We start from the raw sequence: 43,902 nt of genomic DNA, 5'->3' as shown, positions 1-43,902 counted from the left end.
CCGACGGCGTCGGTTGCCGATCACGGCAGATTCCAGGCGAGGGGGCGGTGACAGTGGCAGAACAGGTCCGGCCTGCGGCGAAGCGGGTCACGACGGCCGACATCGCCCGCGCCAGCGGCGTGTCCCGTGCCACGGTCAGCTACGTCCTGAACAACGTGGAGGGGCGCCAGATCTCCGACTCCACCCGCGAGACGGTGCTGGCCACCGCCCGCCGGCTGGGGCACATCCCGCACGGCCCTGCGCGATCCCTGCGCCTGGGGCGCAGCCCCATCGTCCTGGCCCTCGTCCAGGCTTACGCCATCGGCTATGTCGCCGACCGGATCGTCGAGGAGCTCGACCGGGCGCTGACCGCGCGCGGCTTCGTCCTCATGGTCCACCGGTTCGAGCCGGACGCCCGGCCGCTGACCGAGTTGTGGGGCCTCGTCGCCCCCGAGCTCATCGTCAGCATGGCGGGCCTGCGGCTCGACGACCTCACCGACCTGCCTGCCTCGGTCAAGCTCGAGCGGATCCAAGGGGTGTTCCCGCACGCCCGCGCGGGGCGGATGCAGGTCGAGTACCTTGCCTCCAAAGGACACCGTCGACTGGGCTATGCGCACGTCGACAACCCGCTCGTCGAGCTGATCGCGGCCGACCGGCGCGACGGGGCGGAGAGGGCCCGCGACGAGCTCGGCCTGCCGCCGTTCGTCGAGCACCGGTTCGCCATCACGGACCTGGACGCCGCGTTCGCGGCCCTCGACGACTGGACCAGCGGCCCCGACCCGGTCACCGCAGTGTGCTGCCACAACGACGAGATCGCGCTCCTGCTGATGTCAGCCATGCAGACCCGTGGGCTGCGGGTCAACAAGGACCTGGCGCTGATCGGGGTGGACAACATCCCCCTCTCGCGCGCGAGCGTCACGACGATCGAGATCAATGTCCCGCTCTACACCGAGGTCATCGTCGAGCGGGTCCTGGGGGCCATCGACGGCATGGACGCGCAGCCCGTGCAGGACCACGATGACTACCTGCGCCTGATCGTGCGCGACACCGCCTGACGGCGGTCGCGCGAGGGCAAGCGTCCGTCGCCTCGGTGCAAGAGTCGCCGGTGGTCGGGGCGAAAGGATCGTGGGAACTCGGAAGGGAGTGTTCCCCGATGCCTCACGCACGGCCCGGCACCATGAGCCTGGTGCTGTTCTACAGCCCGTTCGGTCGCCTGAACTACAGCTGGCGACGCCCGAGCAGTCGTGTCGAGCAGGTCATGACGCTGGACTACATCGCTCGCACCGCCCAGCTGGCCGAGGCAGCCCGCTTCGACGCGATCTTCCTGGCCGACAAGGTGTGTCGCGATGGCACGGACCTGATGCAGCTCGAACCTCTGACGACCTTGGGCGCACTGAGTGCGGTGACCAGCCGCATCGGACTCGTCGCCACCGTGTCGACCAGCTTCTCCGAGCCGTACAACGTCGCGCGCATGCTGGCCCAGATCGACTTCCTGTCCGCTGGCCGAGCCTCGGTCAACATCGTGACCTCGACCGAGGGGGAGCAGAACTTCAACGGCGAGCTCCCGCCCAAGGGGGAGCGGTACGCCATCGCGCAGGACTGGCTCGACGTGGTCACGGGTCTGTGGGACGCGTGGAGCGACGACGCCGTCGTCGCCGACCGTGCCGTGGGCACCTGGTCGGACGAGACCAAGATCGTCGCCCCACGCCACCAGGGCCCCTACTTCCAGGTTGAGGGGCCCATGACCCTGCCGCGGTCGCCCCAGGGGCGGCCGGTCGTGGTGCAGGCCGGGCAGTCACCCGAGGGAATGGCGTTCGGGGCGCGCAACGCCGACATCATCTTCACCGCGAAGAGCGACCTCGACCTCGCCAGGGACTTCTATGCCCGGACGAGGGCGAACGTCGCGGCCCATGACAGGGACGCGGACGCGGTGCGGATCCTCCCGGGGGTCGTCCCGATCGTGGGGAGCAGCGAAGCGCAGGCACAGGACATCGCGGCAGAGGTCGCCGACCTCTACACCATGGACGAGGGACTGAAGTTCCTCAGCAAGCTGCTGCTGGACATCCGGCTCGACGACCTGCCCCTGGACGAGCCCATCCCGGAAGACCGGCTGCCCGCGCTCGAGCAGGCAGCCACGAGTCCCAACCTCCACGCCAGCAGGTACCCGAACCTCCACCGCGTCGTCACCGAGGAACGGCCCACCGTCCGCGAGCTCATCAGGAGCCGCGCCAAGGCCACGGGTCACCAGTTCCAGGTCGGCACCGTGGCTTCGATCGCGGACGACATGCAGCACCGGTACGAGAGCCACGCGTGCGACGGCTTCACGATCATCCCGCCCTACATGCCCGAAGGCTTCGACCGGATCGCCACCGAGCTGGTCCCAGAGCTGCAGCGGCGCAGGCTGTTCCGTACCGAGTACCCGGGCACGACATTCCGGGACACCCTGGGCCTCAAGCGGCCGGCGGTGCTGCGATGAGCGCCAACCAGGGTAAGGCGATCGAGGTGGACGGCACCAGTGTCCAAGGCGGTGCGAACCTCGTGGGGGGGCTCTCGTCGGACGAGTTCAGGTCGGCGTTCGGGGACTACCCCGCAGGTGTCGCCGTCATCACCGCGGACGCCGGCCAGGGGCCGGTCGGCCTCACGGCGACGTCACTGTTCTCGATCAGCTCCGAGCCGCCCATCCTGGGGTTCGCCGTCTCGGACCACTCCTCGTCGACCCCCACCATCCGCCGTGCCGACACGGTCGTCGTCCACCTTCTCGACGGGTCGCTGGTCCACATAGCCAAGCTGTGTGCGACCAGCGGTGTGGACCGGTTCGCGGACACGAGCATCTGGTCGCGCCTGGCAACCGGTGAGCCCTACTTCGTGCGGGCGCCGCGGTGGATCCGCGGCCGCGTCGTGGGCCGGATGAGGGCGGGGACGTCGACGGTGCTGGCCGTCCACGCGCTCGAGGCGACTCTTCTGGCCCGCACGACGGGGCCGATGGTCTACCACAACAGGACATGGCACAAGCTCAGCGTCGACTCGGTCATCCCCGGTGACTGACATCGACCGGCTCGGGGGAGCCCCCACGACGTTCGCGGCGCCGGCGCGCGAGCTCGTCCCCCTGAGTGGCTTCGCCCACGAGCCCCTCGCCGAGCTCGCGGACATACTGCCGCGCGTCGTCGCGGCGCAGGGAGGTGGCGGTGCCGCGCTGTCCGTCTATCGCGACGGCCAGCCCCTCGTCGACCTGGTGGCGGGGGAGTACCGCCCCGATGCCTTGCAGCTGGTCTTCTCGGTCTCGAAGGCCGTGTCGGCCGTCATCGCCCTCCGGTTGCACCACGCCGGTGTCCTCGACCTCGACGCCCCCTTGGCCGATGTCTGGCCCGAGTTCGCCCGAGCGACGACGCGCACGATCACCACCCGTATGGTGCTCGCGCACACCTCAGGCATCCCGTCGGTCGTCGTCCAGCACTCGCTGGCCGAGCTTGCAGCCGGCGCCGAGGAGGACTCGGTCGCCCGGCAGGACCCCTTCTGGGAGCCGGGGACGCGCCATGGCTACCACGCCTTCACCTTCGGCACGCTGCTCGACGGAGTGGTCCGCCGAGCGCTGGGACGCACGATCGGGGAGCTGACGGCAACCGAGCTGGCCGCCCCCTTGGGCCTGGACCTGTGGATCGGGCTGCCCGAGTCGCTGTTGCCTCGGGTGCAGCCCGTGCTGCGCCCGAGGGCCGCCACCACGCAGCGGGCGACCCAAGGCGTCGACCCAGCCCTGCCCCTCGGGCAGATCGGCCGACTGGCCGCCAGCACCGACGTCTACAACGACCCGCTGCTCATGACTGCCGGGTTTCCCGCAGTGGGCGGCGTGGCCGGCGCCCGTGACCTGGCCCGCGTCTTCGCGGCCGTCATCGGGCCCGTGGACGGCATCCGGCTCATGGACGAGCCGACCCTGCAGGCCATGGTCGAGCCGCGGTCCGACGGCATCGATGCCGTCCTCGCCATCCCGATCCGGTTCGGCTCGGGAGTGCAGCTGCCGTTTCCCCAGCTTCCGATGCTCGGACCCACGTCGTTCGGGCACGAGGGCGCCGGCGGGTCTGCCGTGGTCGTGGACCGCGAGCTCGGCGTCTCGGTCGGCTACACGACCTCGATGTTCCCGCCGATGATGGGGTCCGGCGTCGGGTTCGACACCCTCTTGGCCACCATCCGCCATTGCCTCACCCGTTGACCCACCACCTCAGGGAGAACCCATGAACGCCCCGCTGATCGAGCACGTCGGCATCCTCGTGCCCAACATCGAGGAGGCGATCGAGCTGTGGACCCGGATCACCGGGTACACGTTCAGTCCCATCGGCCGGTACCGCACCGATCGCTACGTGGACTCCAGTGACGAGTCGCCTCACCACCACGACGCCCGTATGTCGTTCTCCAAGGAGGGTCCACCCCGGATCGAGCTGTTGGAGGTCACGGGTGAGGGCACGCACGGGCCGGAGCAGCTCGGTGTGCACCACCTCGCATTCATGGGCACCAAGGACCCCGCGGGTCGCATGCGCGACCTCGCCGAGCTGGGCGTCGGGGGAGACGGCACGGTGTATGACGACCAGGGACGAGTGCTGCTGTGCTTCACCGACAAGGCGGACCTCGGCGGAGTCCGCATCGAGTTCGTCTCACCCCTGCCTGCGCCGACCGTCGCGGATGACGGTGGCCTGCTGTGGGTCGACCCGGCCACTGGTCGCAACAGCCTGTGGGGCCCGCCGGTCGATGCCGAGGCAGACGCTGTCGCGCCCTGAGGTCCCACGGGCCGGAGGTGGGACGGCCCCACCCAACGGGTGTCCCAGGCGTCGGTCAGGGGCGGGCCGCCTCAGGCTCGACCGGGTCGAGCCACTGGGTGTCACCTGAAGCCGTCACCGCGAGGTGGACGAACGGGGTGTCGTCCGTGGCTCCGTGCCAATGGGGAACGCCGGGCAGGACGTGGACCCAGTCCCCAGCACGTAGGACCACGGGCTCCTCGAGGCCTTCCCACTGGAGCAGGCCCTGGCCCTCCACGACGACGAGCGCCTGCTCTCCGGTGTGGACGTGCCAGTGGGAGCGCGCGCCGGGCGCGTACTCGAACCGGCTGCCGCGCAACCCGCCCTCCCTGACCTCGGGGAGCACGTCCTGGCCGACGACCTCGCCGGCGAACCGGGCTGCTCCTCCCTCCTCGCGCGGGACGGACGCGTCATTGACGATGGGAAAGGACACGGCGGAAACCACGCTGTCGTCGTTCACGCCCACGATGTTTGCACACGCGGGCGGGCGCCCGGCGATGCGCGCCGGACCCCACGGCATACCCACGGGTCCATGCCGGCCACCGCCACCCAGGGCACAGGCTGACGCGGTGGCGCTCAGCCAGGATGCGGTCGTGGAGCGAGCGCCAGTCACGTCGGAAGGCTGTGAGGGGCGAGAGCGGGAGTTCGCCGCAGGGTGCGGGTCAGGCATGCTGCGGCGAGCAGCAGCAACAGCGCCAGTGAGCTGACCGCCGGCCAGCCGGCGGCGTCCCACGCGGTGCTGCCCAGGTTGCCGAACACCGAGGACCCGGCGTAGTAGGCGCACAGGTAGAACGCGGCGGCCTGGCTTGCGCTGGCGCCCACGAGGTGTGCACGAGCGGCCACCCATCCGCTGGCCAGCCCGTGGACGATGAAGAACCCGGCCGTCAGCCCGGCCAGGCCGATCACGATGGTGGGCAGCCACGGGCCAAGGGTAAGCAGGACGCCCGCGATCGCCAGGACGCATCCCGTGGGCAGGATCGTGCGGCGCCCGAACCGGTCGGCGAGCAGCCCGGAGACCACGGAGCTCGCAGTGCCGAAGAGGTAGACGAGGTAGACCAGGCTGACGGCGCCGAGACCGAGGTGGTGCGGCCCACTGGTGAGGCGGAAGCCCAGCGCGTTGTAGACGGCGACGAGTGCTCCTACCGCGCAGGCACCCAGCAGGTAGAGCGCGCGCAGCGCGGGGTCGGTGAGTGCTGCTCGGGACATTGCCACCAGACCGAGTCGGCCGCGAGCCCGCCTGTGGAAGTGCTGCGACGGCGGCAATGCGATGGTCATGACCAGGGCGCAGCCCAGCGCGAAGAGGCCCGCGGCGGCCACGGCCCAGCGCCAGCCGTGGGCGTCCGCGATGGGAGCGGTCAGCAGGCGACTGGCCATCCCGCCGAGTGCGGTGCCCCCGATGTAGAGACCTGCCGCCCGTGCCTGCGCTGTCGGGTGCAGCTCCTCGCGCAAGTACGCGGTGGCCACCGCGGGGAGCCCTGCGAGTGCGATGCCCTCGATCAGCCGCAGCGCGAGGAGGGCGTGCCAGGACGGAGCAAGTGGGCACAGGAGCCCCAGCAGGCTGGCGGACCAGACGGCGCCGAGGATCAGGCGCGTTCGCCCGAACCTCTCCGAGGCCGGCCCGGCCACGAGCAGCGCGACGGCCAGGCCCGCGGTGGTGAGCGACATCGTGAGGGTCGCTTGGGCGGGGGAGATACCGAACTGCGTCCGGAGCTCTGGCAGCAGTGCCTGCGTCGCGTAGAGCAGGACGAACGTCGCCATCCCAGCGGCGAACATCGCCGTCATGACCCGTCGGTACCCGGCGGTCCCCGGCAGGTGCCCTGGCGACGTCGTGGCGCGGACTGCGGTCTCCGTGAGGTTCACCTACGCCACTGTGGGGATGTTCGTCTGATACGTCCAATGACAATCCCAGAGATATCCGATACGTAATGCGTATGGTAGGAACATGCTCGTTCGCGACCTGGAGTGGCTCGTGGCCCTGGCCGACCACCAGCACGTGACCGATACGGCCGCTGTTCTCCGGGTCAGCCAGCCGACGTTGTCGCGGGCCTTGGCTCGTGTGGAGGGCGAACTCGGGGCGCGGCTGTTCGAGCGGGTCCCGGAGGGTCTGGTCATCTCGCCTGACGGCGAGCTCGTCATCGCTGGGGCTCGCGACGTCCTGGGCCGCTACCAGCAGCTGTTGCTCGAGCTCGGGGCGCGGCTCGACCCGAACGCGGGGGTGGTGCGACTGGCCTTCCTCGACTCGATGGCGACCTCGTTGGTGCCGCGGATCCTTCGTGACTTCCACGAGGAGGCACCCGGAGTCCGCGTGGTGCTGACCCAGGAGCCGGCCCACCACATCCAGCGCGATCTCGACCAGGGGCTGGTGGAGCTGGCGATCACCTCAGTGCAGCCCGAGGGTGACTACGGGTGGCTGCCGCTCCAAGATGAGCGGCTGGTGCTCATCGTTCCCCCCAGCCACCGGCTGCGTGGACGTCGCCGTGTCGACCTCAGGGAGCTGGTCGAGGACGAGCTCGTGACGACGCCGGTCGGGTTCGGATACCGCGAGCTCGTCAACCGGTTGCTTGCCGATGCCGGTGTCGCCGTGCCCGTCTCGTTCGAGAGCGCCGACCTTGCCACGATCGAGGGCCTGGTCGCCGCAGGCCTTGGGGTTGCGATCGTGCCCGAGCAGTTCGCCGGGCTGTCCGGCACCATAGGCATGAACATTTCCAGCCCCAACGCTCGCCGCATCATCGGACTGACGTGGCGTACGGACCGTGGGCTGAACCCAGCCGCCCTCCGGCTTCACCACTTCGTCACGACTCGGCACTAACGGATGGCCGCCCTCCGCGCGCCCCCGCCGATGGGCGGCGGAGTGCCGCGCGCCGACCATGGCGTTCGAAGGTCCGGGTGTGCTCGAAAAGTCGTCGGCCATCGTCGAGAGGCTGGGGGAATCGCGGCGAAGTCCATCGCCGAGCCGCGACGTCGCAGGTGAGCGGGCGGCATACGGCGGGCTGTAAATCCATCGCGAAAGCGTCGCCGAACGTTGCCAGCCCCCCCATCACCACGCGTCTGACCCGCGCTGAAGGGGCAGCATGGCGGCCGCAGCAATGCCCCACCCGAGGGAGCGGGGGCACCGCCTCGGTCGACGTCGTCGGACTTCCCCTGGAAAGCCGGACGTCGCCCGCATGGCCTGCCGCGTCAGGGCCGCTGCAGCCGGTCCAAGGCGTCCCTGAGGGCCTCCACAACCTCGTCCCGCCGGTCGTCAGGCACCCAGCGCATGACCACTGTCGGCGCCGAACCGGCCGCGGCCGGTTCGAAGCTCAGCGGCCAGCTGGACTGGTGCGGCCAATCCGCACGCAGGCGTTGCTCCGCCTGCCCCACGGTGAGCGGGCCCGTGAGGGTGACGTGGACATCGTGCGCCACCCCGGCGGTGGTGCGCCGTTCGTTGGTTACGCGCTCGACCTCGGTGACCGTGACCGGCGGCTCTGCATCGCTCATGGCCGCCCAGTACCCACGCCTACCGATTTCATTCGTCGGTGCCCCCGACTGAGGCATGAGCCCGTCACGCTGGCGCGCTACCCCGGCTGTGGACTGTGGGCAGAGAGGCGACGCGTGGCGTCATACCGATGGCAGCGTGTGGTTCCCGGACGAAGTGGTGGGGAGCAATGCCGTCTCCTAGCCATCCGCCCGCGAGGGCGGCGCCTCGGTGTCGCGCGCACTGGTCGGGTCGGCGGCGCGGCTGCGCGCCTCCTGGGCAGTCCACTGGGTGTCACAGACCAGGCACCGGAACGCAGGATGCAGGCGCGGCTCCCCGGATCCAGCCGTGCCCGGCAACATCACGGTTGTCGCCCTGTCGCTTCCGCACTGCGGGCACACGTGCGTTGCCATCTACCGGCCGCCCGCCGTGCCGGTATGCCGTACGCGAAGCCCGACTCTCACCGTTTCACCTTCCGCGGACCCAACGTTTCTCCGCCAACGACTGGTTACCCGACTGCTTACCCAGGACGCAGGCCGGACAAACGCACCCGCAGTGTGTGGAGTGCGGGCGGTTGAGTGGGTCGTGCGGGTTTGCCACGGCCCGCAGGTGGGTAGGGCACGATCGCGAGCGCAACACCGCGTTGTGCCACGTCGCCGAGGAGGCAGTCCATGCCGAAGTCCAACAGTGCAGACACCGCTACGAATCCCCCGGACGATGCGGCTTCGAGTGCGCCCGCATCCGTTGACGCTCCGGACGGCGGCCCCGGGTCCCACACCGAGGACCAGACGGGCGGAGTCGCCAACGACCMCGCGAGCGGGGGCATCCCCGAGGATGCCGACAGCGAGGACGACGCTACCGCCGGCTGACCTCCCACGCCGCGCAGGCGGGACGTGCTGTTGCGCTTGGTCGACTGCGGTGGTTGTCTGAGGCAAAGACAACTGGTCCAGCAGCGGTGCCTTGTCCCCATCTCGAACTCGAGGGGATGCACCGTGTCAGCGCCGCTAGTCCTCACCCACCCAGCTTCTACTGCCGAGCCCGGCTGGTCCGACCGTGACCACGAACGCGCCGAAGCCCTCCTCGCCGAGGTCCAGGACTGTTCGGACGCCGAGCGGCGCGCCGAGCTGCGACGCCAAGCCGTCGTCCTCACGCTGGACCTCGCCGACGGGGTCGCCCGGCGCTTCCGTGGCCGGGGGATGGACGTCGAGGACCTCGTCCAAGTGGGACGTGTGGCACTGCTCAAGGCGGCCCACGCCTACCGCTGCGGTTGCGGGAGCAGCTTCGCGGCATACGCCGTCCCCACGATCGCTGGCGAGATCAAGCGTCACTTCCGCGACAACGCCTGGGCGGTCAGGCCACCGCGGCGGCTGCAGGAGCTGCGCGCCGAGCTCGTCCACGAAGAGGACCACCTGCGGCATCGGCTGCTCCGCGACCCCACCGACGCGGAGCTCGCCCACAGCCTCGGGTTGACCCCCGCTGACGTGCGCGATGCCCACGCCTGTTCACGGGCCTATCGCGCCATATCCCTCGACCTCCCGCCCGGCGCTGGTGTGCCCGACGTGGTCGATCACGACCCTGGCGTCGATGACCTGATAGCCGACAGGGACCTGCTCGCTCGGGCCCTGGAAGGGCTGAGCGACCGCGAGCGTCTGATCCTGAGGCTGCGGTTCGTCGAGGAGCAGACCCAGTCGGAGATCGGGGCGGTGCTCGGTGTGAGCCAGATGCAGGTGTCCCGGCTCCTGGCCGTCATCCTCGGAAAGCTTCGCAGCGACCTGCTGGCACCGGCCGCATGACCTCGTACCGGCCGCATGAGGACATCTCGGGGGCGGCTGCCGCTGGGACGAGCGTGGAGGAGGACAGGCATGAAGGTCGGCTATTTCCTGTCGTGTGAGGAGTACGGTCCCCACGACCTCGTCGAGCAGGCGGTGCTGGCGGAGGAGTCGGGCTTCACCGGGCTCTGGATCAGCGACCACTACCACCCCTGGAACGACGAGCAGGGACAGAGCCCATTCGTCTGGTCGGTGATCGGCGCGATCTCGCAGGTCTGCTCGCTGCCCGTCACGACGGCGGTCACCTGCCCGACCGTGCGGGTGCACCCGGCAGTGGTGGCGCAGGCCGCGGCGACCTCGGCCGTGATGCTCGCCGGGCGTTTCGTCCTCGGAGTCGGTTCGGGGGAGGCGCTCAACGAGCACGTGCTCGGGCACCCGTGGCCCCACGCCGAGCAGCGGTTGGAGATGTTGGAGGAAGCAGTCGAGGTGATGCGTGCCCTGTGGACCGGCGAGGTGGTCTCGCACGAGGGCTGGCACTACACGGTCGACACCGCACGGATCTACACGCTCCCGGATCAGCCCCCGCCGGTCTACGTCTCCGCCTTCGGACCCAAGGCCTTGGAGGTCGCCGCGCGGATCGGTGACGGGTTCATCACCACGAAGCCGGACGGTGATGCGGTGGCTGAGTTCCGACGACTGAAGGGCGACGACCGGGCGCCAGCGATGGCGGGGTTCAAGGTCGCGTATGCCGCGACCGCCGAGGAAGGGCGCGACCACGCGCACCGGTTGTGGGCCAACGCCGGGCTACCGGGCGAGCTCGCCCAGGTACTTCCCTCCCCGCAGCACTTCGAACAAGCCGCGACCCTGGTGACCAAGGAGTCGACAGGGGAGTCGGTCGTGTGTGGCAGTGACGCACGGGAGCACCGTGCCGCGTTCGATCCGTTCGAGAAGGCGGGTTTCGACGAGGTCTACGTTGCGAACATGGGACCGCGGTGGCGGGAGATGATCGCGTTCTACGGGGACGAGGTGCTCCCTCAGCTGTCGTGACGGCTGCCAGCCACCTCGCGAGCGCGAGGAAGGGTGGCAGCCGGCACGCGGCATACGACGTGGACGCGGGTGGGACCGGTCCTCCCCGCGCTGTCAGGCTCGGGACTGCATCGCGGCCAGGGCCTGTTCCTTGGCTGCGGTGAAACGGTCTCCAAGGTCCGACAGCTGCTGGTTGGACGCGGCCTCGGCGAAGGCCGGCAGGATCTCCTGCTCCTCCTCCTCGACGTGGTGGCGAACCTCGCCGATCATGGCCGCGATCAGGCCGTCCACGCCGGGCGCCTCGGGATCTGCATCGAGGAGCTCCTGCAGTGTCTCCTCCACGTGGTGGTGTTCAGCGAGACCATCGTCCACGTCGGTGCCTTCGTCGGGCACAGTCGCCTTGATGGCGGGGTACACCACCTGCTCCTCGGCCTTGGAATGGGGAATCAGCAGTTCGGCGACCTGCCGAAGCAGGCCCGGTATGTCCCCAGGTTCGGCCTTCTCGAGTTGCTTGAAGACCGACTCGAGCGTCTTGTGGTCGTCCTTGATGAGCGTGATGACACCGGGCATGAAAACTCCATCCGTTTGAGGCCTGCGATGAGCTTGCCCTTGCTGCTTACCCAGGTGGGCAGGCAGGTACACCCGGAACGGCGCCTCGGTTGAACCGGCGGCGAGTTACATATCTGCATCTGACTGGCAGCCTGTAGGGATGAGCGATTGGTTCCTGCCGGAGCGAGATCGCCCGTGGACGGCGGGGAACCTGGTGGTGCCACACGTGCACGGCGCCGAGTACTTCACGCGTCTGATCCAGATCCTGGGGGCCACGCTCGAGGGGGATCGGATCTTCTTCACTGATTGGCGGGGCGACGCCGACGAGCTGCTGGCCGAAGGCGGTCCGACGATCGGCGATGTCTTGGTCGACGCCGTCGGTCGCGGTGTCGAGGTCCGTTGCCTGCTGTGGCGCTCGCACAGCGACAAGCTGCGCTTCAACGAGAAGGAGAACCGCCATCTCGGCACGGTCATCAACCACCACTGGATCACCGCAACCCGTACCGCGCGCTGGTGAACCTCGCCGCCCGGGTGCCGAGGCATTCGGGCCTGTGGGCGCGGCGCGCCCAAGAGCCGGCCGCCTCCATCGGGCCCCACCTCCTGACGCCGGTACGCCGAGCTGTCCGCCTGTGGGCCGACCCGGCATACCGCATCCTCTGCGATCCCGACGGTCGCCCACGGGGCCCGCTGCACCAACACGTTCTGAGTGTTCGCTCTGACTGGAGGTCGAACGGGAACGGTTGTCCGTGACCACGCGGAGCGAGCTCAGGCCACCGGTGGGGACGTGAACAGGGACCCCGGGGCCGGGACGTCCGCCGTGCGGTGCTGGGGAGTTGGAGTCAGCTGCGACGAGAGGCGCTGGCGCCAGGTGAGCCGAGGGCGACGATGCCGTGCAATGTAGGTGCTCATTTCGGGACTCCTCTCGATCAACACCCTGCGAGTTGATCGCCATCACCTTGACACTTCGCGACACCTTGCGGCCCAGCCTCAGGTAGGTCTTGAGGGTCATCCAAGTGATGGAGTGGGGTGTCCGGCAGGTCCGGCTCGTCAGTCGTCCTTCTTCAGGCTCGGATACTTCTTCTCGACCGCAGCCCGGACCTTCTTCTTCTCGGCCGCTGTTCCATGTTGCGCCACCCTGGCCAGAGCGTTCCGAGCGTGCTCGATGTCAGGAATCGGGTACTTCTCCTGCTCCGGCAGCGCGAACGACGACTTCTTCAGCTTCTTGCGGTTCTCGCTGTCACTGAGATCCTTCGACACGGTGGACTCCTTTCCCATGGGCTGAACCTCTGCATACCCACAGGCGCCTCGCTCAAACCCCCGCCGTGGAACGGCATGCTGCGCCATCACACGGTTTGAACTGCTGCTCCCTAGGGCACTATGGAGATGCGCCTTGAACAGCCAGAAGCCGTCCATGGTGAGGCAGGACAGAGCATCCGCTCAACGCCGAGTCTCCACGACTTGGCGAAAGGCCCCCACAAGGAGGCACACATGAACAGCACGCATGAGTCCCACGACAACGAGCAGGACGCCACCCGCGTCGCCGACCGCGACGGGCGTGATGGCAGCGAGGACGAGCGCGTCGCCAACCGCGACCGGCGTGATGGCAGCGAGGACGAGCGCGTGGCCTATGGCCAGAGTCGAACCGCTGCCCAGGCCGAGCGGTTCGGTGGCGTCAAGGTGGGCTCTGCGTTCTTCGGCTGGCTCGCCGCCATGGGCATGGCCGTGATTCTCACCGCGGCGTTGGCCGCCGCAGGTACCGCCGTGGGCTTGGGCACGGGCACCGACCCCAGTGAGGCAGTCGACCAGGCATCATCCGACGCGGCGACCGTCGGCATCGTGGGCGCGATCGTCTTGGCCATCATCCTCTTCGTGAGCTACTTCTGCGGAGGCTATGTTGCCGGCCGCATGGCTCGGTTCAACGGTGCCAAGCAGGGTGTGGCGGTCTGGGTCTGGGCTCTGATGGTCGCGGTCATCGTGGCCGTCGTCGGAGTCGTTGCCGGCACCAAGTACGACGTACTGGGTCAGCTGAACAGCTTCCCGCGGCTCCCGATAAGCACGTCCGACCTCAATACCGCCGGTGTGGTCGCGCTCGTTCTCGCCGCAGTCACGAGCCTGATCGGCGCCATCGCCGGCGGCAGCGCGGGCATGCGATTCCACCGCAGGGTCGACCGGGTCGACCTCGACGAGGACGTGACCCCGTCGGGTCGGTGACGACCTTCTTCAGCGCGTCGTCGCTGTGCATCGTCGCTCCGCGAGATCGGCAGGCCCTGCCCCGCACAAGGCGACATAACCGCGACGGCAGGTCGCAAACGGAGGAGACGTCGATTCGGGCATCCCGTGGTTAGGGCACCAGGAACTGAGTGTTTGGCCCGCCCTTCACCTGACACCCCGTGCACAGAGGGCCCCGGACCGGCGGAAACGCTGGTCCGGGGCCCTTCTCGTTACCCCGCGCTCCGCGCGAGCGGTGTCAGGTCTCCTGGCCGATCGACAGGATGTTGCCGTCAGGGTCCTTGAACCAGGCGCCCTTGATGCCCTCGATCTCGGCGATGCCATCCACCGTCTTCAACCCCGGCATGTCGTACTCCTCGAACACCACCCCGCGCTCGCGGAGCTCACCCACCGCCTTCTCGACGTCGTCCACGTCGAAGCCCATGTAGGTGCTCTTGGCCGTACCGGCGAACTGGGACGGATAGACGAGCACGAGTGACCCTCCGCCCGCGTCGTACCGGACTCCATCGGCCCTCTCGTCGTTGACCTTCAGGCCCAACGTCTCGCCGTAGAACTTCTTGGCCCTCTCGATGTCTGACACCGCGATGGTCGGAGTCGCCCTCAGTGCTTCGAACATTTCCCAACCTCCCTGATTCCAGCGCTCACTGCATCAATTCCGGGCCGGCCGGGATCGTGGCCATGACCCTGATGCGACGTTACGCCGCCGACCTGCGCTGTGCGTCCCCCTCGTAGGCTAGGCAAAGTGAAGGGGTCGCTGCTGGTCGCCGGGACGACGTCGGATGCGGGCAAGAGTGTGGTGACGACCGGGCTGTGTCGGCTGTTGGCCCGCCGCGGGGTGCGTGTCGCTCCGTTCAAGGCCCAGAACATGTCGAACAACTCGATGGTCGTCGGCGGCCCCGACGGTCTCGGTGCCGAGATCGGACGTGCCCAGTGGATCCAGGCCGTTGCCGCAGGGGCCACACCGGAGGTGGCGATGAACCCCGTGCTGCTCAAGCCGGGGAGTGATCGGCGCAGCCATGTCGTCCTCAACGGGCTCCCTGCCGGTTCCATCTCCTCCGCCGAGTTCGCTGGGTCGCGAGGCTCGCTCGCGAAGGCCGCCTTCGCGGCATACGACGACTTGGTATGCCGTTTCGACGTCGTCATCTGCGAAGGCGCCGGAAGTCCCACCGAGATCAACCTGCGAGAGCACGACTACATCAACATGGGGCTGGCGCGGCACGCCGACATGCCCGTGATCGTCGTCGGTGACATCGACAGAGGCGGGTTGTATGCCGCGTTGCACGGCACCGTGGCGCTGCTGGAGCCGGCCGACCAGCGACTCGTGGCCGGGTTCGTGGTGAACAAGTTCCGGGGGGACGAGACCCTGCTCGCGCCTGCCAACCGCGAGATCGAACGCATCACTGGTCGCGCGGTGCTCGGGGTGATCCCCTGGAGCCCAGCCGTGTGGCTGGACTCGGAGGACGGGCTCGACCTCGCCGGACGAGCGGCCGACGCCGAGGACCCGCTGAAGGTCGCGGTCGTGAGGTTCCCCAGGATCAGCAACTTCACCGACGTGGACGCCCTCGGACTGGAGCCGGACGTCGACGTGCGGTTCGCCTCCCGACCCCAGGACCTCGCCGACGCCGACCTCGTGGTGCTCCCCGGGACCCGATCGACCATGGCGGACCTTGCGTGGCTGCGGCACCGCGGCCTCGACCGCGCCGTCGCGGCACACGCCGCAGCCGGACGCCCCGTGCTCGGCATCTGCGGCGGGTTCCAGATGCTTGGGCGCACGATCAGCGACCCGGATGGTGTCGAGGGGCCGGCCGGGACGGTGGTCGAAGGGCTGGGGCTGCTGGACACCACGACCACCTTCGCGGCCGACAAGGTCCTGCGGCTCTCGCACGGAACGGCGTTGGGCGCACCGGTGTCCGGGTACGAGATCCACCACGGGGTGACCACCACCGGTGCGGAGGCGGAGTTCTTCGGCGGAGCCCGCCGCCGGCACGTGTTCGGGACGATGGTGCACGGGAGCTTGGAATCCGACGAGTTCCGGCACGCGCTCCTGGGTGTCACCGCCGCAGCCGTCGGGCGCCATTATGCCGCCAGTGGGGTCAGCTTCGGGGCGGCCCGGCAGGCGCGGCTGGACCTCCTGGCCGACCTGGTCGAGGCGTGCGTCGACATGGATGCCGTCGACGCACTGATCACCAGCGGAGCGCCGTCGGGGCTTCCGATCCTGCCGCCGGGGGATTCTCGGTGACGGTTGGCCGCGGCTAGGCGAGGTCGGGTGTGGTCAGGACGGCCCGCTCATCTGCGGCGTCCACCACGGCACCGATCCGGTCGTACGTCGCCAGTGCGGCTTCGTGCTGTGCCCGGGCGCGATCCACGTCGCCCCCTGACTCGTAGATGCGACCGAGCAGCGAGGAGACCCGGGCCGCCTCGTAGGTCAGGTCGATCTCGCTGAAGAGCTGGTGCGCGTTGAGGGCCGCCCTCTCGGCATCGGCGAGGTCGCCCTGGACGAGGAGGACCGCGGCCTCCCCGGCGTCGGCGATCGCCCGCAAGGCGGGGGTCCGGTGGTTCGACGCGATCTCGGCCAGCTCGATCGCGGCCGTCTGCGCCGTCGAGAGGTCGTCAAGCATCAGGGCGACCTCGAGCTGAGTGGGCAGAAGCTTCGCTCGCTCCAAAGCACCCATGCCCTTGCTGCCGAGGACCCGCCGGAGGCCCGTGGCGGCGGCACCCGGGCGACCCCGCAGGACGAGGGCCCGGGCAAGACCAGGCTGCGGCGTCACACCCATCTCCTCCGCCTGCCGGAAGGCCTCCTCAGCCGCGTCGATCTCACCCATCTTGAGCCTGACCTCGCCCAGCTCCCGGAAGGCCAGCGCGGAGAACATCAGGTTGAAGGAGCCCAGCTCCGTCGTGGCTTTCAGGGCCTCTTCGCCGGCTTCGGACAGGAAACCTCGCAAGCGCAGGATCTCGGCGCGGTGGACCCTGCAGACACCGGGGAAGCCGTTGATGGCCTGCCGGTCGCACCATCGCGTGGCCGCCTCGGTCCAGCGACCCGCTGCCTGCCAGTCGGCAACCTGGGCGTTGACCGCGATCATCATGCAGTAGATCATTCCGGTCGCGCGGGCACCCAGGTCCCCGGCCACGGCGCCTTCTGTCGCCTCCTCCACCATGGGCAGGCCCCGGTCGGGGTGGTCGGTGTACACCAGGCCGATGCCTTGGAAAGCGTGTCCCAGCGCGAAGAGGTCCTTGTCGCCATGACGCGCGCCCAGGGCCTCAGCCTCCTCGGCACACCTGACCGCAGCATCGAGGTCGCCGTCGTCGCGGGCAGCGATGCTGCGCGCGAAGCTGAGCCACCCGTGCTCGGCGTTCTCGGGCTGTCCCTCGAGCAGCCGGGTGGCATTCTGCAGCCACGCCATGGCCGTGCCGCGCTCACCGAGGTCGCCGTAGTGCTGGGCAAGGTCGATCGCCACTCGAGCAGCGCGTCGCGGGTTGCCCTGCTTCCGGTGCGTCTCGTAGGCGCGCTCACGAAGTGCCATGCAGTGGCGCATCTTGCCGATCCACCACGCGCATTCGGCCATCTGGTCGAGCTCATCGGGACCCAGCGGCGCGACTGCGTCCGCCGCCGCGAAGAGCTGGAACGCCTCGCCCCACGCGTAGCGCGACACCGCCTCGCTTGCCTCGGGCAGCGTCGACAGCTCGGTCATGACCTCATTGTTGCAAGAATGTCGCGGCTCGTCGCTAGCGAATCTGGGACGTCACATCACAATGGGTCCGTGGCCCTCTTCCCGGCTCTGCACGACGTCGACCCGCCCGAGCGACGTCCGGTCATCCTGGCCGTCGACGACGACCCGGACGCCATCGAGCTGCTGGGCGGGGAGCTGAACGACCGATACGGCCGGGCCTACCAGGTACGGACCGCTCGGGCGGCCACCTCGGCGCTGAACCAGCTGACCGCTCTGCGGGAGGAGGGCGAGCGGGTGGCCCTGGTCCTGTCCGACCAGTGGCTACCCGACGGCACGGGGTGCGAGCTCCTGGCCCAGGCAAAGGAGCTCTTCCCACACTCGCGCCGGCTGCTCCTGATCTCGTGGGGCGAGTGGGCGATGGATGCCACAGCCCACCCGCTTCGCCGAGGCATCGGCCTCGGGCAGATCGACTACTACGCGATCAAGCCCTGGCGGGCTGCCGACGAGCTGTTCCACAGGACGGTGACCGAGAACCTCCACGAGTGGGTCGGCTCGGACGCGTCGCTGTCGAGGGAGCTGACCATCGTCGCCGAGGCGGGCAACGCCCGCGCCTCGGAGCTGCGCAGCCTGCTCAGCCGAAACCGGGTGCCCTTCGTCTTCCACCCCACAGGTTCGCCAGCGGGGAGGCAGGTCCTGGAAGAGGTCCGCGAGGCCGAGGCCGACGTTCCCGTCGTCGTCCAGCGCAACGGGCGGGTCCTGGTAGACCCGACCAACGCCGAGATCGCCGAGGCGTACGGCGCGCGCACCCGCCTGCAGGGCTCCCGCGAGTACGACGTCACCGTCGTGGGGGCTGGGCCTTCCGGGCTGGCCGCGGCCGTGTACGCCTCCTCGGAAGGGCTGCGCACCCTGGTGATCGAACGCGAGACGATCGGCGGGCAGGCAGGGTCGAGCTCGCTCATCCGCAACTACCTGGGCTTCCAGCGTGGAGTCACGGGTGCCGACCTCGCCACCCGGGCGCACCAGCAAGCGTGGGTGTTCGGGACGACGTTCCTGCAGATGTGCCAGACCCAGGCGATCCGCAGCGACGCCGACCGGCTCTACCTGACCACCTCGAACTGTGCGGAGATCGCGACTGGCGCGGTCGTCCTCGCCATGGGGGTCAGCTATCGCCGGCTGGGCATCCCGTCCCTCGACGAGCTGGTCGGACGAGGCGTCTTCTACGGCGCCTCCGCCTCGGAGGCGGAACGGTTCACCGGACGTACGGTCTTCGTCGTCGGGGCAGGCAACTCGGCGGGACAGGCTGCCGTCCACCTGGCCGCGCACGCGCGCAAGGTGACCATCCTCGTGCGACGCACCACGCTCGCCGAAACGATGTCGCGCTACCTCATAGAGGAGATCGAGGGGCAGCTCAACATCGACGTTCGCTACCGAACCGAGATCGTCGACGGCGCGGGCGACGGGGAGCTCGAGAGCCTCACCCTGCAGGACTCCGGGCGAGGCGCCACCGAGACTCTGCCTGCCGACGCGGTGTTCATCCTGATCGGCGCGAAGCCGCACACGGACTGGCTGCCCGAACAGGTCGCCCGCGACCGCTACGGCTTCGTCGTGACGGGGGACGCGAGCAACGGCTGGTCGCCGGCCCGAGCGCCCTTCGTGTTCGAGTCGTCGATGCCGGGGGTCTTCGCGGTGGGCGACGTGCGTTCGGGTTCGGTGAAGCGCGTGGCCTCTGCCGCCGGAGAAGGGTCCGTCGCGATCCAGCAGGTGCATCAGTACCTCCAGCTGGTGGACTCCGCGGGCAGTTGACAACTGCCGCGTTGCGTACAGGCAGCCAGCTTCTGCTGCACCAGTTCACCAAGCACAGGCACTGCGTCACCCGTAGCCTCGGTTCATGGCCCAGGAACCGCGAACCACCTACGTTCTCGTGGACGGGGAGAACATCGACGCCACTCTCGGCACCTCCATTCTGGGGCGGCGCCCCCGCCCCGAGGAGCGCCCACGGTGGGAGCGTCTGCTGCAGTTCGCCGAGGAGCGCTGGGGCCAGCCGGCCAAGGGGCTGTTCTTCCTGGCCGCGAACAACGACCTTCCGATGGCGTTCGTGCAGGCGCTGCTGGCGATGGGCTACCGGCCCGTGGCCCTCTCGGGGAGCGTCGGCGAGAAGGTGGTCGACATCGCGATCCAGCGAACACTCGCCGAACTTCGCAGTCGGGACGCTGACGTGCTTCTGGTCAGCAATGACGGTGACTTCGTGGAGGAGCTCGGCGGTCTCCTCGACGGTCGGCGCGTAGGGGTCGTCGGATTCGTCGAGTTTCGCAACCAGGGTTTCGCGAGGTTGGCGGAGAAGGGGCTCGAGTCCTTCGACCTGGAGTACGACGTCCTGGTGTTCAACGAACGACTGCCGCGGATCCGGATCATCCCCATCGACGAGTTCGACCCGGCTCAGTTCCTCTAGCCAAGGGCTCGAGTAGACGCATCGTCCACCCGGTACTCGGTTCGTGATGAACGGGAATGGCCGTCACGTCACACGACGGCTCTGAACTGCCAGTGCTGACAGCTCGACGCGGCTCGTCGTGCCGGTCTTTCGGAGGATGTGCGACACGTGGCTGCTCACCGTCTTGTCGCTGATGAACAATCGACGAGCGATCTGCGCATAGGTCTCACCAGCCATCAGGCCTGTGAAGACTTCTCGTTCTCGGGCCGTGAGGGGCAGACTTCCCTGCAGCACCTCAGCGGGTGAGTCTGCGAGCAAGTCATCTGGCTCCGTCGTCGGGATGGCCAGGTGAGTCTGCGTCGCCAAGACATCGATGGCCTCCATGAGCGGCACGGCTCCGAGAGCTGCGGTGATGCGCCGGGCGGTGGTCAGTGCGGCATTGGCTCGCTTGCGGCTTTCCCGTCGCGTCAGCAAGTCATGCGCCAAGCGATACAGCGCTCTGGCGTGCTCGTACTGCATGTCGGCCCTCTGCGTTGCCTCGCACGCGGCCTCCCAGAGCTCGGCGACTCCGCTGTCGGAGCCGGCACACTCCGCCCGCTGCGCCGCATGAAGGGCACCGAGAGCCCGGTGGACGACGTCGAGCGGGCCTGCGGGGACAAAGGGCGTGGGTAGGGCGCCGCGGGTCGCCTCGATGAGTTCGAGCTGGCGCAGCGCGGTCCTTCGGTTGCCATCATCGGAGGCTCGATCGACGACTTGGACAGCGGCTCTGGACGCGAGTTCCAGCCATTCGTCGGCCGCAATGGGATTGACCTGGACAGCTTCCTCCATGTGGGCGCTGATCCTCTCGAGGGCATCCAGCGGGTCGCCGCAGGCGATGGCCACCTGTATCTGGGTGTCGGTCAGGGGATCCCCGACAGGCGAAGCGGTGGGCATCAGCTCCTCGGCCCGACGCAGATGTAGAGCGGCGGCCCTGCGGTTTCCCTCGTGTGCGGTCAGGAGTGCCGCGGTACATCGTGAGATCCCCGCGGAGTTGTCGCTGCGGGCGATCGTCAACAGCTCGCGCACCAACGGCCGGACCTGATGCCAACGACCCAGGCTGAAGCACCACCGTGCGGCGACAGCGCCGACCGACGCCGCGTAGTCGAACTGCCCTGCGTCACGCAGCGTGCGGTATGAGAGCACCGTCGTCTCTGCCGCGTCCGCATATCGCCCGGCCGACTCATAGCTGTTGCTGAGAAAGAAGGTTGACCGACACAGCAGTTGCGGGTCGTCGGTGTCCATGGCCAGCGCGAACGCCCGCCGGGCGTTGTCGATCCCCCTGTCCGTACCCCACATCGTCTGAGCGCGGGTGCCCCAGGACCACACGAGGGCCCTCGGGGTGCCCACGGCCTCGGCCAGCCGGACGGCCGTCTCGGCATGCTCTCGCGCCTGGTCGATACCGCTGAAGACCTCCGCGAACGCAAGCTGGGCGAAGGCCAGCGCTCGCTCCTGCGAGTGCGGCGCGCCCTCAGTGAGAGCAAGGACCTCCCGTGGCTCGGACAGCGACAGATGCGTCGAGCCCAAACCCGCCATGTCGCGCAGGATGTGCAGCTCGAGCAGGATGCGGGAGGCCAAGAGGGGGTCGGTGGCGCGATCCACCTTGCCCAGCGCCTTCTCGTAGTGCCTCACTGCCCCACGGTCGTCTCCGGCGGCTTCGCAGGCGCGCCCTGCCCTGACCAGCAGATCGACCTGGTCGACCTCCCGAGCCACGGTGGCGGAGACGCGATCAAAGAGCGACACGGCAGTCGCCAGGTGGTTGGCCTGCTCCTCCCAACCGAGGATCGCCTCAGCCTCTTCGGCAGCGCGCAGCGACCAGGCGAACCCCTGGTCGTGGTCGCCGGCCGCCACGTAGTGCAGGGACAGCGCGTTGACCCGATCGCGTTCGTCCACACCGTCGGCGACGAGCCAGATCGCGGCCAGGTCTCGATGGAGATCGGCTGCCTCCCAGCCCGGCATCGAAGCGGCGATCGTCTCTGCCAGGAGTGGATGTCGGAACCAGACGGCCCCGGTGTCGGTCGCCACGGTGACGCCCTGCGCTGTGGCCTCCGCGACCGCGTCGACGGCGACCTCGGCGCCGATCCCGCGACGAGCGGACAGTTCCCGCAACACCGGGAGAGCCATCGGGGCGCCAGCGATCGATAGAAGCTGCGTCACCCTCCTGGCAGGGGTCGACAGTCGGTGCCACGACGCCGAAAGCGCGTCGACCAGCTGTCCTCCCGATGGAATCCCACCACCCGTCGAGTGGACGTCGCTGAGGAGCAGGTCGGCCAGGTAGGGATTTCCGCCAGAACGTCGAAGAATCTCCTCCGCGGGGACAGCTTCGGCCACGGTTTGCGACTGAGCCAGAACCATCGCCTCGACCGCCCACAGGTCCATCCGGTCAAGTCGGAGCTGGGTCACCGACGGCATTCGAACGACATCTGCCAACCATCCATGCAACCGGTGCCCCTCACCGAGCTCGGTATCGCGAAAGGTGGCGAGGATGGCCAGTCGCTGGCCCGTGACGAAACCGGCGACAAGATAGGAAAGCGCGTCCAACGAGCTCGGATCGCACCACTGCAGGTCGTCGAGAACCAGAACCGTTGGCCCGTCTGCCTGGAGCGTGTCAAGGAACGCCCCGATCTGAAGCAGCGCGACACCCTCGGCCGGGTTCATCAGCGCCGGGACCAGGTCGCCCAAGCTCCCCTGCGGAGCCAGGCGGTCGCGGCTGTCACTTTCCGTGGTTCGCAACCAATGGGTGATGGCTTGGGTGAAGGGAACGTAGCTCGTCACGTTTGCCCCGAATGGAAGGCACTGGCCCAGCAGCACATGGCTACCGGTGATCCGGGCTGCATGAGCCGCCTCCCGCACCAGACTCGTCTTGCCGATTCCCGCCTCACCGTGCAGCAGCACCAAGCCCGGCTCGCCGCCAACGGCACCCTCGACCGCAGCACGCAGGGAAGCCCGCTCAGACTCCCGACCAACCAATGTTGGCTGCCGATCCATCCCACGATCATGCGCCTACTGGCGTCCAGATGTCCTGGGAGGTACGCCGGGTCGGAGCCCCGGACTCGTCGTTCCGATGCCCAACGAGCGCTGGGGGCGTGACACCCGGACTGCTGCCTAGGGTGAGCCCACATCCTTGGCCGTCAGGGACTTCACACGACTGAGCAGCTCGCGTCCCCGAAACGGCTTGACCATGTAGTCATCGGCTCCCGCGGTGAATGCCTGGTCGATGTCGGCCTCCTGGGCTCGAGACGTGAGCAGCAGGATCGCGATGTCCTTGGTCCGGGGGTCCGCGCGCATGGCCCGGCAGACCTCGACCCCGGTCAGCCCCGGCATCATCCAGTCCAGGATCACCAGATCGGGTTGCTGCGTCAGCGCGGCGGCCAGTCCCGCGTCACCGTTGCCCTCGGTGAGCACCTGGTAACCGTCGCGGCTCAGCACGCTGATGACGATGTCCTGGATGTCTACGTCGTCTTCTACGACGAGAACCTTCATCGGTGGTCCCTCCGGAGAAGTGGGAAGTCAGAACAGTCCCGTTCCGACAGCGTATCCGTGTGGACGGCCGTTCCTCGCGGACCGCGGGCCCGGTCCCCGATCAGCCAGCAGGTGTGGCAGTTGGCAGTTGCCCATTCGACTTTCGTCCGGCAGTCTCACCGGCGTGGACCGCGACGAATTCGTGCGACTCCGGGCCGCGCTGACGATGAACCTGCCGCCGGCGTCTGGTGCACTGCTCGATGCCGCCGCGTCCAGGCTCCGTCGACGACTGGTGTCGAGCGTCATGTTCGCCCAGGCCGAGGTGGAGGTCACGGAGGACCCGCAGCGGCTGCTGGTCGCCCTGGTCCGCTACCGGCCCGGCACGCCCGAGCGCCAGGTGTCCAGCTTCCTCGAGGCGGTGTGGATCTCCGAGCTGCGCCTCCCCGGCCTGGACGTGTTCCACTTCCTCGCCGAGGACGGGCACGTCGAGCTCGAGTCCGTCACCGGAGACCAGGATTCCGGCTACTTCCTCAGCCTCAACCTGATAGCCATCGAGGGCAGCACCGAAGACTTCGAGGGCAGCACCACAGACTTCGAGGGCAGTGCAAACCTCGAGAGCAGCGCCGACGAGACCCGGCCTCCCGTCGAGACCGAGGCTCCGCCCACCAAGAAGCGGTGGTTCCGCAGCTAGCGTCCCCAACCGCGTCTGGGGCTGAGCACGGTGCCGGCCCGTTCGAGCAGCAGGTGGGCGGGCGGATGGCACAATCCGAGACGTGAACCCGTCGTCTGCCCTCGCCCCAGTGCTCGGCGACGAGCTGCGCGTGGTCGAGGGGCGGACCGGGCCCCACGGCAGTGGTGGGGCCAGCGCGCGGCTGTGCGAGCTGGCGGCCGCAGCGCCCGACGGGGCGAGCTCATGACCACGGGGCCTCGCACAGCGCCTCGTCTGGAGGACGTCGCCCGCGTTGCAGGGGTGTCGCACCAGACGGTGTCACGCGTCGTGAACGGGTCCACGCGGGTGGCGCCGGCCACTCGGGCCCGGGTGCTCGAGGCGGTCGCCGAGCTCGGCTACCGCGGCAACAGCGCGGCCAAGGCGCTCGCCACCCAGAAGAGCGGTGTGGTCGGGGTGGTCGTGGCGGGGCTGGGCTTCTTCGGCCCGTCCAGCACCGTGGTGGGCCTCGAGCTGGCGGCTCGCGCCGAGGGCTACGGCATGGTGCTCGCCTCCCTGCCCGAGGTGACCCAGGAGGCAACCCAGGACGCCCTCGACCACCTGGTGGGCGAGTCGGTCGAGGCCATCGTGCTGATCGCACCTGTCGACACCGGCCTCGATCTGGGAGTCCGGTCACGACTCCCGGTCCCTGTGGTGGTGCTGGACGCGAACCCCCTGCGCGCGCGCCTGTCAGTCGGTGTGGACCACGAGGCCGGGGCACGGTTGGCCACCCAGCACCTGATCGACCTCGGGCACCGCCACATCGCCCACCTCAGTGGTCCGTCGGACTGGTACCAGGCCGAAGCCCGCACGTTCGGCTGGCGCGGGGCGCTGGAGGAGGCCGGGCTGACGGTCCCGGAACCCCTGGTGGGGGACTGGACCGCCTCGAGTGGCTACCGCCTCGGGCGTCAGCTGGCCGCGGAGTCGGAGGTGACGGCGATCTTCGTCGCCAACGACCAGATGTCCATCGGCGTGCTGCGCGCCCTGGCCGAGGCCGGTCGCACGGTTCCCGGCGACGTCAGCATCGTCGGTTTCGACGACCTCCCCGAGTCCGAGTACTTCACGCCCCCTCTCACGACGATCCGGCAGAACTTCGTGGCCCTGGGTCGCGGGGCCATGGGCCTGCTCACCTCAGCGATCCGTGGCGAGCTGGAGGAGGGCACCGTCACCGTGCCGCCCAAGCTCGTCGTGCGTGCCTCGACCGGGCGTCCTCCCGGCTGAGTCGAGGCTGACTCCCCGCCGATTGCCGGCGGGGTCCCGCCTGCAGGCCTGCACTGGCCTGCCCCGTGTGCACCCGTGTGCACCCGCGTGCACCCGCCTGCCCGGAGATTTCCTCGGTCGATCTCTTGACAAGGGAAATGTTAGCGCTAACATCCATGGTTAGCGCTAACACGAACCTGTGGAAGGCGCTCTGGCTCACTGGCGAACCAACAGCACGAGGAGCGTTCGATGACGAACGAGGACCGCGACGACATCTGCGTCGTCGGCGTCGACTTCGGGACCTTGTCCGGCCGTGCTGTGGTGGTCCGTGTCAGCGACGGGGCCGAGCTGGGCAGCGCGGTCTCGGTCTACCCCCACGGGGTCATCGACGAGGTGCTCCCCGGGACGGGCGAGCGACTTGCCCCGGAGTGGGCGCTCCAGGTCCCGACGGACTACGTCCACGTCCTGCGCACCGCGGTCCCCGAAGCCGTCCGCGCGGCGGGTATCGCGCCGGAGCAGGTCGTCGGCATCGCTACCGACTTCACCGCGTGCACGATGGTGCCGACACTGGCCGACGGCACCCCGCTCAGCGAGACCTCCGCCTTCGCCTCCTCGCCGCACGCCTACGTCAAGCTCTGGCGTCACCATGCGGCCCAGGGACAGGCCGATCGCATCAACGCCCTCGCCGCCGAGCGCGCTGAGCCGTGGCTCGGTCGCTACGGCGGCCTGATCTCCTCGGAGTGGGAGTTCGCCAAGGGCCTGCAGATCCTCGAGGAGGCCCCCGAGGTGTATGCCGCGATGGCTCACTTCGTGGAGCTAGCGGACTGGATCGTGTGGCAGCTGTGCGGGGAGTACGTGCGCAACGCCTGCACTGCCGGGTACAAGGGGATCTACCAGGACGGGGAGTACCCGACCCGCGACTTCCTCGCCGCGCTCAACCCGGGCTTCGCCGGCTTCGTCGAGGACAAGCTTGCCCACCGCATCGGACAGCTCGGGGACCCTGCCGGGCGGCTGACGGCGCAGGCCGCCTCGTGGACCGGACTGCCGGAGGGCATCGTGGTGGCGGTCGGCAACGTCGACGCGCACGTGTCGGCTCCCGCAGCCCAGGCGGTCGAGCCGGGGCAGCTCGTCGCGATCATGGGCACGTCCACGTGCCACGTCCTCAGCGGTGCCGTCCTGCGGGACGTCCCCGGGATGTGCGGTGTCGTCGACGGGGGCATCATCCCCGGGCTCTGGGGTTACGAAGCCGGTCAGTCCGGAGTGGGGGACATCTTCGGCTGGTTCGTGAAGTCGTGCGTCCCGCCGGAGTACCACTCGGCGGCGGCCGAGGCGGGGGTCTCGGTCCACGAACACCTCACCGAGCTGGCCGCGGCCCAGCCGATCGGCGCGCACGGACTGGTCGCCCTCGACTGGCACAGCGGAAACCGCTCGACCCTGGTGGACCACGAGCTGTCCGGCCTCGTCGTCGGCCACACGCTCGCGACCGCCCCCGAGGACACCTACCGCGCACTGCTCGAGTCCACGGCGTTCGGCGCCCGGGTCATCGTCGAGGCCTTCACGGGGTCCGGTGTGCCGGTCACGGAGTTCATCGTCGCGGGTGGCCTGCTGCGCAACGAGCTGCTGATGCAGATCTACGCAGACGTCCTCAACCTCCCCTTGTCCGCGGTCCGGTCGGAGCAGGGCCCGGCGCTCGGCTCGGCCATCCACGCGGCCGTCGCGGCGGGGGCCTACCCCGACATCCGCAAGGCCGCGGAGGCGATGGGCGGCCGCACGGTCGCGGCCTTCGTCCCGGTCCCTGAGAACGTGGCCGCCTACGACGAGCTGTATGCCGAGTACCTCGCGCTCCACGACCACTTCGGACGAGGCGGCAACGACGTCATGCGCCGGCTCAAGGCAATCCGCCGCAGGGCCCTGTCATGAGCGCCCTCGCCCTGCCCGCCGTCCGGGAAGCCGTCGACGAGCTGCGCGCCGCGGTCGCCGACCTGCACGGCGAGCTCACACGCAACGCGCTCGTCGCCTGGACCGCGGGCAACGTCTCCGCGCGGGTCCCGGGGGAGGAGCTGCTGGTCATCAAGCCGTCCGGAGTCTCCTACGACGAGCTCACCCCAGACGTGATGGTCGTGACCGACTTCGAGGGCCGGCTGGTCGAGGGGTCCCACGCTCCCTCGTCCGACACGGCAGCGCACGCCTACGTCTACGCCCACCTGCTCGAGGTCGGGGGAGTCGTGCACACGCACTCCACCTACGCCACTGCCTGGTGCGCGCGCCGCGAGTCGATCCCCTGCGTGCTCACGATGATCGCCGACGAGTTCGGCGGGGACATCCCCGTCGGCCCGTTCGCCCTGATCGGCGACGACTCGATCGGTCGCGGTCTGGTCCAGACCTTGGCGAGCAGCAGGTCCAAGGCAGTCCTCATGGGCGGGCACGGCCCGTTCACCGTGGGCTCGGACGCCCGGGCAGCCGTCAAGACGGCCGTGATGCTCGAGGACGTCGCCCGCACCGTGCACATCGCGAGCCAGCTGGGCAACCCCTGGCGGCTGGACCAGGCAGACATCGACCGGCTCTACGACCGGTACCAGAACGTGTACGGGCAGAAGGGAACTCCCGCCTCATGACCATTCAGCCGAAGATCTGGTTCCTCACCGGCAGCCAGGGCCTCTATGGCGAGGACGTGCTGCGCCAGGTGGCCACCCAGTCCGCGGTGATCTCCGATGCGCTCCAGTCCGCGGGGACCCTCACCGCCGAGGTGGAGGCCAAGCCGATCCTGACCGATGCCGCGTCCATCCGCCGAGTGATGCTCGATGCCAACGGCGACGACGACGTGGTCGGGGTCATCGCGTGGATGCACACCTTCTCCCCGGCGAAGATGTGGATCTCCGGGCTCGACGCCCTGGCGAAACCGCTGCTTCACCTGCACACCCAGGCGGGGCGTGACCTGCCGTGGGCCACGATCGACATGGACTTCATGAACCYCAACCAGGCCGCCCACGGCGACCGGGAGTTCGGCTACATCCAGACCAGGGTCGGGGTCACTCGCAAGACGGTGACCGGGCACGTGAGCGACCCCACCACGGTCGAACGCATCGCGACATGGGCCCGTGCCGCGGTCGCCCGGGCCTCCCTGCGCACGCTGCGGGTGGTGCGGTTCGGGGACAACATGCGCGACGTCGCCGTCACCGACGGCGACAAGGTCGAGGCCGAGCTGCGCCTCGGGGTCTCGGTCAACACGTACGGCGTGAACGACCTCGTGGCCGTCGTGGACCGCGTGTCCGACGGTGACATCGACACGCTCGTGAAGGAGTACGAGGACCTGTATGCCGTGGTGCCGGAGCTGCGCCCGGACGGCGAGCGGCACGAGTCCCTGCGCTATGGAGCGCGGATCGAGCTCGGGCTGCGGACATTCCTGGAGGAGGGCGGCTACGGCGCCTTCACCACCAACTTCGAGGACCTGGGCGGTCTGCGCCAGCTGCCCGGGCTGGCCGTGCAGCGCCTCATGGCCGACGGCTACGGCTTCGGTGGCGAGGGGGACTGGAAGACCGCGGTCATGCTCCGCACCCTCAAGGTGATGGCGCAGGGACTACCCGGCGGCACCTCGTTCATGGAGGACTACACCTACCACCTGGAGCCCGGCCGCGAGCTGATCCTCGGCGCGCACATGCTCGAGGTCTGTCCCTCGATCGCTGCCGAGCGCCCGAGCCTCGAGATCCACCCTCTCGGCATCGGTGGTCGCGAGGACCCGGTGCGGCTGGTGTTCACCGCCGCTCCTGGCGAAGGCGTCGTGGTCGGGATCTCCGACATGGGCGACCGGTTCCGGCTGACTGCCAACGAGATCGACGTCGTCCCACCGCTGGCCGACCTGCCCAACCTCCCGGTCGCGCGAGCGGTCTGGAGCCCACGTCCCGACCTGCGCACCGCCACCGAGTCCTGGCTGGTGGCGGGAGGACCGCACCACACGGTGCTGTCGACCGCCCTGACGGCCGAGCACCTGCACGACTTCGCCGAGATGACGGGCCTCGAGCTGGCCCTCATCGACGCGCACACGACCCCCCGCGGCTTCCTTCGCGAGCTGCGGTGGAACGCCGCCTACCACCGGCTGGCCCAAGGCCTGTGAGGCGCCGCGCCGTTGGCGCACAACTGAATACCCGAAACACCCATCAGTACCTCAGCCGGCACCTTCGCAGGTTGACATCCATGGAATGGAGCACACAGTGCGCAGAATCATCGCGGTAGCTGCCGTCGGCCTCCTCGCAGTCGGCCTCAGCGCCTGCGGTCGCCAGACGGACAACGCCTCGTCCGGCAGCGGCGCTGCCAACGTCAAGGGCACCATCGGGGTGGCCATGCCGACCAAGACCTCCGAGCGGTGGATCAAGGACGGCGACTACATCAAGCAGCAGCTCGAGGCCGCCGGCTACAAGGTCAACCTCCAGTACGCCAACGACGACATCCCGACCCAGGTCACCCAGGTCAACGACATGGTGACCAAGCAGAACCAGGTCCTGGTGATCGCCTCCATCGACGGCACCGCGCTCAAGGGTGCCCTCAAGGAGGCCAAGGACGCAGGCATCCCCGTGATCGCCTACGACCGCCTGCTGCGCGACACCGACGCCGTCGACTACTACACGACCTTCGACAACCTGAAGGTGGGCAAGCTGCAGGCCGAGTCCCTGCTCGCGGGCCTCGAGGCCAGCGGCGCCCCCAAGCCGTGGAACGTCGAGCTCTTCGCCGGGTCGCCCGACGACAACAACGCCACCTTCTTCTTCAACGGGGCCATGGAGGTCCTCCAGCCGAAGATCGACGCGGGCGACATCAAGATCGCGTCCGGCGAGACCAACTTCAAGACCGTGGCGACCCTGCGCTGGGACGCGGCCGTGGCCAAGAAGCGCATGGAGAACGTGCTGACGAAGTCGTACTCCAAGGCTGACGTCAACGGCGTCCTGTCGCCCTACGACGGTCTGTCCCGTGGCATCCTCGCCGCCCTCAAGGGCAGCGGTTACGGCACCGGTGGCAAGAAGCTGCCTGTCGTCACCGGCCAGGACGCCGAGCTCGAGTCGGTCAAGTCGATCCTCGCGGACGAGCAGTACTCGACGGTCTTCAAGAACACGCGCGACCTGGCCCAGGCCACCGTCACGATGATCACCGAGATCGCCGGCAAGAAGACGGTGACGGTCAACGACACCGAGTCCTACGACAACGGCGTCAAGAAGGTCCCGACCCAGCTGCTCGAGCCGGTCGCCGCCGACAAGTCCGACGTCAAGGACATCCTGCTCAAGGCGAAGTACTACACCGAGGCCGACTTCTCCTAGTCGCCCCACCAGCTCCGTGGCGGCGGTCGGAAACGCCTTCCGCCGCCACGGACTCCACGCAGAGGCAGAGTCGCTGCACCCTGCTCGAACCCCACGAAGACCCACGTAGGCCCATGAAGACCACAGGACCCCAGAAGAMCCACGGAGGCTGAGCGGATGTCCACCCCGATCCTCACGATGCGCGACATCACCAAGGAGTTCCCGGGCGTCAAGGCGCTCTCGGACGTGAACCTGTCGGTGCAGCGCGGCGAGATCCACAGCATCTGTGGTGAGAACGGCGCCGGAAAGTCGACCCTCATGAAGGTGCTCTCCGGTGTCTACCCGCACGGCACCTACCTCGGGGACATCGTCTTCGAGGGCAGCGAGATGCAGTTCAAGGGCATTCGCGACAGCGAGTCCGCGGGCATCGTCATCATCCACCAGGAGCTGGCGCTCATCCCCGAGCTGTCGATCGTGGAGAACCTGTTCCTGGGCAACGAGCAGGGCAAGGCGGGCGTCATCAACTGGCCGGTCGCGCGACAGCGCGCCCTCGACCTGCTCGCCCGGGTGGGCCTCGACGAGGACCCGAACAGCCAGGTCAAGAACATCGGCATCGGCAAGCAGCAGCTCGTCGAGATCGCCAAGGCGCTGGCCAAGGACGTCAAGCTGCTGATCCTCGACGAGCCGACGGCCGCCCTCAACGACACCGACAGCCGACACCTCCTGGACCTGCTCCTGGGCCTCAAGGCCAAGGGCATCACCTCGATCATGATCAGCCACAAGCTGGGCGAGATCGAGGAGGTGTCCGACTCGATCACCATCATCCGCGACGGTCGCACGATCGAGACGCTGGACATCACCAAGGGTGAGGTGAACGAGGACCGGATCATCCGCGGCATGGTCGGTCGCGACCTGGACCACCGGTTCCCCCCGCACGAGCCGACGATCGGTGACGTGCTCCTGGAGATCCGTGACTGGACCGTCGGCCACCCGCACGACGCCTCGCGGCTCGTCGTCAAGAACGCGAACCTCAGCATCCGCCGCGGCGAGATCGTCGGTCTGGCGGGTCTCATGGGCGCGGGTCGCACCGAGCTCGCCCGCAGCGTCTTCGGTGAGTCCTACGGCCACAAGGTCGGCGGTGAGCTGGTCAAGGACGGCCGCACCCTCAAGGCCAACACCGTCCAGAAGGCCATCGACGCCGGGCTCGCCTACGTCACCGAGGACCGCAAGAGCCTGGGACTGAACCTGCTCGACACGATCAAGGTGTCCATCACGGCCGCCGGCCTCAGGAAGATCCGGCGTCGGGGTGTCGTCGACGAGCGCGAGGAGGTCCTCGCAGCCGAGCGCTACCGCAAGAGCATGAACATCAAGACCCCGAGCATCGAGGAGGGCGTCGCCAAGCTGTCCGGCGGCAACCAGCAGAAGGTCGTCCTCGGCAAGTGGATGTTCACCGAGCCGGACGTGCTCATCCTCGACGAGCCCACCCGGGGAATCGACGTCGGCGCCAAGTACGAGATCTACGAGATCATCAACCGCCTCGCCGACAGCGGACGCGGCGTGCTCGTGATCTCCTCCGAGCTGCCCGAGCTGCTCGGGCTGTGCGACCGCATCTACACCCTCAGCGCCGGTGTCATCACGGCCGACGTCCCCCGTGCCCAGGCAGACCAGGAAGTCCTCATGCGTTACATGACCCAGCGAAAGGCAGACTGACATGGCGACCGACATCGCCCCCGCGCCCACGGCCCCCGCGCCGCCGCCCACCCAGTCACTGGTGAGCGAGATGCGCAAGGCCCTCAGCGGCAACATCCGCCAGTACGGGATGATGATCGCGCTGCTGCTTCTGGTGCTCATGTTCCAGGTGCTGACCGACGGCCTGTTCCTCCAGCCCCGCAACGTCACGTCGCTCCTGGTCCAGAACGGCTACATCCTCATCCTCGCCATCGGCATGGTCATGGTGATCATCGCCGGCCACATCGACCTGTCGGTCGGCTCGGTGAGTGCCTTCGTCGGTGCCACGGTGGCGCTCTCGATGGCCAAGCTCGACCTGCCGTGGCCCGCCGCCATCCTGCTGGGGCTGGCCCTGGGCATCCTCGTGGGGATCTGGCAGGGCTTCTGGGTCGCCTACGTGGGGATCCCCGCCTTCATCGTGACCCTGGCCGGCATGCTGCTCTTCCGAGGCCTGGACCTGATGATCCTCAACGCCGAGTCCATCCCGGTGCCGGAGAGCTTCCAGAAGATCGCCAACGGCTACCTGCCCGAAGTGGGACCCGTCACCGGCTACCACAACCCCACGCTCGTCCTGACGCTGCTTGCCGTCGCCGTGATCGTCTACCTCGAGCTGCGCCGCCGGTCCGACCTTCGGCGCTACGGCATGGACGTGCCCCGGCTGACGCTGAGCATCATCAAGCTGGTCGTCATCTGCGGGCTGCTGCTGGGCTTCGGCCTCCTGCTGGCGTCCTACAAGGGCGTGCCCGTCGTCGGCCTGATCCTCGGTGGCCTCGTGGTGCTCTACACCTTCATCACCCAGCGCACCGTGCTCGGCCGTCACATCTACGCCGTCGGCGGCAACTCCAACGCGGCCCGCCTCTCCGGCGTCGACACCCGGCGCATCGACCTGTTCGTCATGGTCAACATGGGCTTCCTGGCCGCAGTCGCCGGCATGGTGTTCACGGCCTACCTCAACGCCGCGAACCCCAAGGACGGCGTCAACTTCGAGCTCGACGCGATCGCGGCGGTCTTCGTCGGTGGCGCGGCGGTGGCCGGCGGGGTCGGCACCGTGACGGGCTCGATGATCGGCGGCCTCGTCATGGGCGTGCTCAACCTGGGCCTGGCGAACATGAGCGTGGACAGCAACTTCGTCCAGATCATCAAGGGCCTGGTGCTCCTCGGGGCGGTGGCCTTCGACGTGTACTCCAAGAGCCAGGGCAAGCCCAGCTTCATCGGGATGATCCTCAAGGGTATGCAGCGTGGCCGGGGAGGCGACGGCTCGAGCGGCCCCAGCGGCGGCACCGGTCCGTCGACCCCCGTGAACGAGGGAGAGGAAGGCGCCGGCTTCCGGAACGCCAGCCGCTCGCACACAGGCATCGCGGAGAGCGGTGCGGCACCCCATCCCCAACCCTCGGTCGGGTAGTCGCAGCGGCAAGCCGCCGGTCAGCGTTCGTCGATCATGACCTCGATGGTGTACGTCGACGCCCGGTAGCAGTGGTCGCCGAACTCCACTGCCTTGCCGACCGCGTCGAAGGCGCTGCGCGACATGGTCAGCACCGGCTCGCTCCCGCGCATGCCGAGGTACTTCCGCTCCCGAGTGGTGGGAGCCCGGGCTCCGATGCTCTGGTGGGCGACGACGGGCCGCACGCCGCGCTCCCGCAGCAGGGCATAGAGCCCCTCGTCCTCCAGCCGCTCGCGGGTGATGTCGCCCAGCCCCGGCGGGAGCCAGTTCTGCAGCACGGCCAGGGGAGTGTCGCCGGAGCTGCGCAGCCGCACGATCGACAGGAACTCCGTGTCGCTGGGTAGGTCGAGGGCAGCGGCGACCCTCTCGTCCTGCACCAGCTCGTGGCTCAGCACCGTCGTCGTGGGCCGTGCCCCGGCGCGGGCGAGGTCGTCCCAGAGGCTGGTCAGCTCGGCCCGACGGTGCACCTTGCGCGCCGCGACCGTCGTGCCCAGACCCCGTCGACGCAGCAGCAGCCCCTGGTCGACGAGCTCCTGGATCGCCCTGCGCACAGTCGGTCGCGAGAGGTTGAGGCGCGCCACGATGGCCACCTCGTTCTCGAAGGGGTCGCCGGGCTGCAGCTCGCCGCTGTTGATCGCCTCGCCGAGCTGCTCGGCGAGCTGGTGGTAGAGAGGCACCGGTGATGCCCGATCGATCATCACGCCTATCTGTTTGGCCACGTGAACACTGTAGCGGGGGTGCATTGCATTTCTTACGTGAGAATGTCCTAACAAAGCGTTGACATGGCATCCACTGCTGGGCACGCTGGCTCTGCACCCGCCGCGTGCCACACCCCAGCCGGGTCCTGACAACGGCGATAGGCTTCGACACCGGATGGGAAGAGTTCCGCTGATGCGCATCGGACTAGCAGGTACAGGACGGATCGGGGCCTTTCACGCCTCGACCCTCAAGAGCCTCGACGCCGTCGACGAGGTCGTCCTCGCCGACGTCGACGGGGTGGCCGCCCGACAGGTCGCCCAGGAGCTTGGCCTCGCCTACGCCGCCGACACCGAGGAGCTGCTCGGCTCGGGAATCGACGGCCTGGTGATCGCGACCGCGACTCCCGGCCACGCGCCCCTGCTGCGCCAGGGCATCGAGCGTGGCATCCCGACGTTCTGCGAGAAGCCGGTCGCCGCCACCCTCGAGGAGACCATCGACCTGTCCCGCCTCGCCGCCGACTCGGACACCCCCGTCCACGTCGGGTTCCAGCGCCGCTTCGACAACGGCTACCGCACCGCCAGGGCGGCGGTGGCTTCCGGGGAGCTCGGCTTCGTCCACACCATCCGGGCGGCGACGCACGACCAGGCTCCGCCGCACGCGGCCTACATCCCCACGTCGGGTGGGATCTTCCGCGACTGCAACGTGCACGACTTCGACATCATCAGGTTCGTCACGGGCCGCGAGGTCGCCACGGTCTACGCGACCGGCGCCAACAAGGGTGCACCCTTCTTCAGGGACGCGGGCGATGTCGACAGCGGTGCGGCCATCCTCACCCTGGACGACGAGACCATCGTGCTCGTGAGCTCGACGCGCTACAACGGCGCGGGCCACGACGTCCGGATGGAGGTCCACGGAGAGCTGGGCGCCATTGCGGTCGGGCTCGACGACTCGCTGGCGTTCCGGTCGGCCGAAGGCGACGTCGACTTCCCCCGTGGTCCCCAGAAGCGGTCGTTCATGGAGCGCTTCCTCCCGGCCTACCGCGCCGAGCTCGCGGCCTTCTGCGAGGTCGCCGCCGGCAGACTGCCCACCCCCTGCACCGTCGACGACGCACTGCAGGCCTTTCGCGTCGCAGAGGCGTGCGAACTGTCGCGCAGCGAGCGCCGGCCGGTCGACCTCTCCGAGATCAAGGGAGCCTGACCCATGACCAACCAGACACCGCCACTGTCCGACCGCATCGCCGGCGCCCCGATCTCGTGGGGCGTGTGCGAGGTGCCCGGCTGGGGTTGGCAGTACGACTCCGCGACGGTGCTGAGGCAGATGGCGGACCTCGGGCTCGCCGCGACCGAGTTCGGCCCCGACGGCTTCCTGCCCGACGACCCGCAGGACAAGGCGCGGGTGCTGGCCGAGGCCGACCTCGAGGCGGTCGGCCAGTTCGTGCCGGTCGTCCTCCACGACCCGGGCCACGACCCCGTGCCGGAGGTCGAGCGCGCCCTGGACGGCCTCGTCGCCGCCGGGGCCTCCACCGTCGTGCTCGCCGCGGCGACCGGACGTGACGGATACGACGAGCGGCCCGTTCTCGACGACGCCGGCTGGGCGACCCTGCTGGCCAACCTCGACCGCCTCCACACCGCTGCGGGGGAGCGTGGCATCACCGCCACGCTCCACCCCCACGTCGGCACCATGGTCGAGTCGGGTGAGGAGACCGACCGGGTCATCGCGGGCTCCACGATCGGGCTCTGCCTCGACACCGGGCACCTCCTCATCGGCGGTGGCGACCCGGTCGCGGTCGCGCGCAGCCATCCCGGGCGAATCGCCCACGTGCACCTCAAGGACGTGAGCGAGGCGGTGGCCCGGCGCGTGCGCGCCGGCGAGCTCTCCTACACCGAAGGGGTGCGCGAGGGCCTCTACGTGCCACTCGGGCAGGGCGACGTCGACATCGCCGCCATCATCGGTGCCCTCGAGGACAGTGGGTATGCCGGGTGGTACGTCCTCGAGCAGGACACCATCCTGCCGGAGGACCCCGGGTCCCAAGGCCCGCTGGGAGACGTCGAGACGAGCCTCAACTACCTCCTGGCCCTGGCCGCGCAGCACTCCGGAGTCGGGGTCTGACTTGTCGCACACCGCTGACAGGTCCCAGACCCCTGACAGGTCCAAGATCTACGACCTGGTCTCCATCGGTCGGGTGAGCGCCGACATCTACCCGCTGCAGATCGGCGTCGGTCTCGAGCAGGTGCGCACCTTCGAGAAGTTCCTCGGCGGCAGCGCCACCAACGTGGCCGTCGCCGCAGCCCGGTACGACCGTCACTGCGCACTGATCACCCGGACCGGGCACGACGCCTTCGGCCGGTTCGTGCGGCAGGAGGCCGAGCGCCTCGGTGTCGACCCGGCATACATCAGCGAGGTGGACGGACCCCCCACTCCGGTGACGTTCTGCGAGATCTTCCCGCCGGACGACTTCCCCCTGTACTTCTACCGCTACCCGACGGCCCCTGACCTGCTCATCGAGCCGGACACCTTGCCGCTCCAGGCGATCCGCGACGCCCGGGTCTACTGGGCCACGGTCACCGGGCTGTCGCAGGAACCCAGCCGGGCCGCGCACTTCGCCGCCTGGGAGCACCGCGGGCGACGGGAGCACACGGTCCTCGACCTCGACTACCGCCCGATGTTCTGGGCCGACCCCGCGGAGGCGAGCGAGCAGGTCGGCAAGGCCCTCCAGCACGTGACCGTCGCCGTGGGCAACCGCGAGGAGTGCGAGGTCGCCGTCGGCGAGACCGACCCGGAGCGCGCGGCTGACGCGCTCCTCGACCGCGGAATCGAGCTCGCCATCGTCAAGCAGGGACCCCGCGGCGTCCTCGCCGCGACCCGCGAGCAGCGCCTCGAGGTGCCACCGTTTCCCGTCGAGGTCGTCAACGGCCTCGGCGCGGGTGATGCGTTCGGCGGCGCCCTGGTGCACGGGCTCCTCGCCGGATGGCCCCTGCGCGACGTCCTCGAGTTCTGCAACGTGGCCGGAGCGATCGTCGCGTCGCGGCTCGAGTGCTCGACGGCCATGCCGACCGAGGCCGAGGTGCGTGAGGCGCTCGAGACGGGCACCGTGCCGACCCACGTCCGCGAGGTCTACCACCCGCAGGAGGGGGAGCGATGAGCTCCACACCCGGCCCGACGAGTCCGCGGCTCGACCACGCGACCCTCGCGATGCTCACCCAGACCCGGGCGAGCGCGCCGGGGACCATCGCCGAGCGCTGGCTGGCGCGGACGCGCCGCCCCCTGGTCGGCGCGGACGGGCGGCTGCTGATCGTCGCGGCCGACCACCCGGCCCGCGGCGCGCTCGGCGTGCGCAGCGACACGCAGGCGATGAGCAGCCGGAGCGAGCTCATCGGCCGGATCGTCGAGGCGCTCGCGCGGCCCGGGGTGGATGGAGTGCTCGGCACCCCGGACATCCTCGAGGACCTGCTCCTGCTCGGGGCCCTGGAGGGCAAGGTCGTGATCGGCTCGATGAACCGAGGGGGCCTCCAGGGGGCGGTCTTCGAGCTCGACGACCGCTTCACCGCCTATCGGGCGCAGGACATCGCCGCCAACGGCCTCGAGGGCGGCAAGATGCTCACCCGCATCGCGCTCGGCGACCCGGGCACGGCGCCCACCCTCGAAGCCAGCGCCCAGGCGGTCACCGAGCTGGCGGAGCACGGGCTGATGGCCATGGTCGAGCCGTTCATCTCGGTGCGAGAGGGCGGGCGGGTGGTCAACCAGCTCGACCCCGACTCGACCATCCTGTCGATGCACATCGCCGCAGGTCTCGGAGCGACCAGCGCGCACACCTGGCTCAAGCTGCCCGTCGTCGACGAGCTCGAGCGAGTCATGGACGCGACCACGCTGCCGACCCTGCTGCTCGGCGGTGACCCTCAGACCGACCCCGACGAGACCTACGCGTCGTGGGGCAAGGCACTCGAGCTGCCGTCGGTGCGCGGGCTGGTGGTGGGCCGGGCCCTGCTCTACCCGCCCGACGGCGACGTCGCCGGCGCGGTCGACGTCGCCGCGCGTCTGGTCCACGGGGAGGTCGGATGAGCCTCGGTCGTGACAACGACACCTGGGTGCGCCTCGCCGGCACGGCGAAGCGGGACGGCTGGGACGTCGTCATCGACGACTCCGTGCCGGGCTGGCGACACACCGGCCTGTATGCCGGGTCGCTCGCCGAGGGGGAGAGCCGCGCCGTCGAGGCGGGCGAGCGGGAGCACGTGGTGGTCCCACTGTCGGGCTCGGTTCGGGTCGCGGTGCCCGGGGCCGAGGACGTGCTGCTCCTCGGCCGCGCGAGYGTCTTCGCCGGGCCGACCGACGTCGCCTACGTGGCGCGCGACTCCGCGTTGACGGTGACCGCCGAGGGTGGACCTGCGCGGGTGGCGGTGTGCGCCGCGAAGGCGACCACGCGGCATACGCCTGCGGTGCGGCACCTGGCGGCAGCCGAGGTGCCGGTCGAGCTGCGGGGCGCCGGGCACTGCTCGCGTGAGGTCCGCAACTTCGGCATCCCCGAGGTGCTCGACGCGGACTCGATCATCGCCTGCGAGGTGATCACCCCCGCGGGCAACTGGAGCTCGTACCCGCCGCACAAGCACGACGAGGAGCGGCCCGGCGAGGAGACGGAGCTCGAGGAGATCTACTACTTCGAGACGCAGGCAGCCGCCGCTGGTGACACTGCGGATCCGGTTGGCTACCAACGGGTCTACGGCAGCGACGAGCGCCCGATCGACGTGCTGGCCGAGGTGCGCACCGGCGACGTGGTGCTCGTGCCGCACGGCTGGCACGGTCCTGCGACGGCAGCCCCCGACGCCGACCTCTACTACCTCAACGTCATGTCGGGCCCGGGGGAACACCGGGCCTGGCTGATCCGCGACGACCCGGCGCACGCCGGGGTGCGCGAGACCTGGACGACGCAGGACGTCGACCCCCGACTGGTCAAGGGAGGCAGCCGAGATGGCTGAGATCCACACCGCGACGGTGCGGCTCACCGTGGCGCAGGCCGTGGTCCGGTTCCTCGCGAACCAGTGGAGCGAGCGCGATGGCGAGCGACAGAAGCTGTTCGCCGGGTGCTTCGGCATCTTCGGGCACGGCAACGTCGCCGGTATCGGCCAGGCGTTGCTGCAGAACGAGCTCGCCGACGGCGAGGAGCACCTGCCCTACGTCTTGGCGCGCAACGAGCAGGCCATGGTGCACACCGCGGTGGGGTACGCACGACAGAAGGACCGGCTCCAGACCTGGGCGTGCACGGCATCGGTCGGCCCGGGCTCGACGAACATGCTGACCGGCGCCGCCCTCGCCACGATCAACCGGATCCCTGTGCTGCTGCTGCCGTCCGGCACGTTCGCCACCCGCGTGTCCGCACCGGTGCTCCAGGAGCTCGAGGTGCCGTATGCCGCGGACGTCAGCGTCAACGACGCGTTCCGGCCGCTGTCGCGGTTCTTCGACCGGGTCAGTCGCCCCGAGCAGCTGCCGTCGGCCCTGCTCGGCGCGATGAGGGTCCTCACGGACCCTGTGGAGACGGGGGCGGTGACCGTCGCCCTGCCCCAGGACGTCCAGGCCGAGGCGTTCGACTTCCCCGTCGCGCTGTTCGCCGAGCGCGTGTGGCACGTCGCCCGCCCACCGGCCGAGGCGGCACGGCTCGTGGCCGCCGCTGCGGTGATCCGGAGCGCGAAGCGACCGATGGTGGTTGCGGGGGGTGGGGTGCACTACTCCGGTGCGGAGGCGGCGCTGGCGGCGTTCTGCGAGGCGACCGGCATACCCGTCGGAGAGACCCAGGCCGGGAAGGGGTCGCTTCCGCACGGCCACCCACAGCTGCTCGGGGCGGTGGGCTCGACCGGCACCACCGCCGCGAACGCGGTCGCCCGGGAGGCCGACGTGGTCATCGGCATCGGGACGCGATGGTCGGACTTCACCACAGCGTCGCGAACTGCCTTCCAGGACAACGGAGTCCGCTTCGTCAACGTCAACGTCGCCGGACTCGATGCGGGCAAGCACGCGGGTCTGTCCGTGGTCGCCGACGCCCGTGAGGCCCTGACGGCCCTCACCGCAGCCCTCGACGGGTATGCCGTGGAGCCGGCCTACCGCGAACGCCAGGGCGAGCTGTGGCGGACGTGGGACCAGCAGGTGCAGGCGGCCTACCACCCACCGGCCGAGGTGACCTCGAAGCTCGCGCCCGGCCTGCTGACCCAGGCTGAGGTGCTCGGGGCCGTCAACGAGCTGTCGGACCCGCGCGACGTCGTCCTCTGCGCTGCGGGCTCGATGCCCGGCGACCTGCACAAGCTGTGGCGGGTCCGGGATCGCAAGGGATACCACGTCGAGTACGGCTACTCCTGCATGGGCTACGAGGTGCCGGCGTCCCTGGGCGTCCGCCTGGCCGACCCGACCCGCGACGTGTTCGCCATGGTGGGCGACGGCGGCTACCTCATGATGCCGACCGAGCTCGTCACCGCGGTGCAGGAGCGGATCAAGGTCGTCGTCGTGCTCGTCCAGAACCACGGTTTCCACTCGATCGGCTCGCTCTCGGAGTCGCTCGGGTCGCAGCGGTTCGGCACGTCCTACCGCTACCGCTCCGAGGAGTCGGGCCGACTGGACGGCAGCCCCCTGCCCGTCGACCTCGCGGCGAACGCCCGAAGCCTGGGCGCGCACGTCATCGAGGTCCACTCGCGCGACGAGCTCGCGGCCGCGATCAAGGAGGCCAAGGCGGCGCCGGCAGACGGCGGGCCCGTGGTCATCCACGTCGAGACGGACCCGCTCGTCCACGCGCCCGACAGCGAGTCGTGGTGGGACGTCCCGGTCGCGCAGGTGAGCGAGCTCGCGAGCACGAGGGCCGCGCACGCGGCATACGAGAAGTCCAAGGCGACCCAGCTCCCGCTCGTCACCCCGCCGTGAGGCTCGGCCTGGGCCAGCGCGAAAGCTGAGCCCAGGCCGAGGTCTTGGGGCGGTTCAGGCGCTCCTTCTGGCCTTGACCGCCAGCACCGCACAGGGTGCGTCGAGCAGGACCTGTTGCGAGGTGCTGCCCAGGAGGAGCTTGCCCACGGGTGTGCGGTGGCGAATTCCGATGACGATGAGGTCCGCCGACTCGGCCGCAGCCACCCGCAGGATCTCGTCGGCTGCCGCGAGCCCGCTGGTGGCCTGGAGGACCTCGTGGACCAGGCCTGCATCTTTCAGCTCGCGCGAGATCGCGTCGATGTCCTCCGCGGTGGCGAAGCTCGGGGTGGCGAAGTCACCGTTCTGGCCGGTGTTGACGACCACGAGCCTGCACTCCCTGAGGAGCGCTTCGTCCTTGGCTCGCTCGAAGGCGGCAATCCCCTCCGGCGTCGGGATGTAGCCGACCACCACCGTGCCGGTCACGAGGATCCCTCGAGGCGCTTGGCGCCCGTCATGATGGCCACGCCTTCACCCATGTCGTGCGACTGGGGTGTGATGACCCCGGCCCGACCGCCGAGCCGCTGGATGTGGATGCGGTCGGCGACCTCCCACACGTGGGGCATGTTGTGGCTGATGAGGATGATCGACAGGCCCTTGTCCCGCAGCTGCTTGACCATGTCGAGCACCATGCCGGACTCCTTGACACCCAGCGCGGCGGTCGGCTCGTCGAGGACCACGAGCCTGCTCCCGAACGCCGCGGCACGGGCGACGGCGACGGCTTGGCGCTGCCCGCCGGAGAGGGTCTCGACTGCCTGGTTCATGTTCTGGATCGTCTGGATGCCGAGGTTCTTCACCGACTCTCCGGCGCGCTTCTCCATGCCCTTCTTGTCGAGCATCCGCAGCACCGAGCCCAGGGGACCCTTGCGACGCTCCTCCCGGGCGAGGTAGAGGTTGCTCGCGATGTCGAGGGCGGGGATGACGGCCAGCTGCTGGTAGACCGTCTCGATCCCCGCCTCGCGGGCATCCTGTGGCTTCTTGAAGTGGACCGGCTGGCCGTTGAGCGTGATCGCACCCGAGTCGGGGACGTAGGCGCCGGTGAGGCACTTGATGAGGGTGGACTTCCCCGCACCGTTGTCGCCGATCACGGCGAGCACCTCGCCCGGGTAGAGGTCGAGGTCGACGCCGTCGAGCCCGACGACGCGGCCGAAGGTGATGACGAGCTTGCGGGCCGAGAGAACGGGGTCCTGGGCGTAGATGTGCTCCTTGCCCCTGGGGACACCGCCGTGGGCGACCTCGAGCGTCGTGGTGCTCATGCCTTCACCTTCCTGATCCACTGGTCGACGGCGACGGCGACCACGACGAGGATGCCGATGGACAGGTACCGCCACTGTTGGTCGACGCCCAGCTGAGAGAGTCCGAATGCGAACGTCTGGACGATGAGCGCTCCGATGAGGGTCCCGACGAGCCGACCACGGCCACCGAACAGGCTGGTGCCGCCGATGACGACAGCGGTGATGCTCTGGAGGTTCGCGTCCGGGATCGCGTTGGGGGTCGCGGCCCCGGCCCTGCCGATGAGGATCCAGGCGGCAATGCCGTAGATGAGTCCGGCCACGGTGTAGACGGTCAACAGGATCCGCTTGCTTGGGACGCCGGAGAGGCGGGCCGACTCGGGGTCGTCACCCACGGCATACACGTAGCGACCCCAGGCCGTCTGGGAGAGGACGAAGGCCATGACGACGTAGATGAGGGCCACCGCGACGATGCCCCACGTCAACCGGAACGAACCGATGCCGAACCCGTCGCCGAGGAAGTTGATCAGGTCGGGCAGGTGGCTGGCCTGGATGCTGGAGCCACCTGAGTAGAGCAGCGCGATCGCGCCGAAGATGCTCAGCGTGCCGAGGGTGACGATGAACGGCGGGAGGTTGATCCGCGTGACCAGGAGGCCGTTGAGTGCACCGGCCCCGGTGGCGAGCAGGAGTCCCGCGATCAGCCCGAGGATGCCGGGCATGTTGTCGTCCTTGGACAGCGTGGCCATCACCATCATCGAGAGCACCATGATCGACCCCACCGACAGGTCGATGCCTGCGGTGAGGATGACGAGCGTCTGCCCCACCGCGAGCGCGGCGACGACGGCCGTCTGCTGGAGCAGGATGCCCATCGAGCTGGCCGTGAGGAACGTCGGCGTCGCGATGTAGAAGGCGATGAACGCGATGAGGAGCAGGAAGAGTGGGCTGAGCCACGGCTTGCCGTGCAGCTCGTGCTGCACGCGCTGGACCGGGGACTGCTGCCGCCGAGCGAACTCGGCGGCAGCGGAGGTGACCTCGGTGCTCATGGTCAGTTGCCCCAGCAGATCTTCGAACCCTCGTCGGAGGTGATGCTCTCGACTCCGTCGGTCTTCTTGTCGGTGACGAGCGCGACGCCGGTGTCGAAGAAGTCCAGTCCCTCGGTGACCTTCGGCTTCTCACCGCCACGGGCGATCTTGGCGATGGCCTCCATGCCGAGCGTGGCCATCTTCAGCGGGTACTGCTGTGCCGTGGCACCGATGACGCCGCTCTTGACGCTGCCGACCCCGGCGCAGCCACCGTC

Annotated in this window: 41 protein-coding genes and 1 pseudogene; 28 read left to right on the top strand and 14 right to left on the bottom strand. The window is 69.2% G+C overall.

Features of this window, described 5'->3' with window-relative positions; translation table 11 throughout:
* Positions 1-47 precede the first annotated feature (47 nt).
* From AC1DVZ_RS14535 to AC1DVZ_RS14515, 5 genes are all read left to right on the top strand, one after another.
* Entirely contained in the window at positions 48-1,034 is a 987-nt protein-coding gene (locus tag AC1DVZ_RS14535; RefSeq protein WP_477618916.1) for a LacI family DNA-binding transcriptional regulator, read from the top strand.
* 98 nt (positions 1,035-1,132) lie between these two features.
* Positions 1,133-2,455 (top strand): NtaA/DmoA family FMN-dependent monooxygenase, encoded by a 1,323-nt coding sequence (locus tag AC1DVZ_RS14530; protein ID WP_477618915.1) that lies wholly within the window; start codon positions 1,133-1,135, stop codon positions 2,453-2,455.
* The gene (locus AC1DVZ_RS14525; protein WP_477618914.1) at positions 2,452-3,024 is read left to right on the top strand and encodes a flavin reductase family protein; all 573 of its coding nucleotides are present in this window, start codon (positions 2,452-2,454) and stop codon (positions 3,022-3,024) included. Before AC1DVZ_RS14530 ends, AC1DVZ_RS14525 begins: the two co-directional genes overlap by 4 nt.
* Positions 3,017-4,183 (top strand): serine hydrolase domain-containing protein, encoded by a 1,167-nt coding sequence (locus AC1DVZ_RS14520; RefSeq protein ID WP_477618913.1) that lies wholly within the window; start codon positions 3,017-3,019, stop codon positions 4,181-4,183. The genes AC1DVZ_RS14525 and AC1DVZ_RS14520 overlap by 8 nt, the downstream gene beginning before the upstream one ends.
* 22 nt (positions 4,184-4,205) lie before the next feature.
* Positions 4,206-4,745 (top strand): VOC family protein, encoded by a 540-nt coding sequence (locus AC1DVZ_RS14515; RefSeq protein ID WP_477618912.1) that lies wholly within the window; start codon positions 4,206-4,208, stop codon positions 4,743-4,745.
* 55 nt (positions 4,746-4,800) lie between these two features.
* Here AC1DVZ_RS14515 and AC1DVZ_RS14510 read toward each other — a convergent pair whose 3' ends face one another.
* Both AC1DVZ_RS14510 and AC1DVZ_RS14505 read right to left on the bottom strand, forming a co-directional pair.
* Positions 4,801-5,376 (bottom strand): cupin domain-containing protein, encoded by a 576-nt coding sequence (locus AC1DVZ_RS14510; protein WP_477618911.1) that lies wholly within the window; start codon positions 5,374-5,376, stop codon positions 4,801-4,803.
* Positions 5,373-6,623, bottom strand: a complete 1,251-nt coding sequence (locus AC1DVZ_RS14505; protein WP_477618910.1) for an MFS transporter — start codon at positions 6,621-6,623, stop codon at positions 5,373-5,375. Before AC1DVZ_RS14505 ends, AC1DVZ_RS14510 begins: the two co-directional genes overlap by 4 nt.
* Before the next feature lie 82 nt (positions 6,624-6,705).
* Between AC1DVZ_RS14505 and AC1DVZ_RS14500 the strand changes: the two genes are divergently transcribed.
* Positions 6,706-7,572: a LysR family transcriptional regulator gene (locus tag AC1DVZ_RS14500; protein ID WP_477618909.1), complete on the top strand. Its 867-nt coding sequence runs from the start codon at positions 6,706-6,708 to the stop codon at positions 7,570-7,572.
* A 368-nt stretch (positions 7,573-7,940) separates the two neighbouring features.
* On the opposite strand, the gene AC1DVZ_RS14495 is transcribed toward AC1DVZ_RS14500, so the two are convergent.
* Complete coding sequence (locus AC1DVZ_RS14495) at positions 7,941-8,240, bottom strand: hypothetical protein (RefSeq protein WP_477618908.1); 300 nt, start codon at positions 8,238-8,240, stop codon at positions 7,941-7,943.
* A 969-nt stretch (positions 8,241-9,209) separates the two neighbouring features.
* Between AC1DVZ_RS14495 and AC1DVZ_RS14490 the strand changes: the two genes are divergently transcribed.
* Together AC1DVZ_RS14490 and AC1DVZ_RS14485 are read left to right on the top strand one after the other, a co-directional pair.
* Entirely contained in the window at positions 9,210-10,010 is an 801-nt protein-coding gene (locus AC1DVZ_RS14490; protein WP_477618907.1) for a sigma-70 family RNA polymerase sigma factor, read from the top strand.
* Between the two features lie 69 nt (positions 10,011-10,079).
* A complete protein-coding gene (locus AC1DVZ_RS14485) occupies positions 10,080-11,033 on the top strand; it encodes a TIGR03557 family F420-dependent LLM class oxidoreductase (protein WP_477618906.1) in 954 nt (317 codons plus the stop codon).
* Positions 11,034-11,126: 93 nt separating this feature from the next.
* Here the strand turns inward: AC1DVZ_RS14485 and AC1DVZ_RS14480 are convergent, their stop codons facing one another.
* The gene (locus AC1DVZ_RS14480) at positions 11,127-11,582 is read right to left on the bottom strand and encodes a hemerythrin domain-containing protein (protein ID WP_477618905.1); all 456 of its coding nucleotides are present in this window, start codon (positions 11,580-11,582) and stop codon (positions 11,127-11,129) included.
* Positions 11,583-11,721: 139 nt separating this feature from the next.
* Here AC1DVZ_RS14480 and AC1DVZ_RS14475 point away from each other — a divergent pair, with 139 nt between their 5' ends.
* Positions 11,722-12,078, top strand: a complete 357-nt coding sequence (locus AC1DVZ_RS14475) for a phospholipase D-like domain-containing protein (protein ID WP_477618904.1) — start codon at positions 11,722-11,724, stop codon at positions 12,076-12,078.
* A gap of 530 nt (positions 12,079-12,608) precedes the next feature.
* On the opposite strand, the gene AC1DVZ_RS14470 is transcribed toward AC1DVZ_RS14475, so the two are convergent.
* On the bottom strand, positions 12,609-12,836 hold the full coding sequence (locus AC1DVZ_RS14470; protein ID WP_477618903.1) for a DUF6582 domain-containing protein: 228 nt from the start codon (positions 12,834-12,836) through the stop codon (positions 12,609-12,611).
* Between the two features lie 213 nt (positions 12,837-13,049).
* Between AC1DVZ_RS14470 and AC1DVZ_RS14465 the strand changes: the two genes are divergently transcribed.
* Positions 13,050-13,772 carry a hypothetical protein gene (locus AC1DVZ_RS14465; RefSeq protein WP_477618902.1) on the top strand — a complete coding sequence of 241 codons (723 nt, stop codon included), beginning with the start codon at positions 13,050-13,052 and terminating at the stop codon, positions 13,770-13,772.
* A gap of 256 nt (positions 13,773-14,028) precedes the next feature.
* On the opposite strand, the gene AC1DVZ_RS14460 is transcribed toward AC1DVZ_RS14465, so the two are convergent.
* A complete protein-coding gene (locus AC1DVZ_RS14460; RefSeq protein WP_477618901.1) occupies positions 14,029-14,406 on the bottom strand; it encodes a VOC family protein in 378 nt (125 codons plus the stop codon).
* 126 nt (positions 14,407-14,532) lie between these two features.
* Here AC1DVZ_RS14460 and AC1DVZ_RS14455 point away from each other — a divergent pair, with 126 nt between their 5' ends.
* A complete protein-coding gene (locus AC1DVZ_RS14455; protein WP_477618900.1) occupies positions 14,533-16,029 on the top strand; it encodes a cobyric acid synthase in 1,497 nt (498 codons plus the stop codon).
* Between the two features lie 13 nt (positions 16,030-16,042).
* Here the strand turns inward: AC1DVZ_RS14455 and AC1DVZ_RS14450 are convergent, their stop codons facing one another.
* On the bottom strand, positions 16,043-17,479 hold the full coding sequence (locus AC1DVZ_RS14450; RefSeq protein ID WP_477618899.1) for a hypothetical protein: 1,437 nt from the start codon (positions 17,477-17,479) through the stop codon (positions 16,043-16,045).
* 69 nt (positions 17,480-17,548) lie between these two features.
* Here AC1DVZ_RS14450 and AC1DVZ_RS14445 point away from each other — a divergent pair, with 69 nt between their 5' ends.
* Both AC1DVZ_RS14445 and AC1DVZ_RS14440 read left to right on the top strand, forming a co-directional pair.
* Positions 17,549-19,261 carry an NAD(P)/FAD-dependent oxidoreductase gene (locus AC1DVZ_RS14445; RefSeq protein WP_477618898.1) on the top strand — a complete coding sequence of 571 codons (1,713 nt, stop codon included), beginning with the start codon at positions 17,549-17,551 and terminating at the stop codon, positions 19,259-19,261.
* Between the two features lie 85 nt (positions 19,262-19,346).
* Positions 19,347-19,907, top strand: a complete 561-nt coding sequence (locus tag AC1DVZ_RS14440; RefSeq protein WP_477618897.1) for an NYN domain-containing protein — start codon at positions 19,347-19,349, stop codon at positions 19,905-19,907.
* A 63-nt stretch (positions 19,908-19,970) separates the two neighbouring features.
* Here the strand turns inward: AC1DVZ_RS14440 and AC1DVZ_RS14435 are convergent, their stop codons facing one another.
* Positions 19,971-22,910: a helix-turn-helix transcriptional regulator gene (locus AC1DVZ_RS14435; RefSeq protein ID WP_477618896.1), complete on the bottom strand. Its 2,940-nt coding sequence runs from the start codon at positions 22,908-22,910 to the stop codon at positions 19,971-19,973.
* A gap of 117 nt (positions 22,911-23,027) precedes the next feature.
* Positions 23,028-23,405: a response regulator transcription factor gene (locus AC1DVZ_RS14430; RefSeq protein WP_477618895.1), complete on the bottom strand. Its 378-nt coding sequence runs from the start codon at positions 23,403-23,405 to the stop codon at positions 23,028-23,030.
* Between the two features lie 163 nt (positions 23,406-23,568).
* Between AC1DVZ_RS14430 and AC1DVZ_RS14425 the strand changes: the two genes are divergently transcribed.
* The 9 genes from AC1DVZ_RS14425 (at position 23,569) to mmsB (ending at position 33,702) form a co-directional block, all read left to right on the top strand.
* Positions 23,569-24,075 (top strand): hypothetical protein, encoded by a 507-nt coding sequence (locus tag AC1DVZ_RS14425; protein WP_477618894.1) that lies wholly within the window; start codon positions 23,569-23,571, stop codon positions 24,073-24,075.
* An 82-nt stretch (positions 24,076-24,157) separates the two neighbouring features.
* A complete protein-coding gene (locus AC1DVZ_RS14420; RefSeq protein ID WP_477618893.1) occupies positions 24,158-24,301 on the top strand; it encodes a hypothetical protein in 144 nt (47 codons plus the stop codon).
* The gene (locus tag AC1DVZ_RS14415) at positions 24,298-25,311 is read left to right on the top strand and encodes a LacI family DNA-binding transcriptional regulator (protein WP_477618892.1); all 1,014 of its coding nucleotides are present in this window, start codon (positions 24,298-24,300) and stop codon (positions 25,309-25,311) included. The genes AC1DVZ_RS14420 and AC1DVZ_RS14415 overlap by 4 nt, the downstream gene beginning before the upstream one ends.
* A 228-nt stretch (positions 25,312-25,539) precedes the next feature.
* Positions 25,540-27,210, top strand: a complete 1,671-nt coding sequence (araB, locus tag AC1DVZ_RS14410; RefSeq protein ID WP_477618891.1) for a ribulokinase — start codon at positions 25,540-25,542, stop codon at positions 27,208-27,210.
* Positions 27,207-27,905 carry an L-ribulose-5-phosphate 4-epimerase gene (locus AC1DVZ_RS14405; RefSeq protein ID WP_477618890.1) on the top strand — a complete coding sequence of 233 codons (699 nt, stop codon included), beginning with the start codon at positions 27,207-27,209 and terminating at the stop codon, positions 27,903-27,905. The genes araB and AC1DVZ_RS14405 overlap by 4 nt, the downstream gene beginning before the upstream one ends.
* Positions 27,902-29,401, top strand: a complete 1,500-nt coding sequence (gene araA, locus AC1DVZ_RS14400; RefSeq protein ID WP_477618889.1) for an L-arabinose isomerase — start codon at positions 27,902-27,904, stop codon at positions 29,399-29,401. The genes AC1DVZ_RS14405 and araA overlap by 4 nt, the downstream gene beginning before the upstream one ends.
* A 97-nt stretch (positions 29,402-29,498) precedes the next feature.
* Positions 29,499-30,593, top strand: coding sequence for a multiple monosaccharide ABC transporter substrate-binding protein (gene chvE / locus AC1DVZ_RS14395; protein ID WP_477618888.1), 1,095 nt, complete (start codon positions 29,499-29,501; stop codon positions 30,591-30,593).
* Between the two features lie 156 nt (positions 30,594-30,749).
* A complete protein-coding gene (mmsA, locus tag AC1DVZ_RS14390; protein ID WP_477618887.1) occupies positions 30,750-32,282 on the top strand; it encodes a multiple monosaccharide ABC transporter ATP-binding protein in 1,533 nt (510 codons plus the stop codon).
* Position 32,283: 1 nt separating this feature from the next.
* The gene (gene mmsB, locus AC1DVZ_RS14385; RefSeq protein WP_477618886.1) at positions 32,284-33,702 is read left to right on the top strand and encodes a multiple monosaccharide ABC transporter permease; all 1,419 of its coding nucleotides are present in this window, start codon (positions 32,284-32,286) and stop codon (positions 33,700-33,702) included.
* Between the two features lie 20 nt (positions 33,703-33,722).
* On the opposite strand, the gene AC1DVZ_RS14380 is transcribed toward mmsB, so the two are convergent.
* Complete coding sequence (locus tag AC1DVZ_RS14380) at positions 33,723-34,484, bottom strand: GntR family transcriptional regulator (protein ID WP_477618885.1); 762 nt, start codon at positions 34,482-34,484, stop codon at positions 33,723-33,725.
* Positions 34,485-34,632: 148 nt separating this feature from the next.
* On the opposite strand from AC1DVZ_RS14380, the gene AC1DVZ_RS14375 reads away from it, so the two are divergent.
* Genes AC1DVZ_RS14375 through iolD form a run of 6 tightly spaced genes read left to right on the top strand, consistent with a single transcriptional unit; the run spans position 34,633 to position 41,337 of the window.
* A complete protein-coding gene (locus tag AC1DVZ_RS14375) occupies positions 34,633-35,637 on the top strand; it encodes a Gfo/Idh/MocA family protein (protein WP_477618884.1) in 1,005 nt (334 codons plus the stop codon).
* A gap of 3 nt (positions 35,638-35,640) precedes the next feature.
* Positions 35,641-36,549 carry a TIM barrel protein gene (locus tag AC1DVZ_RS14370; protein WP_477618883.1) on the top strand — a complete coding sequence of 303 codons (909 nt, stop codon included), beginning with the start codon at positions 35,641-35,643 and terminating at the stop codon, positions 36,547-36,549.
* Position 36,550: 1 nt separating this feature from the next.
* Positions 36,551-37,582 (top strand): 5-dehydro-2-deoxygluconokinase, encoded by a 1,032-nt coding sequence (gene iolC, locus AC1DVZ_RS14365; protein ID WP_477618882.1) that lies wholly within the window; start codon positions 36,551-36,553, stop codon positions 37,580-37,582.
* Positions 37,579-38,499, top strand: coding sequence for a class I fructose-bisphosphate aldolase (locus AC1DVZ_RS14360; RefSeq protein ID WP_477618881.1), 921 nt, complete (start codon positions 37,579-37,581; stop codon positions 38,497-38,499). The genes iolC and AC1DVZ_RS14360 overlap by 4 nt, the downstream gene beginning before the upstream one ends.
* A complete protein-coding gene (gene iolB / locus AC1DVZ_RS14355; protein WP_477618880.1) occupies positions 38,496-39,410 on the top strand; it encodes a 5-deoxy-glucuronate isomerase in 915 nt (304 codons plus the stop codon). Before AC1DVZ_RS14360 ends, iolB begins: the two co-directional genes overlap by 4 nt.
* Complete coding sequence (gene iolD, locus AC1DVZ_RS14350; RefSeq protein ID WP_477618879.1) at positions 39,403-41,337, top strand: 3D-(3,5/4)-trihydroxycyclohexane-1,2-dione acylhydrolase (decyclizing); 1,935 nt, start codon at positions 39,403-39,405, stop codon at positions 41,335-41,337. The genes iolB and iolD overlap by 8 nt, the downstream gene beginning before the upstream one ends.
* Positions 41,338-41,391: 54 nt before the next feature.
* Here iolD and AC1DVZ_RS14345 read toward each other — a convergent pair whose 3' ends face one another.
* The 4 genes and pseudogenes from AC1DVZ_RS14345 to AC1DVZ_RS14330 all read right to left on the bottom strand — a co-directional run.
* On the bottom strand, positions 41,392-41,799 hold the full coding sequence (locus AC1DVZ_RS14345) for a universal stress protein (RefSeq protein WP_477618878.1): 408 nt from the start codon (positions 41,797-41,799) through the stop codon (positions 41,392-41,394).
* Positions 41,796-42,629 carry an ATP-binding cassette domain-containing protein gene (locus AC1DVZ_RS14340; RefSeq protein WP_477618877.1) on the bottom strand — a complete coding sequence of 278 codons (834 nt, stop codon included), beginning with the start codon at positions 42,627-42,629 and terminating at the stop codon, positions 41,796-41,798. The genes AC1DVZ_RS14345 and AC1DVZ_RS14340 overlap by 4 nt, the downstream gene beginning before the upstream one ends.
* Positions 42,626-43,648, bottom strand: a complete 1,023-nt coding sequence (locus tag AC1DVZ_RS14335) for an ABC transporter permease (RefSeq protein ID WP_477618876.1) — start codon at positions 43,646-43,648, stop codon at positions 42,626-42,628. Before AC1DVZ_RS14335 ends, AC1DVZ_RS14340 begins: the two co-directional genes overlap by 4 nt.
* A gap of 2 nt (positions 43,649-43,650) precedes the next feature.
* A pseudogene (locus tag AC1DVZ_RS14330) lies at positions 43,651-43,902 on the bottom strand (sugar ABC transporter substrate-binding protein); the annotation flags it as partial.

It is taken from the genome of Pedococcus sp. P2_E5, from assembly GCF_056403895.1.
Note: the sequence above shows the minus strand (reverse complement) of the source record. Positions and strands in the feature narration are given on the sequence as shown.

Excerpts from the sequence above, each read along its gene's own strand:
- AC1DVZ_RS14530 (WP_477618915.1), top strand. The coding sequence starts at position 1,133 with ATGCCTCACGCACGGCCCGGCACCATGAGCCTGGTGCTGTTCTACAGC.
- AC1DVZ_RS14525 (WP_477618914.1), top strand. The coding sequence starts at position 2,452 with ATGAGCGCCAACCAGGGTAAGGCGATCGAGGTGGACGGCACCAGTGTC.
- AC1DVZ_RS14515 (WP_477618912.1), top strand. The coding sequence starts at position 4,206 with ATGAACGCCCCGCTGATCGAGCACGTCGGCATCCTCGTGCCCAACATC.
- AC1DVZ_RS14500 (WP_477618909.1), top strand. The coding sequence starts at position 6,706 with ATGCTCGTTCGCGACCTGGAGTGGCTCGTGGCCCTGGCCGACCACCAG.
- AC1DVZ_RS14495 (WP_477618908.1), bottom strand. The coding sequence starts at position 8,240 with ATGAGCGATGCAGAGCCGCCGGTCACGGTCACCGAGGTCGAGCGCGTA.
- AC1DVZ_RS14485 (WP_477618906.1), top strand. The coding sequence starts at position 10,080 with ATGAAGGTCGGCTATTTCCTGTCGTGTGAGGAGTACGGTCCCCACGAC.
- AC1DVZ_RS14480 (WP_477618905.1), bottom strand. The coding sequence starts at position 11,582 with ATGCCCGGTGTCATCACGCTCATCAAGGACGACCACAAGACGCTCGAG.
- AC1DVZ_RS14475 (WP_477618904.1), top strand. The coding sequence starts at position 11,722 with ATGAGCGATTGGTTCCTGCCGGAGCGAGATCGCCCGTGGACGGCGGGG.
- AC1DVZ_RS14470 (WP_477618903.1), bottom strand. The coding sequence starts at position 12,836 with ATGGGAAAGGAGTCCACCGTGTCGAAGGATCTCAGTGACAGCGAGAAC.
- AC1DVZ_RS14465 (WP_477618902.1), top strand. The coding sequence starts at position 13,050 with ATGAACAGCACGCATGAGTCCCACGACAACGAGCAGGACGCCACCCGC.
- AC1DVZ_RS14460 (WP_477618901.1), bottom strand. The coding sequence starts at position 14,406 with ATGTTCGAAGCACTGAGGGCGACTCCGACCATCGCGGTGTCAGACATC.
- AC1DVZ_RS14450 (WP_477618899.1), bottom strand. The coding sequence starts at position 17,479 with ATGACCGAGCTGTCGACGCTGCCCGAGGCAAGCGAGGCGGTGTCGCGC.
- AC1DVZ_RS14440 (WP_477618897.1), top strand. The coding sequence starts at position 19,347 with ATGGCCCAGGAACCGCGAACCACCTACGTTCTCGTGGACGGGGAGAAC.
- AC1DVZ_RS14435 (WP_477618896.1), bottom strand. The coding sequence starts at position 22,910 with ATGGATCGGCAGCCAACATTGGTTGGTCGGGAGTCTGAGCGGGCTTCC.
- AC1DVZ_RS14430 (WP_477618895.1), bottom strand. The coding sequence starts at position 23,405 with ATGAAGGTTCTCGTCGTAGAAGACGACGTAGACATCCAGGACATCGTC.
- AC1DVZ_RS14415 (WP_477618892.1), top strand. The coding sequence starts at position 24,298 with ATGACCACGGGGCCTCGCACAGCGCCTCGTCTGGAGGACGTCGCCCGC.
- araB (WP_477618891.1), top strand. The coding sequence starts at position 25,540 with ATGACGAACGAGGACCGCGACGACATCTGCGTCGTCGGCGTCGACTTC.
- AC1DVZ_RS14405 (WP_477618890.1), top strand. The coding sequence starts at position 27,207 with ATGAGCGCCCTCGCCCTGCCCGCCGTCCGGGAAGCCGTCGACGAGCTG.
- mmsA (WP_477618887.1), top strand. The coding sequence starts at position 30,750 with ATGTCCACCCCGATCCTCACGATGCGCGACATCACCAAGGAGTTCCCG.
- mmsB (WP_477618886.1), top strand. The coding sequence starts at position 32,284 with ATGGCGACCGACATCGCCCCCGCGCCCACGGCCCCCGCGCCGCCGCCC.
- AC1DVZ_RS14380 (WP_477618885.1), bottom strand. The coding sequence starts at position 34,484 with ATGCACCCCCGCTACAGTGTTCACGTGGCCAAACAGATAGGCGTGATG.
- AC1DVZ_RS14375 (WP_477618884.1), top strand. The coding sequence starts at position 34,633 with ATGCGCATCGGACTAGCAGGTACAGGACGGATCGGGGCCTTTCACGCC.
- AC1DVZ_RS14370 (WP_477618883.1), top strand. The coding sequence starts at position 35,641 with ATGACCAACCAGACACCGCCACTGTCCGACCGCATCGCCGGCGCCCCG.
- AC1DVZ_RS14360 (WP_477618881.1), top strand. The coding sequence starts at position 37,579 with ATGAGCTCCACACCCGGCCCGACGAGTCCGCGGCTCGACCACGCGACC.
- iolD (WP_477618879.1), top strand. The coding sequence starts at position 39,403 with ATGGCTGAGATCCACACCGCGACGGTGCGGCTCACCGTGGCGCAGGCC.
- AC1DVZ_RS14340 (WP_477618877.1), bottom strand. The coding sequence starts at position 42,629 with ATGAGCACCACGACGCTCGAGGTCGCCCACGGCGGTGTCCCCAGGGGC.
- AC1DVZ_RS14335 (WP_477618876.1), bottom strand. The coding sequence starts at position 43,648 with ATGAGCACCGAGGTCACCTCCGCTGCCGCCGAGTTCGCTCGGCGGCAG.